51 protein-coding genes and 1 tRNA gene are annotated in these 57085 nt (G+C 62.4%); 30 read left to right on the top strand and 22 right to left on the bottom strand.

What is annotated here, in order from left to right; all coding sequences use genetic code 11:
- Positions 1–31 precede the first annotated feature (31 nt).
- Positions 32–457 (bottom strand): DUF1330 domain-containing protein, encoded by a 426-nt coding sequence (locus AB7535_RS37705; protein WP_166066578.1) that lies wholly within the window; start codon positions 455–457, stop codon positions 32–34.
- 168 nt (positions 458–625) lie between these two features.
- Between AB7535_RS37705 and AB7535_RS37700 the strand changes: the two genes are divergently transcribed.
- The gene (locus AB7535_RS37700) at positions 626–2842 is read left to right on the top strand and encodes a transglycosylase domain-containing protein (protein ID WP_354113296.1); all 2217 of its coding nucleotides are present in this window, start codon (positions 626–628) and stop codon (positions 2840–2842) included.
- A gap of 554 nt (positions 2843–3396) precedes the next feature.
- Complete coding sequence (locus AB7535_RS37695; RefSeq protein ID WP_354113295.1) at positions 3397–4062, top strand: hypothetical protein; 666 nt, start codon at positions 3397–3399, stop codon at positions 4060–4062.
- Between the two features lie 367 nt (positions 4063–4429).
- On the opposite strand, the gene AB7535_RS37690 is transcribed toward AB7535_RS37695, so the two are convergent.
- The 4 genes from AB7535_RS37690 to AB7535_RS37675 all read right to left on the bottom strand — a co-directional run bounded on the left by AB7535_RS37690 (position 4430) and on the right by AB7535_RS37675 (position 8648).
- Positions 4430–5269, bottom strand: coding sequence for a M48 family metallopeptidase (locus AB7535_RS37690; RefSeq protein WP_063980051.1), 840 nt, complete (start codon positions 5267–5269; stop codon positions 4430–4432).
- 310 nt (positions 5270–5579) lie between these two features.
- Positions 5580–6908, bottom strand: coding sequence for a polyhydroxyalkanoate depolymerase (locus AB7535_RS37685; RefSeq protein WP_071909004.1), 1329 nt, complete (start codon positions 6906–6908; stop codon positions 5580–5582).
- A 121-nt stretch (positions 6909–7029) separates the two neighbouring features.
- Entirely contained in the window at positions 7030–7848 is an 819-nt protein-coding gene (locus AB7535_RS37680) for an ABC transporter permease (protein ID WP_063980053.1), read from the bottom strand.
- Positions 7845–8648 (bottom strand): ABC transporter ATP-binding protein, encoded by an 804-nt coding sequence (locus AB7535_RS37675; protein ID WP_028149360.1) that lies wholly within the window; start codon positions 8646–8648, stop codon positions 7845–7847. The genes AB7535_RS37680 and AB7535_RS37675 overlap by 4 nt, the downstream gene beginning before the upstream one ends.
- A gap of 106 nt (positions 8649–8754) precedes the next feature.
- Here AB7535_RS37675 and AB7535_RS37670 point away from each other — a divergent pair, with 106 nt between their 5' ends.
- Both AB7535_RS37670 and AB7535_RS37665 read left to right on the top strand, forming a co-directional pair.
- The gene (locus AB7535_RS37670) at positions 8755–10077 is read left to right on the top strand and encodes an ActS/PrrB/RegB family redox-sensitive histidine kinase (RefSeq protein WP_028149359.1); all 1323 of its coding nucleotides are present in this window, start codon (positions 8755–8757) and stop codon (positions 10075–10077) included.
- 102 nt (positions 10078–10179) lie between these two features.
- Positions 10180–10734, top strand: a complete 555-nt coding sequence (locus tag AB7535_RS37665) for an ActR/PrrA/RegA family redox response regulator transcription factor (RefSeq protein ID WP_014491094.1) — start codon at positions 10180–10182, stop codon at positions 10732–10734.
- Between the two features lie 126 nt (positions 10735–10860).
- On the opposite strand, the gene AB7535_RS37660 is transcribed toward AB7535_RS37665, so the two are convergent.
- Together AB7535_RS37660 and AB7535_RS37655 are read right to left on the bottom strand one after the other, a co-directional pair.
- Positions 10861–11352 (bottom strand): MmcB family DNA repair protein, encoded by a 492-nt coding sequence (locus tag AB7535_RS37660; RefSeq protein ID WP_283017868.1) that lies wholly within the window; start codon positions 11350–11352, stop codon positions 10861–10863.
- Positions 11353–11436: 84 nt separating this feature from the next.
- Positions 11437–13041, bottom strand: coding sequence for an alpha-amylase family glycosyl hydrolase (locus AB7535_RS37655; RefSeq protein ID WP_283017869.1), 1605 nt, complete (start codon positions 13039–13041; stop codon positions 11437–11439).
- 173 nt (positions 13042–13214) lie between these two features.
- Here AB7535_RS37655 and AB7535_RS37650 point away from each other — a divergent pair, with 173 nt between their 5' ends.
- Positions 13215–13895, top strand: a complete 681-nt coding sequence (locus tag AB7535_RS37650) for an MBL fold metallo-hydrolase (protein ID WP_283017870.1) — start codon at positions 13215–13217, stop codon at positions 13893–13895.
- Between the two features lie 3 nt (positions 13896–13898).
- Here the strand turns inward: AB7535_RS37650 and AB7535_RS37645 are convergent, their stop codons facing one another.
- Positions 13899–14267: a winged helix-turn-helix transcriptional regulator gene (locus AB7535_RS37645; protein ID WP_071908999.1), complete on the bottom strand. Its 369-nt coding sequence runs from the start codon at positions 14265–14267 to the stop codon at positions 13899–13901.
- A 139-nt stretch (positions 14268–14406) separates the two neighbouring features.
- On the opposite strand from AB7535_RS37645, the gene AB7535_RS37640 reads away from it, so the two are divergent.
- Positions 14407–14709, top strand: coding sequence for a hypothetical protein (locus AB7535_RS37640; protein ID WP_223153830.1), 303 nt, complete (start codon positions 14407–14409; stop codon positions 14707–14709).
- 22 nt (positions 14710–14731) lie between these two features.
- On the opposite strand, the gene AB7535_RS37635 is transcribed toward AB7535_RS37640, so the two are convergent.
- Positions 14732–15904, bottom strand: coding sequence for an extracellular catalytic domain type 1 short-chain-length polyhydroxyalkanoate depolymerase (locus AB7535_RS37635; protein WP_283017871.1), 1173 nt, complete (start codon positions 15902–15904; stop codon positions 14732–14734).
- Between the two features lie 139 nt (positions 15905–16043).
- Positions 16044–17456, bottom strand: coding sequence for an MFS transporter (locus tag AB7535_RS37630; RefSeq protein WP_439037545.1), 1413 nt, complete (start codon positions 17454–17456; stop codon positions 16044–16046).
- 148 nt (positions 17457–17604) lie between these two features.
- On the opposite strand from AB7535_RS37630, the gene sthA reads away from it, so the two are divergent.
- The 3 genes from sthA (at position 17605) to AB7535_RS37615 (ending at position 22014) form a co-directional block, all read left to right on the top strand.
- On the top strand, positions 17605–18996 hold the full coding sequence (gene sthA, locus AB7535_RS37625; protein ID WP_071908996.1) for a Si-specific NAD(P)(+) transhydrogenase: 1392 nt from the start codon (positions 17605–17607) through the stop codon (positions 18994–18996).
- Between the two features lie 270 nt (positions 18997–19266).
- Positions 19267–20502: an LLM class flavin-dependent oxidoreductase gene (locus AB7535_RS37620; protein WP_014491084.1), complete on the top strand. Its 1236-nt coding sequence runs from the start codon at positions 19267–19269 to the stop codon at positions 20500–20502.
- Between the two features lie 138 nt (positions 20503–20640).
- The gene (locus tag AB7535_RS37615; RefSeq protein ID WP_085404075.1) at positions 20641–22014 is read left to right on the top strand and encodes a cytochrome P450; all 1374 of its coding nucleotides are present in this window, start codon (positions 20641–20643) and stop codon (positions 22012–22014) included.
- A 117-nt stretch (positions 22015–22131) separates the two neighbouring features.
- Here the strand turns inward: AB7535_RS37615 and AB7535_RS37610 are convergent, their stop codons facing one another.
- Positions 22132–22971 (bottom strand): SDR family NAD(P)-dependent oxidoreductase, encoded by an 840-nt coding sequence (locus AB7535_RS37610; protein ID WP_283017874.1) that lies wholly within the window; start codon positions 22969–22971, stop codon positions 22132–22134.
- A 179-nt stretch (positions 22972–23150) separates the two neighbouring features.
- Here AB7535_RS37610 and AB7535_RS37605 point away from each other — a divergent pair, with 179 nt between their 5' ends.
- The 10 genes from AB7535_RS37605 to AB7535_RS37560 all read left to right on the top strand — a co-directional run bounded on the left by AB7535_RS37605 (position 23151) and on the right by AB7535_RS37560 (position 37167).
- Positions 23151–24116, top strand: coding sequence for a sensor histidine kinase (locus AB7535_RS37605; protein WP_085404077.1), 966 nt, complete (start codon positions 23151–23153; stop codon positions 24114–24116).
- A 206-nt stretch (positions 24117–24322) separates the two neighbouring features.
- Positions 24323–26059, top strand: a complete 1737-nt coding sequence (locus AB7535_RS37600; protein ID WP_283017875.1) for a putative bifunctional diguanylate cyclase/phosphodiesterase — start codon at positions 24323–24325, stop codon at positions 26057–26059.
- A gap of 154 nt (positions 26060–26213) precedes the next feature.
- A complete protein-coding gene (locus tag AB7535_RS37595) occupies positions 26214–27653 on the top strand; it encodes a sigma-54 interaction domain-containing protein (RefSeq protein ID WP_354113293.1) in 1440 nt (479 codons plus the stop codon).
- Positions 27654–27998: 345 nt separating this feature from the next.
- A complete protein-coding gene (locus AB7535_RS37590; protein WP_354113292.1) occupies positions 27999–29183 on the top strand; it encodes a substrate-binding domain-containing protein in 1185 nt (394 codons plus the stop codon).
- A gap of 63 nt (positions 29184–29246) precedes the next feature.
- Positions 29247–30011, top strand: coding sequence for an ABC transporter ATP-binding protein (locus AB7535_RS37585; protein ID WP_354113291.1), 765 nt, complete (start codon positions 29247–29249; stop codon positions 30009–30011).
- Positions 30008–30730 (top strand): ABC transporter ATP-binding protein, encoded by a 723-nt coding sequence (locus AB7535_RS37580; protein WP_212095247.1) that lies wholly within the window; start codon positions 30008–30010, stop codon positions 30728–30730. Before AB7535_RS37585 ends, AB7535_RS37580 begins: the two co-directional genes overlap by 4 nt.
- Positions 30727–31737, top strand: a complete 1011-nt coding sequence (locus AB7535_RS37575; RefSeq protein ID WP_212489077.1) for a branched-chain amino acid ABC transporter permease — start codon at positions 30727–30729, stop codon at positions 31735–31737. Before AB7535_RS37580 ends, AB7535_RS37575 begins: the two co-directional genes overlap by 4 nt.
- Complete coding sequence (locus tag AB7535_RS37570; RefSeq protein WP_354113290.1) at positions 31734–32819, top strand: branched-chain amino acid ABC transporter permease; 1086 nt, start codon at positions 31734–31736, stop codon at positions 32817–32819. The genes AB7535_RS37575 and AB7535_RS37570 overlap by 4 nt, the downstream gene beginning before the upstream one ends.
- 174 nt (positions 32820–32993) lie before the next feature.
- Positions 32994–36104: a bifunctional diguanylate cyclase/phosphodiesterase gene (locus tag AB7535_RS37565; RefSeq protein ID WP_354113289.1), complete on the top strand. Its 3111-nt coding sequence runs from the start codon at positions 32994–32996 to the stop codon at positions 36102–36104.
- A gap of 1 nt (position 36105) precedes the next feature.
- Positions 36106–37167 carry a sensor domain-containing diguanylate cyclase gene (locus AB7535_RS37560; protein WP_354113288.1) on the top strand — a complete coding sequence of 354 codons (1062 nt, stop codon included), beginning with the start codon at positions 36106–36108 and terminating at the stop codon, positions 37165–37167.
- A 68-nt stretch (positions 37168–37235) separates the two neighbouring features.
- Here AB7535_RS37560 and AB7535_RS37555 read toward each other — a convergent pair whose 3' ends face one another.
- A complete protein-coding gene (locus AB7535_RS37555) occupies positions 37236–37652 on the bottom strand; it encodes a hypothetical protein (protein ID WP_354113346.1) in 417 nt (138 codons plus the stop codon).
- Here AB7535_RS37555 and AB7535_RS37550 point away from each other — a divergent pair.
- Genes AB7535_RS37550 through AB7535_RS37540 form a run of 3 tightly spaced genes read left to right on the top strand, consistent with a single transcriptional unit; the run spans position 37545 to position 40345 of the window.
- Complete coding sequence (locus AB7535_RS37550; RefSeq protein ID WP_354113345.1) at positions 37545–38687, top strand: MBL fold metallo-hydrolase; 1143 nt, start codon at positions 37545–37547, stop codon at positions 38685–38687. The two genes, AB7535_RS37555 and AB7535_RS37550, sit on opposite strands and share 108 nt — an antisense overlap.
- Position 38688: 1 nt before the next feature.
- Positions 38689–39600, top strand: a complete 912-nt coding sequence (locus tag AB7535_RS37545; protein ID WP_354113287.1) for a hypothetical protein — start codon at positions 38689–38691, stop codon at positions 39598–39600.
- Between the two features lie 25 nt (positions 39601–39625).
- A complete protein-coding gene (locus AB7535_RS37540; RefSeq protein WP_354113286.1) occupies positions 39626–40345 on the top strand; it encodes a metallophosphoesterase family protein in 720 nt (239 codons plus the stop codon).
- Positions 40346–41337: 992 nt separating this feature from the next.
- Here AB7535_RS37540 and AB7535_RS37535 read toward each other — a convergent pair.
- Positions 41338–41649 carry a hypothetical protein gene (locus AB7535_RS37535; protein ID WP_354133965.1) on the bottom strand — a complete coding sequence of 104 codons (312 nt, stop codon included), beginning with the start codon at positions 41647–41649 and terminating at the stop codon, positions 41338–41340.
- 178 nt (positions 41650–41827) lie between these two features.
- Complete coding sequence (locus AB7535_RS37530) at positions 41828–43885, bottom strand: hypothetical protein (RefSeq protein ID WP_354133964.1); 2058 nt, start codon at positions 43883–43885, stop codon at positions 41828–41830.
- 531 nt (positions 43886–44416) lie between these two features.
- Here AB7535_RS37530 and AB7535_RS37525 point away from each other — a divergent pair.
- Genes AB7535_RS37525 through AB7535_RS37515 form a run of 3 tightly spaced genes read left to right on the top strand, consistent with a single transcriptional unit; the run spans position 44417 to position 46930 of the window.
- Positions 44417–44788 carry a hypothetical protein gene (locus tag AB7535_RS37525; RefSeq protein ID WP_439037544.1) on the top strand — a complete coding sequence of 124 codons (372 nt, stop codon included), beginning with the start codon at positions 44417–44419 and terminating at the stop codon, positions 44786–44788.
- Between the two features lie 15 nt (positions 44789–44803).
- Positions 44804–46021: a caspase family protein gene (locus tag AB7535_RS37520; protein ID WP_439037543.1), complete on the top strand. Its 1218-nt coding sequence runs from the start codon at positions 44804–44806 to the stop codon at positions 46019–46021.
- 12 nt (positions 46022–46033) lie between these two features.
- The gene (locus tag AB7535_RS37515; RefSeq protein ID WP_439037542.1) at positions 46034–46930 is read left to right on the top strand and encodes a hypothetical protein; all 897 of its coding nucleotides are present in this window, start codon (positions 46034–46036) and stop codon (positions 46928–46930) included.
- Between the two features lie 462 nt (positions 46931–47392).
- Here AB7535_RS37515 and AB7535_RS37510 read toward each other — a convergent pair whose 3' ends face one another.
- Positions 47393–48949: an ISL3 family transposase gene (locus tag AB7535_RS37510; protein WP_439036634.1), complete on the bottom strand. Its 1557-nt coding sequence runs from the start codon at positions 48947–48949 to the stop codon at positions 47393–47395.
- On the opposite strand from AB7535_RS37510, the gene AB7535_RS37505 reads away from it, so the two are divergent.
- The 3 genes from AB7535_RS37505 (at position 48948) to AB7535_RS37495 (ending at position 51412) form a co-directional block, all read left to right on the top strand.
- On the top strand, positions 48948–49592 hold the full coding sequence (locus AB7535_RS37505; RefSeq protein ID WP_439037541.1) for a hypothetical protein: 645 nt from the start codon (positions 48948–48950) through the stop codon (positions 49590–49592). The genes AB7535_RS37510 and AB7535_RS37505 overlap by 2 nt on opposite strands.
- 362 nt (positions 49593–49954) lie before the next feature.
- Positions 49955–50031 (top strand) — tRNA-Arg (locus AB7535_RS37500).
- 448 nt (positions 50032–50479) lie between these two features.
- Complete coding sequence (locus tag AB7535_RS37495) at positions 50480–51412, top strand: ferritin-like domain-containing protein (protein ID WP_354113285.1); 933 nt, start codon at positions 50480–50482, stop codon at positions 51410–51412.
- Between the two features lie 36 nt (positions 51413–51448).
- Here AB7535_RS37495 and AB7535_RS37490 read toward each other — a convergent pair whose 3' ends face one another.
- Together AB7535_RS37490 and AB7535_RS37485 are read right to left on the bottom strand one after the other, a co-directional pair.
- Positions 51449–51658 (bottom strand): hypothetical protein, encoded by a 210-nt coding sequence (locus AB7535_RS37490; RefSeq protein WP_014491045.1) that lies wholly within the window; start codon positions 51656–51658, stop codon positions 51449–51451.
- Positions 51659–51752: 94 nt separating this feature from the next.
- Complete coding sequence (locus tag AB7535_RS37485) at positions 51753–52196, bottom strand: TspO/MBR family protein (protein ID WP_354113284.1); 444 nt, start codon at positions 52194–52196, stop codon at positions 51753–51755.
- A gap of 43 nt (positions 52197–52239) precedes the next feature.
- Between AB7535_RS37485 and dinB the strand changes: the two genes are divergently transcribed.
- Positions 52240–53340 (top strand): DNA polymerase IV, encoded by a 1101-nt coding sequence (gene dinB / locus AB7535_RS37480; protein WP_354113283.1) that lies wholly within the window; start codon positions 52240–52242, stop codon positions 53338–53340.
- Between the two features lie 123 nt (positions 53341–53463).
- Here dinB and AB7535_RS37475 read toward each other — a convergent pair whose 3' ends face one another.
- The 3 genes from AB7535_RS37475 to AB7535_RS37465 all read right to left on the bottom strand — a co-directional run bounded on the left by AB7535_RS37475 (position 53464) and on the right by AB7535_RS37465 (position 54970).
- Positions 53464–53757 carry a hypothetical protein gene (locus AB7535_RS37475; RefSeq protein WP_354113282.1) on the bottom strand — a complete coding sequence of 98 codons (294 nt, stop codon included), beginning with the start codon at positions 53755–53757 and terminating at the stop codon, positions 53464–53466.
- A gap of 205 nt (positions 53758–53962) precedes the next feature.
- Positions 53963–54256 (bottom strand): DUF1330 domain-containing protein, encoded by a 294-nt coding sequence (locus tag AB7535_RS37470; protein ID WP_028155344.1) that lies wholly within the window; start codon positions 54254–54256, stop codon positions 53963–53965.
- A 24-nt stretch (positions 54257–54280) separates the two neighbouring features.
- Positions 54281–54970 (bottom strand): DNA-3-methyladenine glycosylase I, encoded by a 690-nt coding sequence (locus AB7535_RS37465; RefSeq protein ID WP_259260636.1) that lies wholly within the window; start codon positions 54968–54970, stop codon positions 54281–54283.
- Positions 54971–55183: 213 nt separating this feature from the next.
- Here AB7535_RS37465 and AB7535_RS37460 point away from each other — a divergent pair, with 213 nt between their 5' ends.
- Entirely contained in the window at positions 55184–56011 is an 828-nt protein-coding gene (locus tag AB7535_RS37460; protein ID WP_354113281.1) for a metallophosphoesterase family protein, read from the top strand.
- On the opposite strand, the gene AB7535_RS37455 is transcribed toward AB7535_RS37460, so the two are convergent.
- Positions 55950–56438, bottom strand: coding sequence for a Crp/Fnr family transcriptional regulator (locus AB7535_RS37455; protein WP_166066164.1), 489 nt, complete (start codon positions 56436–56438; stop codon positions 55950–55952). The two genes, AB7535_RS37460 and AB7535_RS37455, sit on opposite strands and share 62 nt — an antisense overlap.
- A gap of 77 nt (positions 56439–56515) precedes the next feature.
- Positions 56516–57052: a GNAT family N-acetyltransferase gene (locus AB7535_RS37450; RefSeq protein WP_166066163.1), complete on the bottom strand. Its 537-nt coding sequence runs from the start codon at positions 57050–57052 to the stop codon at positions 56516–56518.
- Positions 57053–57085 lie beyond the last annotated feature (33 nt).

The following is a 57085-nucleotide window of genomic DNA, read 5'->3' as shown; positions in this document are numbered from 1 at the left end:
TGACGATGGAAAAAGATTCGCCCGACGGCATTCAGGTGGGTATCTCTCCAAAGTTCTTGCCCACCGGCAGCACCGCGTGCCGGATCAGCCGTGAATCCTCCACCGCGGCCTGGCGATGCTTCACCGCTTCGCGATAGACGGGATCGCGGATCATCTCGACGAAGGCGGCAACGCTTGGATATTCGGCGATGAAGCAATGGTCCCAGCGCTCCTCTTGCGGGCCGATCAGCATCAGCTCGAATTTGCCCTGCCAGACGATGCGGCCGCCGAGGCGCTCGAACACCGGGCCGCTCTCGCGGCCGTAGGCCGCATAGGCTTCCGCGCCGCTCGCCTTGCGGCCGTCGGGATAGGCCGCCTCTTCGCGCAAGCGCACGAGGTTCAGCATGTGGATCGGGCCGGGACGGTCGTTGTCCCGGAACTGCGCAAAAATCTCCTTGCTCGGATCGATATGGCCCATGCCGGTTCCCTCTTGTTTTATGCGGGCGATCCTAGCTCTGCCGCCGGGCGAGCGGAACTGCGGCTGGCGAATGCCGCACCTCCTAATCGCGCGTTAAGCTCTGGGTAACCGGGCCTTAAACAGCGACCGGTAGCGTGCGACGGGGCGGGCTGACCGGGCGTTTTGCGTATGGCGTGGGGAAAGAAAAAGGGTGGGCGGAAGGAGCCGTTGTTCGGCTTGCCTGCTGCGCTCGCCGATCTGCGCCTGACCGCGGCCGACCGCGTCCCCGGCGGCGAGGACAAGCCGAAGAAATCAACGAAAGCATCCACCAAGCGCAAGAGCGAGGATGCCGGCGACGAGCCGCCGCGCGAGCGGAAGGCACAAGCCGGCCGCAGCGGCGCCAAGCGCCGGTCGAAATCGGGCGGAGGCTTCAGCCTCGGCCGCCTCGTCTATTGGGGTGCGGTGCTCGGCCTGTGGGGCATGATCGCCGTGATCGGCGTCGTGATCTATGTCGGCGCCCATCTGCCGCCGATCCAGTCGCTGGAGATTCCCAAGCGCCCGCCGACGATCCAGATCGTCGGCATCGACGGCAGCATGCTGGCGCAGCGCGGCGAGATGGCGGGCGCCAACGTCTCGCTGAAGGACCTGCCGCCCTATCTGCCGAAGGCCTTCATCGCCATCGAGGATCGCCGCTTCTACTCGCATTTCGGCATCGACCCGATTGGCATCCTGCGGGCCCTCGTCACCAACGTGCTCCATCGCGGCGTCTCGCAGGGCGGCTCGACCTTGACGCAGCAGCTGGCGAAAAACCTGTTCCTGACCCAGGAGCGGACCATGGCGCGCAAGCTGCAGGAGGCGGAGCTCGCGATCTGGCTGGAGCGCAAGCATTCCAAGAACGAGATTCTGGAGCTCTATCTCAACCGCGTCTATTTCGGCTCGGGCGCCTATGGCGTCGAGGCCGCGGCGCAGAAATATTTCGGCAAGTCGGCGAAGGACGTCACCGTCGCCGAGGCCGCGATGCTGGCGGGCCTCGTCAAATCGCCGTCGCGGCTGGCGCCGAACCGCAATCCGGAAGGCGCGGAAGCGCGCGCACAGATCGTGCTCGCGGCGATGGCGGATGCAAAATTCATCACCGAAGCACAGGCGCAGGCCTCGATCGGCCACCCCTCCTACAACGTGAAGCCGGCCGGAGCCGGCACGCTCAACTACGTCGCCGACTGGATCGGCGAGGTGCTGGACGATCTGGTCGGCCAGATCGACGAGAGCATCAAGGTCGAGACCACGATCGATCCGAAGCTGCAGAGCGTGGCGGAAGCCGCCATTATCGACGAGCTCGCGGCCAAGAGCGTGAAGTTCAATGTCAGCCAGGGCGCGCTGGTGGCGATGACGCCTGACGGCGCGGTACGCGCCTTGGTCGGCGGGCGGAACTATTCCGACAGCCAGTACAACCGCGCGGTCACCGCGAAACGCCAGCCGGGCTCCTCGTTCAAGCCGTTCGTGTACCTGACCGCGCTCGAGCAGGGGCTGACGCCTGACACGGTGCGTCAGGACGCGCCGATCGAGGTCAAGGGCTGGAAGCCCGAGAACTACACCCATGAATATTTCGGCGCGGTGACGCTGACGCAGGCGCTGGCAATGTCGCTCAACACCGTCGCCATCCGCCTCGGTCTCGAGGTCGGGCCGAAGAACGTGGTGCGCACCGCGCACCGGCTCGGCATCTCCTCGAAGCTCGAGCCCAATGCCTCGATCGCGCTTGGCACATCCGAAGTCTCGGTCGTCGAGCTGGTCGGCGCCTATGCCCCCTTCGCCAATGGCGGCTTCGCGGTGGCGCCGCATGTCGTCACGCGGATCAGGACGCTCAGTGGCAAGCTGCTCTACATGCGGCAAGCGGAAGAGCGCAACCAGGTGATCGACCCGCGCTATGTCGGCATGATGAACACGATGATGCGGGAGACGCTGATATCAGGCACCGCCAAGAAGGCGGAGATCCCCGGCTGGCCGGCGGCCGGCAAGACCGGTACCAGCCAGGATTATCGCGACGCCTGGTTCATCGGCTACACCGCCAACCTCGTCACCGGCGTCTGGCTCGGCAATGACGACAACTCGCCGACCAAGAAGGCGACCGGCGGCGGCCTGCCCGTCGAAGTCTGGTCCCGCTTCATGCGCACGGCGCACGAGGGCGTGCCGGTGGCCGCCTTGCCGAACTCGCAAGCGAACTGGGGGCTGTCGAACCTCGCGCAGGCGGCATCGCAGGTGTCGCCGCCGACGGCGACGACAGCGCCGGGGCCGGCACCGGCGAGCAGTGGCGGCTATCGCCTGCCTCCGACGCGCGCCAATGTGCGGCCGGAAGCCGCAGCAGGCCTCGACGGCTGGCTGATGGACCGGCTGTTCGGCGGAAATCGGTAGCTTCGAGCTGAGGTCCCCAGGGCCTCAAAACAAAAAACGCGAAAACAACCCCATGCACAGTAGCCGGTGGTATCAGGCGCGCCGCGCGGTGGGTTGTAGGAAACGTTTGATCCGGCGGGACAAATCGAGCGTGCCGCGCAATCGTCGCGAACTATGGCGAGGATCGCGCAAAGCGCGCTGACGTCGCCCTACTCACAACTGTCATTCCCCGCCACCGGGTCTCGCCTTCGGCGAGCCCGATGACAGGCTCCAGCGGGGAATCCAGTATTCCGAGACGTGGAGATTCAAAACAGCTGCCGCGGCGTGCTGGATCGCCCGCCTTCGCGGGCGATGACAGTGATGGATGCGGCCAGCAGCGGTTGCTCGGGCTGACATCGCGCCACGGCTTCGGCAAGTCCTGCCCAACAAGTCCTGCCCAAGACGGCAAGATTTACCGATGCCGAAATATCCCTGAACGCCAAAACACCAGTCTCTTCAAGGCTCCGACATCGGCCCAGGAATTGCTCTCTTAGGTTGAGTTCCGAAGACTCGGGTTTAGTGGGAAGGAGCGTTCCATGATTGCAGGTCTATCCAGCGCGGCGTTGCCCTATCTGCGTCCTGCATCAACGTCCGGTTCCAATGCGACAACGGCATCAGATCTCCAGCCGGAGGCGTCGACTGCAACTGACGCTGCGATCAGCAGCCCTGGAATCAGCGTGTCCCAACTCAAGCCGCTGCAAGGCGCCAAGCCGATCTCGGTGGCGGATAACCCGGTCCTGCGCGACCTGATGGCAACGAATTGGCTGATGACCCACGGCGCGAACGCGACTCAACCGGCCGTCTCGGACGATGCACCTGAGAACACCTACGCCCAGGTGAAGGTTGACGGCAAGGTGGTGGCCACACTGTACAATGGCGGGTCCTCGACGATGACCAACGCGGCGGCCGCAAAGATCGGCAAGCTCGAGGATCCTCCCGGTCTGAGTGGACCTGATCTGGCGCAATGGCGAGCCGACAATTACGCCAAGCTGCTTGGCGGCACCGTCGAAAAAGCATCCACCGCGATCACGCAATCGCAATGGACACCGCGTCAGAGCAATTCTGCGATCTATAGTCGCGATCAGCTCGACGCGGCCTTCCAGGCGATGCTGGCCGAGAGCCAGAAGGCCACCGCGCAACTGCAATCGTCCTATCTCGCCTCGCGCGCGCAGCCGGGGACAAGCGCAGATATCAGCGCCTGACCTGAGAGATGGTCTGAGGACGCGCGGCATCCGGGCGACGAGTCAAAGCACATCAAGCAAGATCATCCCGGCTGACGCCGAACAACGAGCAGCCATCGTCGGCGTTCAACGCCCGCGATGTCGCGCGACGAGAGCTGCTCGCCTGGATAGTCCGATGGTCGGTCGTTCGGGAAAATCGGGAAGCGTGGCACGAGACGCACTGATGTCGCCCCGTCCTCCGCTGTCATTCCCCGCGAAAGCAGGGAATCCAGTACGCTGCGGCTTCTCGGCTTAACAATGACCGCCTCTGGAATACTGGGTCGCCCGGTCAAGCCGGGCGACGACAGTGAGTGTTGGGCTAGCAGCGAGGCCTAATCTGCAGCGCGCCCTAATCCTCGACACCGTACCGGTGCAGGTCGTTGCCGTGCGTATCGAGCCACTTCTTGGCGCGCTCCATCGACGGGCAGGCCTTTCCGCAGACGCGCCAGAACCGCGCCGAGTGGTTCATCTCGACGAGATGGGCGACCTCGTGCGCGGCGAGGTAGTCGAGCACGTAGGGCGGCGCGAGGATGAGGCGCCAGGAGAACGACAGCGAGCCGGCCGAGGTGCAGGAGCCCCAACGGCTGGACTGATCGCGGATCGAGAGGCGCTTGACCCTGACGCCGAGCTCGACGGCATAGGCCTCCGCCGAGCGCTGGAGATCGTGGCGCGCCTCGCGCTTGAGGAAGTCGCTGACGCGGCGGTCGACATGCTCGACCCCGCCGGCGACGCAGAGAATGCGTTCACCGCTGTCGCGCACTTCTGTCCATACCGTGCCGCGCGTGCCGGCACGATGAACGATACGATGGGCCGTGCCGCGTAGCGGTATCACTGTGCCGGGTTGGAACGGCGCAGCCTTCGGCAAACGGCCGAGACGTGCAGCGATCCACGCGCCGTGACGTTGTGCGAAGTCCTTGGCTTCGGCCAGCGTGCCGCGCGGCGGGATGGTGAGGATGGCTTCGCGATCGCTCGGATGGATTCTGAGCGTGTAGCGGCGCGCGCGGCGGTGCCGACGCAATCGAATCGCAAAAAACTGCGATCCATGGGTGATGACCAGGGTCTTCGGCTCGTGGGGCCGCCGATAGAGGAGTGCGCGAGTGGCCATGTCTGTCAGTCCGGGGGGCAGGAGGGCGCCCGGATTCTGCCATAACCGCCGCCAGGGAAAGCGCTCGGCGCAAAAACAAATCATTTGCCCAATATACAGCGGTCTAGCGTCCGGGAGACCCTACAGACTGGGGTTGGAACCCGGTTTTTTCGCCCCCGCTGGACGCATGCGGCACCCCCAAGGGCTGAGGTGGGACTCACTCCTATAAGGCTACCTAAATACCGCGAATCTGGAGGGAACCAACCCCTGCCGGAACCCCCGGCAGGGCGTCGATTTTCAGCGGGAAAGCCGAAAAACGCGCCCAGAGCCGTTCCGATGGATCGGAACGGCTCTGGATTCCTATTCTGACGCGTTTTCTTTACGCGAACCGGTCGCCACTTCGCTCGAAAACGCTCTATTCAGCCGCAAGAGCCTGCAACGAGCTCGGATTCGCAGCCGAGACCATGAAGTCATGGATGCGCGGCACGATTTCCGACTTGAAGCGCGAGCCGTTGAACACGCCGTAATGCCCGACGCCCTTCTGGACGTAATGAACGCGGCGGTGATCGGGGATCGAGCTGCACAATGTGTGTGTTGCTTCGGTCTGACCGAGCCCGGAGATGTCGTCGTTCTCGCCTTCGACCGTCATCAGCGCCACGCGCGTGACCTTCGAGGGGTCGACGCGTGTTCCGCGATGGGTCATCTCGCCCTTCGGCAGCGAGTGCTTCACGAACACGGTGTCGACCGTCTGCAGATAATACTCGGCGGAGAGATCCATTACCGCGAGATATTCGTCGTAGAAGTCGCGATGCTTGTCGACGAGGTCGCCGTCGCCCTTCACCAGATTGGCGAACAGGCGCTTGTGGGCGTCCATGTGCCGGTCGAGGTTCATGCTGATGAACCCGTTGAGCTGCAGGAAGCCCGGATAGACGTCGCGCATCATGCCGGGATGCGGGAACGGCACCTTGGTGATGACGGTGTTGCGGAACCAGTCGATGCCGCGCTCCTGGGCGAGCTTGTTCACCCCGGTCGGATTGCGGCGGGTGTCGATCGGGCCGCCCATCAGCGTCATCGAGGTCGGCACGAAGGGATCGCGCCGCGCTTCCATGATCGAGACGGCGGCAACGACGGGAACGGAGGGCTGGCACACCGCCATGACATGGGTGTTGCCGCCAAGGACGTGCAGCATCTCGATGACGTAGTCGATGTAGTCGTCGAGATCGAAGCGGCCCTCGCTCAGGGGCACCATGCGGGCGTCGGCCCAATCGGTGATGTAGACCTCATGCGCCGGCAGGAAGGCCTCGACCGTGCCGCGCAGCAGCGTCGCGTAGTGGCCGGACATCGGCGCCACGATCAGCACGCGAGGCTGCGGGCTGCGCAAGGGACGGGCGAACTTGCGATCGAAGTAGAGCAGCTTGCAGAACGGCTTTTCCCAGACCGAGCGGACCTCGACGGGAACGCGGATGCCGTTGACCTCGGTGTCGTTGAGGCCCCATTCCGGCTTGCCGTAACGTCGCGTGGTGCGTTCGAACAATTCACAGGCCGCGGCGACAGACTTGCCGACCTCGGTGCGCGCCCACGGATTGAGGGGATTCTGAAACAGAAGCTTGGTCGCATCGGTGACCGCACGCGCCGGATTGAGAGAGGCCTGCCCCATCTCGTACATCCAGTACATCGGCGTCGTCAGGACCGGACTGCCTTCGGCCGCCAGGGGCGGCGCGCCGCCGAACTCACCAATAGGCATCGTTAAAATCCTCTTCGCATCGCAACATACTGCCGAATGCGTAATATTGCGTCAATGCATGGTTCCGTACATCTACGGAGCCGGAACGGCTAAATCAGCCTGAATCCACGGGAAAGTGAGATTATTCACCGCTCGAGAGCAGCGAGCCGTGCTTCTTGGCGCTCCGCAAAAGGGCAAGGAATGCCCCAAAAGATGCAACCAGCAGCACCGCATTGATGGCCAACGCACGCAGCATCAGATCGATCCGGAGGGTCTGTTCGATCAGGAGCGCCCGCATTCCCTCGAACACATAGGTCGGCGGCAGCGACCAGGCGACGTATTGCAGCCATGCCGGCAGCACGCTGACGGGATAGTAGACGCAGGCGAGCGGCATGATCGCGAACATCAGGGTCCAGACGATGCTCTCGGCGCCAAGGCCGTTTCGTAAGACCAGCCCCGAGACGAAGATGCCGACCGCCCAGCTCGTGAAGATCAGATTGCAGAAGAACGCGATCAGCGGCAGACCGAGGGCGTAGACGTTGAAGTGAAACAGGAACAGCGCGAGCAGCGTCATCGGGATGACGCCGATCGCGAGCCGGATCATGCTCATGATCATCAGCGACAGCAGAAACTCGATCGGCTTCAGGGGGCTCATCATGAGGTTGCCGATGTTGCGCGCCCACATCTCCTCGAGGAACGAGATCGAGAAGCCGAGCTGGCCGCGGAACAGGATGTCCCAGAGGATGACGGCGCCGATCAGCGTGCCGCCGGCGCGCGCGAAGAAATTGGCGTTCTCGGCGATGTAGAGCTGGAGAAAGCCCCAGGTGATGACCTGGAGCGCGGGCCAATAAAGCAGCTCGAGCAGCCGCGGCCAGGACGACATCAACAGGTACCAGTAGCGCAGGATCATCGCGCCGATGCGATGGATGGAAATGCCGCGATGAAGGGAGAGCTCGGTCATCGCGCCGCCTCCTTCGCACCGTTCGCCCGCCCGCGCGCGACGTCCAGGAACACCTCCTCCAGCGTGGTGCGGTTGTAGCGCGCCATGATGGCCTCCGGCGTGTCGTCGTCCTCGATGCGGCCGCGCTTCATGATGATGACGCGGTCGCAGAGACGCTCGACCTCGAGCATGTTGTGCGAGGCCAAGAGGATGGTGGCGTTGTTCTCCTTGCGATAGCGCTCCATATGCGCGCGCACCCAGTCGGCCGTATCCGGGTCGAGCGAGGCGGTGGGCTCGTCCAGCAGCAGCAGCTCGGGCTGGTTGATCAGCGCCTTCGCCAGCGCGACGCGGGTCTTCTGCCCGGCGGAGAGCTTGCCGTTGGCGCGGTCGATGAATTCGGTGAGATCAAGCTCGTCGGCCAGCCTGGCGATGCGATCGGAGACGTTCTTCACCGCATAGAGCTTGCCGAACACGGTGAGGTTCTGCCGCACCGTGAGCCGCATCGGCATGTCGACATAGGGGCTCTCGAAATTCATCCGCCCCAGCACCGCCGCGCTCTCCTCGGGCATCCGATGCCCGAGCACCTGCACGCGGCCGGAGGTCGGCAGCACCAGGCCCATGATCATCGCGATGGTCGTGGTCTTGCCGGCGCCGTTGCCGCCCAGGAGCCCGGTGATGCTGCCACGCGGCAGCGAAAAGGAGATATCGTCGACGGCGCGGGTCTGCTTGTAGACCTTGACGAGGTGATCGACCGCAATGGCCGCAGAGGAGCCGCGCTCCGCGACAGTCGGCGGACTTGAAGCTTTGTCGTTCCCGGTCATGCTAGCCGTTCTTCTGCTATTGCAGCGGATAGCGCAAGGCTTGTAATCCGGGTGGTTCCGCGAGCCCCGCGTTTGTGACCGAGAAGGCACCGCCACATTGGCCGAGATGACCGAGACTGCCGATACCGACTTCCGCCATGCACAGCGGCATATCCGCCTGGACACGATCCTGCGGCTGCGCTGGCTGGCGGTGCTCGGCCAGCTCGCGGCGATCTTCATCGTGGCGCAGGGGCTGGAGTTCAACGTCGAGATCGTCCCCTGCGTCAGCATCATCGCGCTGTCGGCGGCGCTCAACCTGGCGCTCCAGACCGTGTCCAATCCGCTGCAACGGCTGGAGCCGATGCAGGCGGCCGGACTGCTCGCGCTGAACATCGTGGAGCTGGCGGGGCTGCTGTTCTTCACCGGCGGACTGCAGAACCCGTTCTCGTTCCTGTTCCTCGCGCCCGTGCTGATCTCGGCCACGGCGCTACCGGCCCGCCTCACCTTCGGCCTCGGCCTGCTCGCGGTGGCCTGTGCTTCGGTCCTGTTCTTCTTCCATCTGCCGCTGCCCTGGGATTCCGATGATCCCCTGGTGCTGCCGCCGATCTATCTCATCGGCATCTGGCTCTCGATCGTGCTCGCGATCGGCGTCACCAGCCTCTACTCGTTCCAGGTGACGGAGGAGGCGCGCAAGCTCGCCGACGCGCTGGCTGCGACCGAGCTGGTGCTGACACGCGAGCAGCATCTGACCCAGCTCGACGGCCTGGCTGCCGCAGCGGCGCACGAGCTCGGTACACCGCTCGCGACCATCTTCCTGATCTCGCGCGAGCTGGAAAAGACGGTGAAGGACCCAAGTTTCGCCGCCGACCTGAAAACCCTGCGCGAGCAGACCCAGCGCTGCCGCGACATCTTGAGCAAGATCACCCAGCTTTCCTCCGAAGGCGCGCCGTTCGACCGCATGAAAATGTCGGAGCTGATCGAGGAGGTGGTGGCCCCGCACCGCGATTTCGGCGTCGACATCAAGGTGCGGATCGCGGTGGCGGCCTTCGCCGAGCCGATCGGCTCGCGCAACCCCGCGATCCTCTACGGGGTCGGCAACATCGTCGAGAACGCGGTCGATTTCGCCCGCACCACCGTCGAGGTGAATGCATGGTGGAACAAGGACACGATCGAGCTCGTGATCTCCGACGACGGCCCGGGCATTCCGCCCGATATCCTTAACCGGATCGGCGAGCCCTATTTGTCGCGGCGGCGCAATCTGGATGACGGCGGCGGCGAGCGGCGTGGGCTCGGGCTTGGCGTGTTCATCGCGCGCACCTTGCTGGAACGCACCGGGGCCAAGGTCTCGTTTACCAACCGGACCTTTCCGGAACACGGTGCGGTGGTTCACATCAATTGGCCGAGAGAGCGTTTTGAGACTATCGAGACGCTCGAAGAAACAATAGGATAGGCCGCGACCTTGCGTCGCACAGCAGGGCCGATCGACTATTTGCGGCCTTGGCACCGCCTGATTGCGACGCCATATGTAGATGTGCAGAGAGAGGACAACACCTTGAACGCCATCGCCGAACTGAATGAACAGACCGACCGCTCGCTTCTCATCGTGGAGGACGACAAGCCGTTCCTGGAGCGGTTGTCGCGCGCGATGGAGACCCGTGGCTTTGCGGTGACGTCGTGTGACACCGTCTCGGATGGCCTCGCGCAGATCGGCAAGGCCGCGCCCGCATTCGCCGTCGTGGATCTGCGGCTCGGCGACGGCAATGGTCTCGACGTCGTCTCCGCGCTGAAGAAGAAGCGCCCCGAAGCCCGCGCGATCGTGCTGACCGGCTATGGCAACATCGCCACCGCCGTGACCGCCGTGAAGATGGGTGCGATCGATTATCTGTCGAAGCCCGCGGATGCCGACGACGTCGTCGCCGCGCTGCTCTCGACCAGCTCGGAGAAATCCGAGTTGCCGACGAACCCGATGTCCGCCGACCGCGTCCGCTGGGAGCACATCCAGCGCATCTACGAGATGTGCAACCGCAACGTCTCGGAGACGGCGCGCAGGCTGAATATGCACCGGCGTACGTTGCAGCGGATTCTGGCGAAGCGCGCGCCGCGGTAACGGTCTCGTAGGGTGGGCAAAGGCGCGTAGCGCCGTGCCCACCGCTTCTACTTCAATCCTGATCGGCTTGGATGGTGGGCACGCTTTCGCTTTGCCCACCCTACGGCGTCCGAGTTCGCCGCGCCGCTACTCCCAAAAATCCGCGTGGCCCTGCGGGTCGACCAGACGGTTGATCCGTAGCGCTGCCGCCATCGCGAAACGCACCGTCATCTGCTTGCGCGTGGCGGCGGCGATCTTGTGCTCGGGCGCCTCGCACTGCATGTACGCGCCATAGGCGTCCGCAATGATCAGGCCGGTGTCTTGCGGAAAGATCTCGCACGGCAGATCCTGCGTGAAGGCGAAGAACAGCCGGTCGCAATGGGCGCGGTATTCGTGCCATTTCTGGTCGGCACGCAAATCCTCGACCGACGATTTGATCTCCACGATCCAGATCTCGCCGCGCTCGTTGAGCGCCACCAGATCGGCGCGCCGGCCCGACGGCAGCGGCAGTTCGCTGATGCAGGTAAAGCCGAGCGAGCGCAGCAGCCGCGCCGTGCCGCGAGCGATCGCCAGCGCCGTCTCCGACTGGCGGCGGTCGGGCGGCGGAACCAGGGCGATGTTGCGGGCGGTGCTGTCCATGGGGGGAGCTTACCCGATTCCGGTAGGCGCGGACACTGTCCGATGAACCGCGACCACACGCTCATCTGTCGTCCCCGCGAACGGCTAGATGTATGGCAGCATCACCACCACGCCCTCATTGCCGCGCAGGTCCAGCACGCCTTCCAGCCTCTCGCCCTCGCGATCCAGAAACGTCGACAGCAAGATCTCGCTGTTGAAACGGATCGCGCTGGTGGTCACGGCGATCGGGTCGGGCCCGAGATTGAGGACGACGATGATCGCGATGCCCTCGGCCTCGCGGCGATAGACCAGCAGATCGCCTTGCGCGGCGATCGGATGGTAGTCGCCCTCGACCAGCGCCGGAGATGCCTTCCGCAAGGCAATCAGCCGCTTGTACAGACTGAGGATCGAACGCGAATCGGCTTCGAGATCGGCGACGTTCTCGCGGATATGGTCCTCCGGCAGCGGCAGCCAGGGCCTTACGCCGGAGAAGCCGCTGGCCGGCGACGCATCCCACTGCATCGGCGTACGGCAGCCGTCGCGCCCCACTCCGATGCCGGGCACATTCTTCTCGAAGGGATCGCGCACGTCCTCGGGGGAGATCGCCAGCTGATGCATGCCGATCTCGTCGCCGTAATAGAGCGTCGGCGTGCCGCGCAGCGTCAGCAGCAACATGGCGGCGACGCGCGCCTGCTCCGGCCCGACACGACTCGCGACGCGCGGACGATCGTGATTGCCGAGCACCCAGTTAGGCCAGGCGCCCTTCGGCAGCGCCTTCTCGTAATCCTCGACGATTGTCTCGATCGATCGCGCGCTCCAGAAGGTCGAGAGCAGTGCGAAGTTGAACGGCATCTGCGCGCCGGTGAGATCGTTGCCGTAATAGGCCATCAGCCGGTGCAGCGGCAGATAGATTTCGCCGATCAGCACGCGGTCGCGATACGCGTCCGTGACGCGCCGCATCTCGGCGATGACGTCATGCACCTCCGGCTGGTCGGTGGAGTATTGCGTCAGAATCCTCTCGTTCGGCGGCCGGCCCTCGACGTAATGCGGGTTCGGCGGGTTGTCGCGGAATTCGGCATCCTTGATCAGGTGCCAGATCACGTCGACGCGGAAGCCGTCGACGCCCTTCTCCAGCCAGAACCGCATCGCGTCGTAGATCGCCGCGCGGACATCCGGATTGCGCCAGTTGAGATCCGGCTGCTCGGCAAGGAAGGCGTGGTAGTAATATTGACCTGTCGTCTCGTCGAACTGCCATGCGCTGCCGCCGAATTCGGACAGCCAGTTGTTTGGGACACCGCCATCGGCGGCCGGATCGCGCCAGACGTACCAGTCGCGTTTGGGATTATCGCGCGAGGCGCGGCTCTCGACGAACCAGGGATGCTGGCTTGACGTGTGGTTCGGCACGAGGTCGAGGATCAGCTTCAGCCCGTTGTCATGCGCAGCCGCGAGCAGCGCATCGAAATCCGCCATCGTGCCGAACAGCGGATCGATGCCGGTATAGTCGGAGATGTCGTAGCCGAAATCGGCCATCGGCGAGGGAAAGATCGGCGACAGCCAGATCGCGTCGACGCCGAGCGATTTCACGTAAGGCAGCCGGCGCAGAATGCCGGCGAGATCGCCGACGCCGTCACCGTCTGAGTCCTGAAAGGAGCGCGGGTAGATCTGATAGAAGATGCCGTCGCGCCACCACTTTTCGCCGCCCTGAGCCATGCCGGAAAACCCACCCAAAATTCTGCGTCTCGCGCGAGTGAACGCGGAACGAACGCTGCGGTTCAAACCAGCAAGCGAATTGGGACGGCCGTGTGACGGGGGGTGCGGCTGTTCCCGGGTGGGGCACGAATCTTTTGCTTGGCGGCATGGCAAAAATCGGCATTGTGAGGCCCATGACCGAGCAAAACGACACCCAAGAATCCCAACAAGCCAAGGCCGGCGCGATCATCGTTCCCGTAACGCTGTTCGAGCAGAACTGCACCATCATCTGGGACGAGCCCAGCAAGAGAGCCGTGGTGATCGATCCCGGCGGCGACGTTCCGAAGATTCTGGACGCGATCAAGCAGACCGGCATCACCGTGGAGAAGATCTGGCTGACGCACGGCCATATCGACCATGTCGGTGGCGCGGCCGAATTGCGCGATGCGCTGAAGGTGCCGATCGAGGGGCCGCATGTCGCGGATAAATTCCTGCTCGACAACGTGGTCGAGAGCGGCGCCCGCTTCGGCATGACGGAGGTGCGCAATTTCGAGCCGGACCGCTGGCTCGACGAGGGCGACAGCGTGTCGATCGGCGGCCTGCATTTCGACATTCTGCACTGCCCGGGCCACTCGCCCGGCAGCGTGGTGTTCTTCAACAAGGACTTGCGTTTCGCCCATGTCGGCGACGTGCTGTTCGCCGGCTCGGTCGGGCGCACCGACCTGCCCGGCGGCAGTCACGCCACGCTGATCAACTCGATCAAGACCAAGCTCCTGCCGCTCGGCGACGATGTCGGGTTCATCTGCGGCCACGGCGCCGGCTCGAGCATCGGCCAGGAACGGATGACCAATCCGTTCATCACCGGCGAGATGTGAGCGTTACTCGGCGGCCTCCGCCAACGCCGCCGTCTCACTGAGGTTGCGTTCGCCCCAGTCGCGGATCGCGGCGACGACCGGCACGAAGCTCTTGCCTTTGCGCGTCAGGCGATACTCGACCTTCGGCGGCACCTCGCCAAAATCCTTGCGGTCGATCAGGCCGCTTTGGGTCAGCGCCTTCAATTCGCGGCTGAGCACCCGCGGGGTGATCTCGGCGCTGCCGGCCATGCCGCGCAGCAGGCCGCTCCTGATCTCGCCATAGCGGCGCGGGCCGTCCCTGAGGTCCCAGACGATGCGGAGCTTGTACTTGCCGCTGATCATCTTCTGAAAGGCCGTAACCGGACAGGTGCGCGCCGGGTTTGCCCTTGCCATGTCGTCTCCTTCATACGCAGCCAGCTTGCAGGAGGATAGGAGCGACGTCGAAAAAGTCCATACTATCAATTTTGTCCATACTTGCAGGATCGCCTGCAAGGCGCAGATGATGGCGCACCAGACGAACAGGGAGCGTCACATGAAGCACTTCATGATCAGGTACGAATTCAGGAACGGCACGACGGAAGCCTGGCACCAGGAGATCGGCCGCTTCATCAAGGCGATCGAGGGCGATCCGGAGTTGAAGGGGCGGATCGGCTATCGGGTCCTGAAGAACCGCGACGACGCCAGCTACTTCCACCTCGCCAGCGTCACCGACGAGGCCGCGCAAAAGGCGCTGCAATCGCGCGACTTCTTCAAGGCTTATCAGGAAATGACGCGGAAGGTCGCCGGCGGCGAGGTGACGGTGGCGCCGATCGAATGGATCGATCAGACGGCGTAGCCGTCGCTTATCGAGCGACGAACTACTTCATCAATCCCGCGGCGGTCAGTGCGCGCGTGATGATCTGGCCGAGATCGAAGCCGCGCGCCGCCTCGCGCTTCGGCTCGGCCGGCTCTTCGGCGACGGCGGCGCGGATCGAGCGGGCGAGATGCGGCGCGGGTGAAAGCGCCGGCTTCGACGTCCCAGGCCCGGCCTTCTTCCCGGCCGCGTCCGGAATCCAGCCGGTGAGGCCGAAGAACTTTGCGATGTGGTACGACGAGGAGATACCGGCCTCGATCAGGAACGCGCCTTCGATGCCGTAACGCTGATCATTATCGGCGAGGCCGAGCGGCGTGCCGTGGGCCATGTCGGTGATGGCGTAGGACTCGACCAGCGTTTCGCCGTCCTTGTTCCACCAGGCCTGGCGCGGATAGCCGTCGACAATGGTCTCCGCCATCGGCACGGCCGGCAGATCGTGCAAATCGAGCCACTGCTTGACGATCTCGCTGGCGTTGCCGGGATTGACGGTGCGGTCGGCGCTGCCGTGCCACACTGAGATTTTCGGCCAGGGCCCGCGATGGTTCGAGGCGCGCCGCACGAAATCGCCGAGTTCGCGCTCCGGCCGCGCCGGCGAATGAAACATGCCGTCCAGCGCCTCGCGCAGGTTCGAGGCGATGCCATAGGGCAACCCGGCGATCACCGCGCCGGCCGCGAAGACTTCCGGATAGGTCGCGAGCATCACCGACGTCATGCCGCCGCCGGCGGAGAGACCGGTGATGAAGACGCGCCTGGGATCGATGCGGTGCGCTTCGGCCATATGCGCGATCATCTCGCGGATCGACCGCGCCTCGCCGCCGTCCCGCGCAGTGTCTTCCGGATTGAACCAGTTGAAGCAGGTGTTGCCATTGTTGACGCGCTGCTGCTCGGGCATCACCAGCGCGAAGCCGTAATGCCTCGCGAGCGTCGCCCATCCCGCGCCGAGATCGTAAGCAGCGGCAGTCTGGCCGCAGCCATGCAGCACGACGACGAGCGCGCGCGGCTTCTGAAGCTGCGTCGGCACGAACGCGAACATGCGCAGGTTTCCGGGATTGTCGCCGAAGCCGATGACTTCTTCCAACGGGCTGGATACGTCCGCGCTCCGGCCGAATTCGGCAAGGCGCAGACCATCCACCTTTGGCAGATGTCTCAAGAGAGCGAGATTTTTGGCAAGCGACACGGCAACTCCTGGCAGGCGACGTTCAACGTTCACCCAAACCAAATAGTTGCTGCGGTGCAAAATAAAAAGCCCGTGTGCTGTCTATCACCCGAAATCACGCAAAAATCCGCAGGAATACGCATGAATTAACCGCAATGCCTCAACTTCGTGCAGAGACGCGGCGCATCCACGCCAGAAATGCGGCGCAGATCGTGATTAACGCCGCAAACGCGGCGAGCGAAACAAAGAAGCCTGCGCGCGCCGATTGCAACGCTTCAACCGCGAAGAACGCCGCGCCGATTGCGGCCACTCCGGCCGCATTTCCGATCTGCGCTGTCGTGCCGTACATGCCGGACGCGGAGCCTGCGGCGACAGGCTTCACCGTCGAGAGCACCGCACCGGATAGCGGCGCCATCACCAGCCCCTGGCCGTAGCCGAAGATGATCATGACGAGTGCGAGCAGGATCGGCGCCGGCGCATCGATATAGCCCGTGACCAGCGCGAGTGCGGCGAGGCCCGCGATCTGCAACATGCAGCCTTCGATCAACACCTTGGTCCCGCGATGGCGCGCCCGTGCGCCGCTGTGACGCGACGCGACCACGAAAGCCAGCGCGAGCGGAATGAAGGCCATGCCGGCTGCGAGCGGCGGGATCTTCAGGCCGCGCTGCATGAACAGCGTCATGACGAGATAGAACGAGAGATTGGCGACGAAGAAAAAGAACGCCGCGCCGAGCCCACGCAGGAAGGCTGCGTCGGACAGCAGCGTCAGATCGATCAGCGGCATGCCGCCGGCGCGCGCCACCGCATGCTCGAGCTTCAGGAAGGCGACAAGGATCACGCCGCCGCTTGCCATCACGGCCCATAGCCACGGCGCCCAGCCGACATCGTGACCGAACAGCAGCGGTCCGATCAGGCACAACAGCCCCGCGAACAGCACCACGCTCCCTTTGATATCGAGCCGCGTGCCGGCCCGGCGCGGCACCGACGGCATGATGCGCCAGGCGGCGGCCGCAATGACGAGGCCGCAGGGCACGTTGACGAAGAACACCGAGCGCCAGCCGGTACCGGCGAGGTCGATCGTGACCAGGAGACCACCGAGCAGGAAGCCCGCGGCGCCCGCAAGCCCGAGCACGATGCCGTAGATGGCGAAAGCGCGGCTGCGCTGTTCGTCGGTGAAGAGCAGATGCAGCGTCGCCAGCACCTGCGGCACCATCAGCGCGGCAGTCGCGCCCTGCGCCAGCCGCGCGATGATCAGCTCCGCGCCCGATTGCGCCAACCCGCACCACAGCGAGGTCGCCGTGAAGCCGAGCACGCCGGCCAGGAAGACATTCTTCGTGCCGTGGATGTCGCCGAGGCGGCCGCCGGTGACGACCAGCGTGGCGTAGGCGATCAGATAGATCGCGATGACGGACTCGATCTGCGCCGGCGTCGCATGCAGATCGACCGCGATGGTCGGAATGGCGACGTTCACGATGAAGGCGTCGACGCCGAACATGAATTGAGCAGCGACGACGATCGCCAGCACGCCCCAGCGGCGCGACGAATCGACTTGTTTTGTGACGGTTTGATGCATTTTCGCGCGAGCCTTCGGCGATTTATTTGCGCGCAAAACTCGCAGATCGGCGTCATCGGCGCGATTACCTCCGAGGTAGGACTTGCCGCTTTGGCCCGATTGCTGCATGGCAATTCCCGCTGGTTTTGCGGGCTCGGAAGTTTTCCGGATGTACGACTACGACATGGTGGTGATCGGCTCGGGCCCGTCGGGGCGCCGGGCTGCGGTGCAATGTGCCAAGCTCGGCAAGGCCGTGCTGGTGGTGGAGAAGGGCCGACGGGTCGGCGGCGTCTCGGTCCATACCGGGACGATTCCTTCAAAGACCCTGCGCGAGACCGTGCTCAATCTCTCCGGCTGGCGCGAGCGCGGCTTTTACGGCCGCTCCTACAAGGTGAAGCAGGACATCGCGGCGAGCGACCTGATGATCCGCCTTCAGAAGACGCTCGACCATGAGGTCGAGGTACTCGAGCATCAGTTCAGCCGCAATCTGGTGCGCACCGCCAATGGCGAGGCGCGGCTGGTCTCACCGCACGAGGTCGAGATCACGAGCTCAATTGGCGAGGTAAAGGTGGTGTCGGCCGCCTTCATCCTGATCGCCTGCGGCACGCGCCCGTTTCGCCCCGACTACGTGCCATTCGACGGCACCACCGTGCTCGACAGCGACGAGATCATCGAGCTGCCAAAGCTGCCGCGCAGCCTGGCTGTGATCGGTGCCGGCGTGATCGGCGTCGAATACGCCACCATCTTCAGCGCGCTCGACGTGCCCGTGACCCTGATCGAACCGCGGCCGACCTTCCTCGATTTCATCGACAAGGAATTGATCGACGAGTTCGTGCACGAGCTGCGCGACCGCAATGTCGCGCTGCGGCTCGGCGCCAAGGTCAACTCGATCGAGAAGACTGCGCAGGGTGGCATCGTCACGCATTTGTCGGACGGGCGGCACGTCACCACGGAAATGCTGCTGTTCGCGGCGGGGCGCGTCGGCGCGACCGACCGGCTAAACTTAGAGGCGGCCGGCATCGTCGTCGACCATCGCGGCCGCATCTCGGTCGATCCCGTGACCTTGCAGACCAGCGTGCCGCACATCTACGCCGCCGGTGACGTGATCGGCTTTCCGAGCCTTGCTTCCACCTCGATGGAGCAGGGACGCGTCGCCGCCTGCCACGCGCTCGGCATGGAGCCGCTCGCGCCGCCGGAGTTCTTCCCCTACGGCATCTATTCGGTGCCGGAAATATCGACGACGGGACTCACCGAAGAAGAGGTGCGCACGCGCGGCATTCCCTACGAGGTCGGCATCGCACGCTTCCGCGAGACCTCGCGCGGCCACATCATGGGGCTGAACAGCGGCATGATGAAGATGATCTTCTCGACCAAGACGCGCCGGTTGCTCGGCGTGCACATCCTCGGCGAAGGCGCCACCGAGCTGATCCATATCGGCCAGGCCGTACTGAACCTCAAAGGCACCATCGACTATTTCATCCAGAACACGTTCAACTATCCGACGCTGGCTGAGGCGTACAAGATCGCCGGGCTGGATGCGTGGAACAGGATGACGCGGTAATCTTCTCCTCGCCCTCTTCTCGTCATGCCCGGGCTTGTCCCGGGCATCCACGTTCTTCGTAGCGCCGCAAAGGTCGTGGATGGCCGGGACAAGCCCGGCCATGACGGTGTGGAAGCCTCTGCACGCAAGAATGGGGAGAAAGAGAAGAGAGTGGTCTTCGCTGCGCATGCCTGCATTCCGCCGCGCGGGACACCGCGCGATTGCCTTCGCTATCGCCAGCACGTAGCCTCATCGCCTCAACAAACAGAAAATTCAGCCGGAGAGAACGCCATGGCGCGCCTGAAGTTCGGAGCCTTCCTTGCCCCGCATCACCCGATCGGGGAGCATCCGATGCTCCAGTTCCGGCGCGATCTCGACCTGGTCGAGCAGCTCGACGCGCTCGGCTATGACGAGTTCTGGTGCGGCGAGCATCATTCCTCCGGCTGGGAGATGATCGCCTCGCCCGAGATGTTTCTGGCCGCGGCCGGCGAGCGCACCAAGCGGATCAAGCTCGGCACCGGCGTGGTGTCGCTGCCCTATCATCATCCCTTCAACGTCGCCCAGCGCATGGTGCAGCTCGACCACATGACCGGCGGCCGCGCCATCTTCGGCTCCGGCCCCGGCGCGCTGGCGTCGGACGCGCACACGCTCGGCATCGACCCGATGACGCAGCGCGACCGCCAGGACGAGGCCATCGGCGTGATCCGCCGCCTGTTCAACGGCGAACGCGTCACCGCGAAGAGCGACTGGTTCACCATGAACGACGCCGCACTCCAGATCCTGCCCTTGCAGGAGGAGATGCCGTTCGTGGTGGCCTCGCAGATCTCGCCGTCGGGCATGACGCTCGCCGGCAAATACGGCATCGGCATCATCTCGCTGGGCTCGATGACGACGCAAGGGTTGATGTCCCTGCAACAGCAATGGCAGTTCGCCGAGGACGCCGCCAAGAAGCACGGCACCAAGGTGGATCGGGCGAACTGGCGCGTGCTGCTGACCTGGCACCTCGCCGAGACCCGCGAGCAGGCCCGCCGCGAAGCCGGCGCCGGCCTGATGCGCTGGCACAACGAATATAATGTCGGCACGCTGCAGCGGCCGGGCCTGACCGCGTTCGCCTCGCCCGACGAGGCCGTGGACAAGACCGCTTTCGTCGACGGTGCGGCCTCCGTGATCGGCACGCCCGACGACCTCGTCAAGATGATCAAGAACGTGATGCAGGTGTCGGGCGGCGTCGGCGCCGTGATCGGCTTCGTGCACGATTGGGCCAATCCCGAAAATACCCGCCGAAGCTGGGACCTGGTGGCGCGCTACGTCGTGCCGGAGATCAACGGCTATATCGACGGATTGCGGAAGTCGCAAAAGTTCGTGATTGAGAACCGCGCGATCTTCGAACGCGCCGGGCAGGCCGTGATGGCGAAGATCATGGAGAACGAAAAGGCTGCAGAGGCCTTGAAGGTGACCGGCGCCGGCCGCGTCGCCATTCCCGCCGTCAACGCCCCGGATTTGCAGAAGGAAGCGGCGAAGCGGTAGGCCCGTCGGAACTACGCCTGTAACGACGTTCACAAGAAAGACATACCGGCCTGTGCTATGCTGACCCCGGTCAGCTGGCGCGGGTCGTAGTCATCTGTGTTCGCGCGCCTGTTCGGTCGGTCAACCGGAGCAATCGTCATGTCGATGCAGAATGTCGCCCCTGCGCTTCCGTTCACCGCACCCAGGCGCAACGAGCTGACGCACATCCCCGGCGACGAGGGCTGGCCGATCATCGGCAAGACCTTTCAGGTGCTCGCCGACCCCAAGGGACATATCGAGGCGAACGGCGCCAAATACGGCCCGGTCTACCGCACCCATATTTTCGGCGAGACCAATGTCGTGCTGCTCGGCCCCGAGGCCAACGAGCTCGTGCTGTTCGACCAGCAAAAGCTGTTCTCCTCGACGCATGGCTGGAACAAGGTGCTGGGCCTGTTGTTTCCGCGCGGCCTGATGCTGCTCGATTTCGACGAGCACCGGCTGCATCGCAAGGCGCTGTCGGTCGCGTTCAAGTCGGGGCCGATGAAGTCGTACCTGAGCGATCTCGACCACGGCATCGCCGCGCGCGTCGCGCAGTGGAAGGCGAAGCCCGGCGAGATGAAGCTCTATCCGGCGATGAAGCAGCTCACGCTCGACCTCGCGGCGGCGTCGTTCCTCGGCGCCGATATCGGGCCGGAGGTCGACGAGATCAACCGCGCGTTTGTCGACATGGTCGCGGCCGCCGTCGCCCCGATCCGCCGGCCGCTGCCGGGCACGCAGATGGCGGCTGGCGTGAAGGGACGCAAACGCATCGTCGCCTATTTCCGCGAGCAGATCCCGCTCCGCCGCGGCAATCACGGCGGCGACGATCTGTTCTCGCAGCTCTGCCGCGCCACCCACGAGGATGGCGCCCTGCTCTCCGAGCAGGACATCATCGACCATATGAGCTTCCTGATGATGGCGGCGCACGACACGCTGACCTCGTCGCTGACCTCCTTCATCGGCGAGCTCGCCGCCAATCCGGACTGGCAGGATAGATTGCGCGCGGAGGTTCTTGCGCTGGGGCTCGCACCGGGTTCGCCGAGCAGCTTCGACGACCTCGAAAAAATGCCGCTGTCGGAGATGGCGTTCAAGGAGGCCCTGCGGATCAAGCCGCCGGTGCCGTCGATGCCGCGCCGCGCGATGCGCGATTTCACCTTCAAGGGCTTTACGATTCCGGCCGGCACCGCCGTCGGCGTCAATCCGCTCTACACCCACCACATGAAGGACATCTGGCCGGAGCCGGATCGCTTCGATCCATTGCGCTTCACCGAGGAAGCCCAGCGCAACCGACATCGCTTCGCCTGGGTGCCGTTCGGCGGCGGCGCGCATATGTGTCTCGGCCTGCACTTCGCCTACATGCAGGCGAAGTGTTTTGCCCGGCACTTCTTGCAGAACCTCGAAGTATCGCTGGAGCCGGGCTACAAGCCGGACTGGCAGATGTGGCCGATCCCGAAGCCGCGGGATGGCTTGAGGGTGCGGGTGAAGGCGGTTTAGGCGCCGCTCTCGTAGGGTGGGCAAAGGCGCGTAGCGCCGTGCCCTCGATTTGCCGCGATGGAAAGAATTGGTGGGCACGCTTCGCTTTGCCCACCCTACGGCACCGCCGCCTATCCGCTACGCCCCCTGATCGAACGCCTTGCGCATGGCGACGTAACCCTGCTGCTGCTGGCTCCAGTTGCGGCCGCCGGTGACGGCGCCGTCGACGACGAGATCGTGTCCGTTGACGAAGCTGGATTCGTCGCTCGCCAGAAACACCGCGGCCTGCGCGATGTCATCAGGGAGGCCCGCGCGCGGGATCGGCTGTGCGGTCTTGAAGACTTCGCGCATCACGGCCGGCGTCGCCTCCGCCGCATCGGTCGCGAGCCCCAGCGCCTTGCCGAAAATGCCGGTCGCGATCGCACCGGGCGAGATCGAGTTGACGCGCACGTTGGACTCGCCGAGCTCCATCGCCACGCATTTGGTGAGATGGATCACCGCCGCCTTGGCCGCGCCATAGACGACCGAGGAGGAAAAGCCGGCGAGTCGGCCTGCGATGCTGCCATTGTTGATGATGCTACCAGACCCCTGCTTCTTCATGACGGGCGCGGCATGCTTCATGCCGAGCATGACGCTGCGCACCAGGGTCGCCATCGCCGCGTCGAACCGCTCGACATCGAGGCCTTCGATGCCCCCGGTCTGCGCCGGGCCGCCGGCATTGTTGAACAGGCAGTCGATCCGGCCGAACTTCTCGACCGCGAGCGCGATCAGCGCCTGCATCTGCGCTTCGACCGTCACGTCGGTCTGGCGAAAGATGCAATCGGCCCCGAGCTGCTTCGCCAGCGCCTCGCCTTCCGGTATGCGCCGCCCCGCGATCACAATTTTGGCACCTTCGGCAACGAAGACTTCCGCGGTACGCAGGCCGATCCCGCTCGTCGCGCCCGTAATCACCGCAACCTTGCCATCCAACCTACCCATGGAATGTTCCTGTTTTCGAATGATTTGATGTCAAATGGCGGACGCCGATCGATCTCGGCGCCGCGACAGTCACTATTCCTGCCGGTCTGCGACAAGGCAAGCTTTGCTTGTGCATGCGACATGCGTAACATTCCCGCTCCTTTCTCGATTTACGCGCGCATAGCGCAACCGGGCCGGGCATGGAGAAGCTGATCGACGAATTCCGCAAGGGCTGGCAGGGCGTGGCAGCGCCATCGCTCGCTCTGAGCCTCGGCTTCGCGGTCGCCTGCCTGCTGGTTGCGACGGTGGCGCGCTGGGGTCTCGCGCATGTGCGGCCCGACGTGTACTTCACCCCGTACTTTCCGGCCGTGTTCTTTGCCGCCGCATTCGGCGGCTTGCGGATCGGCATCATCACCGCGCTGGTCGGCGGCGTGCTCGGCGTCGTCGTCAATTTCAGCGACGCTCTTGCCGATCGCTCCAGGTTCACCTTGCTGACCCTTTATTGGGGCGTCTCCGCCCTCACGATCTGGGGCGTCGAGCATTATCGCGGGATGCTGGCGGAACAGCGCCGGATTTCCAAACGGCTGATCGAGGAAGAAGAATACCGCAAGCTGCTGGTCGACGAGCTGCAGCATCGGCTGAAGAACAAGCTGTCGACCGCGCACGCCGTGCTGCACCAGGTGCTGCACGACCAGCCGCAGGTCTGGGCCCGGATCGATCCGCGGCTACGGTCGCTGGCTGCAACCGACGATCTGATCTCGCGGATCGACAAGGGCGGCTGCGATATCCGCGATCTCCTGATCGCAGAGCTCGGACCTTACGGCCATGTCCGCTTCACGCTCAACGGCGACCGGCTGTTCCTGCCGCCGAAGCTCGCGGTCACGCTGTCGCTGATGTTTCACGAACTCGCCACCAACGCGGGCAAATATGGCGCGTTCTCCGCGCCGCGCGGATTATTGCAGGTCTCGTGGACCGTCAGCGGCGACCGTCTGACCGTCACCTGGGACGAAACCGAGGGCCCGAGCATCGACAAGGTCTCCGAGCCCGGCTTCGGCACCAAGCTGCTGAAGTCGGCGCTGTCGGCTTTCGACGGCAAGTCCGAGGTCTCGTATCTCAAGACCGGCCTGCATTGCATCATGCAATGCCGCATCCCGCAGAACGGTTAGACGCGGCACGAGCGCAAGAGACGCGCGCCCCGCTCGCAGTTTCGTTGCGCGCGTTGACGCTCCGTTAATGACGATGGGTCGGGCGCGTCGCATCGCCGCAAAACACACCCGTATTTCTCCGTACCCCTTAACCAAACCTAAGAGGGAACTGCGCAAGATCGCGTCCATTGCAAAGGCGCGTTGAAACAACAAGATTCATGACTTCTATGAACGACAACAGATATTCCGGCGCGAGTGAAGCCGAGCTCGGATTTCTCAAGGAAATCGTTAGAATGCTGCCTGCCGGTCTGACCGTGCAGGATGCGCAGGGCGAGCTTCTCCTGGTTAACGATGTCGCGGCCGCCCAGCTCGGCATGGACGGCAGCCGTCCGTCGCCCGATCCGACGCCGCGCCGGGAAGCCTGCCAGCGGGCACTGAGGTCCGGCGAGGCGGTCATCTCCGAGGAAGCGCTCCAGGACGGAGCTGCACGCCAGGTGCTGCTGACCACCCATCGCCCCGTCCGCGTTGCCGGACGCGAGTTGCTGATCTCGGCGTCCTCCGACATCACCGAACAGAAGAATTTCGAGGACCAGCTGTTCCGCTCGGCCTATTTCGACGAGTTGACCGGCCTGCCCTCGCGGCGCGTGATCGAGCATCGCGCCGGCAGCCTGCTCGCGCGCGACGGCAAAGGCGAGCGTTTCGCGCTTGCTTTTCTCGACGTCGACAATTTCAAGCACATCAACGACTATTACGGCCACGCCGTCGGCGATGCGCTGCTGGTCGAGCTGTCGAAGCGGCTCGGGCGCGACCTGCGCGATTCCGACATGCTGTCGCGCATCTCCGGCGACGAATTCCTGCTGCTGCTCTCCCCGATCCAGAGCCAGGAGGAAGTCGCCGAATTCATGCAAGCGACGCTGGAGCGGCTGACCGCACCGTTCTTCATCGACAATTCGGAGGTCTTCGCCTCCACCTCCGTCGGCGTCAGCCTCTATCCCGACCACGGCCGCAGCTTCGAGACGCTGCGCCAGAACGCCGACATCGCGATGTACCGCATCAAGAACAGCGGCAAGGGCTCGGCGGCCTTCTTCGACGCCAGCATGGAGCGCGAGGCGCTGGCGCGGATGAAGATCGAGCAGTCGCTGCGGCTCGCCATCCTCGAAAAGCGCTTCTGCTGTGCGTTCCAGTCCAAGGTCGACATCCGCACCCAGGCCGTGACCGGCATCGAGGCATTGGTGCGCCTGCGCGACGACGAGGGCGTGATCCAGGCGCCGGGCTCGTTCATCAACCTTGCCGGCGAATTGGGACTGATCGACGAGCTCACCCATCTCGTGCTCGCCGAGATCGTCAAGTCGATCGACCTGATCAACGACAGCTTCGGCGCGGAAGCGACCATCAGCATCAACGTCGCCGCCAAGCAGGCCGGCAACCCCGAATTCATGCGCAGTTTCGCGCGGGCGCTGGACGAGACCGGCTTTCCGCAGCGCTTCATGATCGAGGTGACGGAAGATGCCTTCGTCGCCAAGAATCATTTCCAGACCGAGATCCTGCCGATGTTCCGCAAGCTCGGCGTCGGCATCTCCATCGACGATTTCGGCACCGGCTATTCCTCGCTCTCGGCGCTCGCCGACATCACCGCCGACGAGATCAAGATCGACCGCTCGTTCATCACCGACATCCATAAGCGCCCGCGCAGCCAGGGCATCTTGCGCGCGATCGAATCCCTGAGCGAAGCGCTCGGCATGACCGTGATCGCCGAAGGCCTCGAATCCTACGAGGAGCTGGCCTATCTCCAGGCCGCAACCAAGATCCGCTACGCGCAAGGCTATTATTTCGCCCGGCCGATCTTCCTGGAGGAGCTCAAGCTCGCGACCCCCGCCTCCAGCGAATCCCGTCCCGGCGTGTCCAACCGCCCGACGCAGCAGAACCGGCAGGGCTATTCGCGGGCGAGCGGGTACCGGCGGTAGGGCGACAACGGCGCAACGAGTACCGCCGTCGTCCCGGGGCGCGCAAAGCGCGAGCCCGGGACGACGGCAATTGCTGAGCTGCTTACGTGCCATTTCCCCCTTTGAAATTGCTGCCCTTTTGCTAATACACAGGCGGACTTCCCTGAGGTACGCCATGCCCTCCTCCCCCGACGTCAGCGATCCCGCCTATGTCCGCGCGCGGGCGATGGTGACGCTGTTCGAGCGGCTGGAGCATCTGTGCGAGGGCGCGATCGCGATCGACCGCGGCGGACGGGTGATCTACGTCAACGAGAAATATCTGGCCTCGCTGGGCCTCAAGCACACCACCGAAGCGATCGGCCGGCCGATCGAGGAGATCATCCCGAACAGCCTGATGCGGAACGTCGCCGAGAGCGGCGAGCCGATCCTGCTCGACATCATGGAGCTCGGCGGCGAGCAGCTCGTGGTGACGCGCATGCCGATCGAGGACGAGGACCGCAACGTTATCGGCGCGATCGGGTTCGTGCTCTACGACCACCTCGAGAGCCTCAAGCCGCTGCTCGCCCGCGTCACCCAGCTCGAGAGCGATCTGCGGCTGGCGCGGCGGCAATTGTCCAACGCCCGCGCGGCGCGCTTCACCCTTGCCGATTTCGTCGGCACGACAGCGGCGATCGCGCAGGCCAAGGAGTTCGCCAAGCGCGCGGCGCGGCAGAGCGTGACCGTGCTGCTCACCGGCGAGACCGGCACCGGCAAGGAGCTGCTGGCGCAGGCGATCCACAATGCGTCCTCGCGCGCGGAAAAGCCGTTCGTCAGCGTCAATGTCGCGGCGATCCCGGAAACGCTGATCGAGTCCGAATTCTTCGGCACTGCGCCTGGCGCCTATACCGGCGCCGACCGCAGGGGACGCGAGGGCAAGTTCCGGATCGCCGATGGCGGTACGCTGTTCCTCGACGAGATCGGCGAGATGCCGCTGCAATTGCAGGCCAAGCTGTTGCGCGTGCTGCAGGAGCGCGAGATCGAGCCGCTCGGCTCGGACAAGATCAGCAAGGTCGATGTGCGCGTCATTGCCGCGACCAACGTGGATTTGCGCAAGCGCGTCAGCGACGGCGCCTTCCGCGCCGATCTCTACTACCGCCTCAACGTGCTCTCGATCGACCTGCCCCCTCTGAGAAAATGCCTCGACGACCTGCCCGACATCTGCGCGCGGCTGATCGAGGACATCAGTGCCTCCGGCGATTTCCTCAATGCCAGGATCACGCCGAGCGGATTGTCGGCGCTCGCGCGCTACGACTGGCCCGGCAACGTCCGCGAGCTCCGCAACATTCTGGAACGCGCACTGATCCTGAGCGATTCCGGGCGCCTGACCGGCGACGATTTCGTTCACATCCTGCCGGTCAGCGCGGAGGCCGGCCCTGGACCGGCGCCGCAGATGACCGGCTCGGTCGTGCCCTATGCCGAAGCCGAGGCGGAGTTCGAGAAGCAGACGCTCGAACATGCGCTCGCCGCCAGCAACGGCCAGATCTCGGAAGCCGCGCGGATGCTGCGCATCTCGCGCGCGACGTTCTACAAGAAGCTCGCCAAGTTCGGACTGGCGTCGGGATCGCCGCCTGTCTGACTTTCGAGACGGCATGTGTCCGGAGTCTCGGACTCCTGACACCGCCATATCGGCACTCGCCTGTGGCGTTCGCGCGCGATCGGCCGCATTTTCAGGCATTCCCGCGCAAAGCTCCGGATCTGGCGCAGGGCTTGCTCTGAGGCAGCCTGAGGAAACGCATGGGCTGATGTGAAGCCAGGGGATCGTTAACACGAACGCATCGCGGCCTGCGACGATCCGGCACGCGCACGTCAAGAGACTGTCACATGAGCCTCGTGCAAGCTCCGCCGGAAGGTGGAATTGCAATGTATGCACACTTGTGCAAATCGCTGTGATCAAGGCAGTTCATTCAAGGAGGAAATCATCGTGCGTCGATCGCTCATTCTCACGGCAGCCATCCTCGGCCTGGCCGCGAACACCTCCGCGCAGGCCGACGACCTCAAGGTCGCGCTGATCTACGGCAAGACCGGCCCGCTCGAAGCCTATGCCAAGCAGACCGAAACCGGCCTGCAGATGGGTTTTGAATACGCCACCAAGGGCACCATGATGCTCGACGGCCGCAAGATCGTCGTCATCACCAAGGACGACCAGGGCAAGCCCGACCTGTCGAAAGCCGCGCTCGCGGAAGCCTATCAGGACGACAAGGCCGACATCGCGATCGGCACGACCTCGTCGGCCGCGGCGCTCGCCATCCTCCCCGTCGCCGAGGAGAACAAGAAGATCCTGATCGTCGAGCCCGCCGTCGCGGACCAGATTACCGGCGAGAAGTGGAATCGCTACATCTTCCGCACCGCGCGCAACTCGTCGCAGGACGCTATCTCGAACGCGGTCGCGATCGGCAAGCAGGGCGTCACCGTGGCGACGCTGGCGCAGGACTACGCCTTCGGCCGCGACGGCGTCGCTGCCTTCAAGGAAGCACTCGCCAAGACCGGCGCGACGCTCGCCGCGGAAGAATACGCCCCGACCAACACCACCGACTTCACCGCGGTCGGCCAGCGCCTGTTCGACGCTCTGAAGGACAAGCCCGGCCGCAAGGTGATCTGGGTGATCTGGGCCGGCGCCGGCAATCCGCTGGCCAAGCTGCAGGACATGGATCCGAAGCGCTACGGCATCGAGCTCTCCACCGGCGGCAACATCCTGCCGGCGCTCGCGGCCTACAAGGGCCTGCCCGGCATGGAAGGCGCGACCTATTACTACTACGAGATCCCGAAGAACCCGGTGAACGACTGGCTGGTCGCCGAGCACCAGAAGCGCTTCAACGCGCCGCCGGACTTCTTCACCGCGGGCGGTTTCGCCGCCGCGATGTCGGTCGTCGCCGCCGTCACCAAGGCGAAGTCGACCGACACCGAGAAGCTGATCACGGCGATGGAAGGCCTGGAGTTCGACACGCCGAAGGGCAAGATGGTGTTCCGGAAAGAGGACCATCAGGCGCTGCAGAGCATGTATCACTTCAAGGTCAAGGTCGATCCGAACGTCGCCTGGGCCGTGCTCGAGCCGGTGCGCGAGCTGAAGATCGAGGACATGGACGTTCCGGTCCGCAACAAGCGCTGATATCGAATCCCCTCTCCCCGCCCGTGCGGGGAGAGGATCCTTCCCTATTCCAGAGTTATCCCGATGGCCCTGACGCTAGAGACGCGCGACCTCACCATCCGCTTCGGCGGCCATGTCGCGGTCAACGACGTCACCTGCACGTTCCGCCCCGGCGAGCTCACCGCCATCGTCGGGCCGAACGGCGCCGGCAAGACCACCTATTTCAACCTGATCTCGGGCCAGCTGCGCGCTTCACACGGCAGCATCCTGTTCGACGGCACCGACATCACCCAGCATTCCGCGCCGCTGCGCACCCGCGCGGGCCTCGGCCGCGCCTTTCAGCTCACCAACCTGTTTCCGAATCTCACCGTGGAAGAGAACGTCCGCCTCGCGGTGCAGGCGGCCAGCGGCACCCATTACGACATGCTGCGGCCCTGGATGGTCCGCCGCGACCTGATCACCCGCGCCGATGCCATCCTCGACCAGGTCGCACTCGGCAATCGCCGCGGCGTCGCCGCCACTGCGCTGTCGCATGGCGACCAGCGCAAGCTCGAGGTCGCGCTGATGATCGCGCTCGAACCCAAAGTGTTCATGTTCGACGAGCCGACCGCGGGCATGAGCATCGACGAGGTGCCGGTCGTGCTGAACCTGATCGCGCAGCTCAAGCAGGACAAGAGCAAGATCATCCTCCTCGTCGAGCACAAGATGGACGTGGTGCGCTCGCTCGCCGACCGCATCATCGTGCTGCACAATGGACAACTTGTCGCCGACGGGCCGCCGGCCGAGGTGATCGCCTCGCCGATCGTGCAGGAAGCCTATCTCGGCATTGCTCCAAAGAGTGCGGCATGACCGATCTGCTCAAACTCTCCGGCGTGCACACGCATATCGGCCGCTACCACATCCTCCAGGGCATCGACCTCGCAGTACCGCAGGGCCAGACCACCATGCTGCTCGGCCGCAACGGCGCCGGCAAGACCACGACGCTGCGCACCGTCATGGGCCTGTGGCAGGCCTCCAGCGGCGAAATCACGCTCGCAGGCGAGCGCATCGAGAGCCGCGCCACGCCCGACATCGCGCGGCTCGGCGTCGGCTACGTGCCGGAGAGCATGGCGGTGTTTTCCGACCTCACGGTGAAGGAAAACCTGGTGCTGGCGGCGCGCGACGGGCCGCTCGACGATACCCAGCTCGACTGGATCTTCGGCTTCTTCCCCGCGCTGCGCCGGTTCTGGCTGTCGCGAGCGGGAAGCCTCTCGGGCGGGCAGAAGCAGATGTTGTCGATCGCGCGCGCCATCGTCGAGCCGCGCAAGCTGCTGCTGATCGACGAGCCGACCAAGGGATTGGCGCCCGCGATCGTCATGGCCCTGATCGAATGCCTGAAGGAGATCAAGCGCAAGGGTGCGACGATCCTGCTGGTCGAACAGAATTTCTTTGCCGCCCGCGAGCTCGGCGACAACGTGCTGGTCATGGACAACGGCACCATCGTCCATCGCGGCGAGATGGCGGCGCTCGCCGCCGACGTGCCGCTGCAGGAGCGGCTGCTCGGCCTGAGCCTGGAGGCGCATCAGTGACTGAACTCGCCGCAAATGATCCGCTGCCGAAGCCGAAGCGCGATCTCGCGCCGATCCTGCTGCCGGTCGCGCTGGCGCTTGCGATGATTCCTCTGGTGGGGTCACCCAGCACCTGGCTGACGCTGACCGCCGCGAGTCTTGCCATGGGCATGATGATCTTCATCATGGCTTCGGGGCTGACGCTGGTGTTCGGCCTGATGGACGTGCTCAATTTCGGCCACGGCGCCTTCATCGCCGTCGGCGCCTATGTGGCAACCCTCGTGCTGGCGCCGTTCGCGGCCTCGATGCAGGCGGATTCGCTGTGGATGAACCTCGCAGTGCTGGCGCCGGCGGCGCTGCTGTCGATGGCGGTATCCGGCGCGCTCGGCCTGGTCGTCGAGCGCGTGTTGATCCTGCCCGTCTATGGCCAGCATCTGAAGCAGATCCTGATGACGACCGGCGGCCTGATCGTCGCCGAGCAGACGCTCTATGCGCTGTGGGGACCGCAGATCATCCCGATGCCGCTGCCGACATCGCTGCGGGGCTCCTTCATCCTCGGCGACGTCGCGATCGCCAAATACCGCGTGCTGGCGATGCTGATCGGCCTCGCCGTCTTCATCGCGATCCAGCTCGTGCTCAACCGCACCAAGCTCGGCCTGCTGATCCGCGCCGGCGTCGAGAACCGCGAGATGGTCGAGGCGCTCGGCTATCGCATCCGCCGCCTGTTCCTCGGCGTGTTCATGACGGGATCGGCGCTCGCCGGCCTCGGCGGCGTGATGTGGGCGCTCTATCGCGAGCAGGTCCACGCCTCCATGAGCGACGACCTCACCGTCCTGATTTTCATCGTCGTCATCATCGGTGGCCTCGGCTCGATCGGCGGCTGCTTCATCGGCGCCATCCTGGTCGCGATGGTGGCCAATTACGGCGGCTTCCTGGTGCCGAAACTCGCCCTCGTCTCCAACATCCTGCTGATGGTCGCCATTCTGATGTGGCGGCCGCGCGGCCTCTATGCGGTGACCAGCCGATGATGCTCCTGTCAGGCGATCCGCCGAAGAGCCGCGTGCTCACGCTTCTCCTCATCGTCATCATCCTGGCGCTGGCGGCGACGCCGTTCCTGTTCCCGGGTGCCAAGGCGCTGAACGTCGCCGCCAAGATCTGCGTCTTCGCCGCGCTCGTCGCCTCTTACGACCTCCTGCTCGGCTATACCGGCTCGGTGTCGTTCGCCCACACCATGTTCTATGGCATCGGCAGCTACGCGATCGCGATCGCGCTGTACGGCATGGGCCCGAACTGGGCCGCGGTCGCGACCGGCATCGTCGTCGGCCTGCCGCTCGCGGCGCTGCTCGCGCTCGCGATCGGCCTGTTCTCGCTGCGGGTTGCCGCGATCTTCTTTGCCATGATCACGCTCGCGGTCGCCTCCGCCTTCCAGGTGCTGGCCTCGCAGCTCTCCTGGCTGACCGGCGGCGAGGACGGGCGCAGCTTCCAGCTGCCGGAGTTGCTGCGGCCCGGCACGGTGCTGATCTCCAAGAACCTGTTCGGATTCGAGATCAACGGCCGCATCCTCACCTTCTACCTGGTGTTCACCGTCTCGGCCCTGATGATCCTCGCTTTGTTGCGTGTCGTGAACTCGCCGTTCGGACGCGTGCTCCAGGCGATCCGCGAGAACCGCTTTCGCGCCGAGGCGCTCGGCTTTCGCACCGTCTTCCACCTGACCTACGCCAACTGCCTCGCCGCGCTGGTCGCCGCCAGCGCCGGCATTTTGAACGCGCTGTGGCTGCGCTATGCCGGTCCCGACACCTCGCTCAGCTTCTCGATCATGCTGGACATTCTGTTGATGGTGGTGATCGGCGGCATGGGCACGATCTACGGCGCGATCATCGGCGCCACCATCTTCATCCTCGCCCAGAACTATCTGCAGTCGCTGATGGGCGTCGCCTCCAAGGCGGCGAGCGAAGCCGGCCTGCCGCTGCTGCCGGGGCTGTTGCATCCCGACCGCTGGCTGCTGTGGCTCGGGCTGCTGTTCATCGCCAGCGTCTACTTCTTCCCGACCGGCGTCGTCGGACGTCTGCGCAATGCCGGCCGCGACAAGAGCGCGGGCGCTTCGCATTAAGCTGCGGTTAATGATGCAGCGCAACGGTTGTGATGGGCACGACACAACCGCGACGTGATTCCCGCCCCACTGCATACGGGCGCGACTGCACAACCCGATTAATGCTTAGGTAACTGGCTTTCCTAAGGTTTGCGCCATTTGTGCGGTGTATTCCTGTCCTTCCAGGGAGGGGGAATGCGTCAGGTCTTTTCCACGGTGACAGCCGGAATGTCATCAGCCGCGACCAACGGCTGGGCGGCCTTGGCGCGGCGTGGTCCTGTCCTCTGGCTGACCCTGTGCGGCGTGTTGCTGGTCGCCGGGATCTTTGCCGTGACCGCCATGGCCGTCGGCGAATTCCGCGAGCGCACCCTGGCCAACCGCGAGCGCGAGCTGGAAAACACGGTGCAGCTGATCGCACGGCACTTCGATCAGCAATTCCAGGATTCCGACGTCGTCGCCGCCGACCTGATCGGGCAGATGAACCTGCCGGAGATCACCTCGCCGGCGATGTTCCGCGAGCGCATGTCCGGGCTCGCGACGAACCAGATGCTGCGGAGCAAGATCAGCTCCGTGTCCTATCTCGGCGACATCGCGATCTACGATGCCGACGGCGAGCTGATCAACTGGTCGCGGGCCCAACCGCTGCCCAAGATCAACGTCTCCTCACGCGCCTACTTCCAGAGGTTCAAATCCGATCCGATGGCCGAAACGGTCATCCTGGAATCGGTCCGCAGCTTCATCATCGATAAATGGACCACGATCGTCGCGCGGCGGCTGAGCGGCGCGGACGGCACCTTCCTCGGCGCAATGGTCCGGCGGATCGATCCGGACAGCTACTCGCAGTATTTCGCATCCGTCGTGCTTGCCGAGGGTACGGCGATCTCGCTGTTCGACCGCGAAGGCAAGATGCTGGCGCGCTATCCGCATGTTGAAGAGCTGATCGGCAGGAATTTCAAGGATGCGCCGCTGATGCGCAAGATGCTGGCCGAGGGCGGCCGGCACACGCTGCGCGTCAAGGGACCGATCGACGGCGAGGACCGCCTCGGCTCGGGGGCCTCGCTGTCGCATTTCCCGCTGGTCATCGTCGCGACCAACACCACGAGCGCCGCGCTGGCCGACTGGCGTCAGCAGACCGGCTTCATGGTCACCACGGCAACGCTTTCGGCGATCGTGATCGCATTGATCCTCTTCCTGATCATCCGCCAGATCAGCCGGCAGAACCGGGAAGCCCAGGAGCGGATCGAAGCGGAACGGCTGCGGCTCGACACCGCCCTGAACAACATGTCGCAAGGGCTGATCCTGTACGACGCCGCCGGATTTATCGTCACCTGCAATCGCCGCTACTCCGAGATGTTCGGCCTGTCCGACGACATCATCAAGCCCGGCTGTCACATCCGCGAGGCGATGCAGCATCGCAAGGAGCGTGGCACGTTCGGCGGCGACGTCGAGACGTTTTGCACCGATGTGATGCGGGTCGTCGCCGAGGGCAAGGTCTCCAGCAGGATCCACGAACTGCCCAACGGCCGCGCCTTCCAGGTCATCAACACCCCGCTGGCGCAGGGCGGATGGGTCGCCACGATCGAGGAAATCACCGAGCGGCGCAATCTGGAGCAGGAGCGCGACCGCAACTACATGTTCCTGCGCGAGATCATCGATCACATCCCCTCGCAGATCACGGTGAAAGATGCCCTGACGCGGCAATATCTGCTGGTCAACCGGACCGCCGAGGAGCAGTTCGGCCAGTCGGGTGACGTCATCGTCGGCAAGACTCCTTTCGACATGTATCCGGAGGCCGCCGCCAGGATCGTCAACGACGACGACAGCAAGGCGCTGCAGGCGCCCGGGGGATTGTTCAAGGACGAGCACGCCTGGCAGAGCCAGACCAAGGGACCGCGCTACATCACCTCGACCCGGATCGGTATTCGCGACAAGTCCGGCGAGCCGCGCTACCTCATCAGCGTCGTCGAGGATGTCACCGAGCGGCGGCGCGCCCACGACAAGATCGCGCATATGGCGCATTACGATGCGCTGACCGACCTGCCGAACCGCACGCTGTTCCGCGAACAGATCGAACGCGAGCTGGCGAAGGTCGCCGGCGGCGAGCAGTTCGCGCTGCTCTATATCGACGTCGACGAATTCAAGGGCATCAACGATTCGCTCGGCCATCACGTCGGCGACGAGCTGCTGAAGGCGATCGCGACCCGGCTGCGCGGCTGCCTCAAGAAGAGCGACCTGATCGCGCGGCTCGGCGGCGACGAATTCGCGGTGATCCAGACCAGAATCCAGTCCTCTGCGGACGTACTGTCGTTCGTGACGCGGATCTACGAGGCGATCCGCCAGCCCTATCACTGCCTCGGCCATCAGCTCTCCACCGACGCCAGCATCGGCATCGCGCTGGCGCCGCAGGACGGGACCGATCTCGACCAGCTCATCAAACACGCCGATCTTGCGATGTACGGCGCCAAGGCCGAAGGACGCCGCACCCATCGCTTCTTCGAGCCGGAGATGGACGCGAGCGCCAAGGCGCGCCTGACCATGGAGCAGGATCTGCGCCAGGCGCTGGTGAATGGCGGCTTCGAGATCCACTACCAGCCGCTGGTCGACCTGCGCACCAACGACGTGTCGGGCTGCGAGGCGCTGCTGCGCTGGCGGCATCCCGAACGCGGCTGGGTGTCACCGGCGGAGTTCATTCCGATCGCCGAGGATACCGGCCTGATCAACGAGCTCGGCGACTGGGTGCTGCGCATGGCCTGCAACGAGGCCGCGACCTGGCCGGCGCATGTGCGGATTGCGGTCAACGTCTCGCCGGTGCAGCTCAAATGCGACACGCTGGCGCTGCGGATTGCCGGCGCACTCGCCGCCTCCGGGCTCTCTCCCTCCCGGCTCGAGCTCGAAATCACCGAGGCCGTGCTGATCCGCGACGACGAGGCCGCGCTCTCGATACTGCACCAGCTCCGGTCCATCGGCGTGCGCATCGCGCTCGACGATTTCGGCACCGGCTATTCCTCGCTGAGCTATCTGAAGCGCTTCCCGTTCGACAAGATCAAGATCGACCGCTGCTTCGTCGCCGACATCGCGGAGACCAGTGGCGCGCCCGTGATCGTGCAGGCGGTGGTGAACATCGCCGCGGCGAGCCACATGACCACCGTCGCCGAGGGCGTCGAGACCGAGGCGCAGCGCGAGATGCTGCGCGCGCTCGGCTGCACGGAGATGCAGGGTTATCTGTTCAGCAAACCGAAGCCGGCCGCCGAGGTGCGAAAGCTGTTCGGTCCGAACGATGCCACGCCGGTGGCGGCGGTGGCCTGAGATGGCGAAGCCGAGGAAAACGTCAGCGAAAGGCGTCGACGTCGCGGATTCCTATGCCGTGCGGCTGATGCAGCATCTGGTGGTGCCGACCTTCGTGATCGACCCCAAGCGCCGCGTCGTGATCTGGAACAGAGCCTGCGAGCGGCTGACCGGCGTCCCCGCCGCGGAGGTGATCGGCACGACGAAACACTGGCAGGCCTTCTACGAGACCCGGCGCCCCTGCCTCGCCGACCTGGTCGCGCTCGATCGTCCCGAGCAGCTGCCGGAGTTTTATTCGGAATATGCCGCACGCGGCCACAACGGGCTCGGCTTTTCCGCGGAGAACTGGTGCGTGATGCCCAAGCTCGGCAGCCAGCTCTATCTCGCGATCGACGCCGGTCCTATCCACGACGAGGCCGGCCAGCTGATCGCCGTGGTGGAGACGCTGCGCGACCTCACCGATCAGAAGCGCGCCGAGATGGCGCTGAAGGAGCTCGCCACCAAGGACGGGCTGACCGGCCTGTCGAACCGGCGCGCCTTCGACCAGATGCTGATGAGCGAATGGGCCCGCGCCCAGCGGACGCAGAAGCCGATGGCGCTGCTGTTCGTCGACGTCGATCATTTCAAGCTGTTCAACGACCGGCACGGCCACCAGAGCGGCGACGAATGCCTGCGTGCGGTCGCTGATGTCGTCAGCCGCCATGCCGTGCGCCCGCTCGACCTCGCCAGCCGCTATGGCGGGGAAGAGTTCGCGCTGATCCTGCCCGACATGGAGTGCGATGCCGCCTGCGCCATCGCCGAGGAGATCCGCGGTGCCGTCATGGCCTTGCGGATCGCTCATGGAGCTGTTGGAGCCGGCGACCACCTCACCCTCAGCGTCGGCGTCGCCAGTTATATTCCCACTGAGGCCGACGGCAGCCCCGACCGGCTGCTGGGTGCGGCCGACGAGGCGCTCTATGCGGCAAAACGGCTCGGCCGCAACCGCGTCATCTGCTCCGAACGCCTGCTTGCCGAGTTCGCGCGCGCCGATCGCGGCTCGCCCGGGATTCAAGTCGCCGCCAATCGCCGGTCCAGCCGCGGCTGACGTTCATCCCACCGAAGGTTCTATTGCGTTCGGCCTCACCAACAGGTGATGTTGCGCCGGAACAACACTCACATTTTCTTCTCGAAAAGCCGCAATTTCTCGGGCGCTCGTTTGAATATAGATAAGTCGTTGCCTGGAGTCGTATTCGCTTTGAAATTTCCCTGTCCATCCCGCATTGCCCTCCCCACCGCCAAAAACGCCATCGCCTGGTCGCGAGTGACGGCCGAACCCGGTTCGGCCGCCAAGACCAACCGCTGATGACCGAAGCAGCCGGTTCGTTTCGCGGACGTGTCCACCGCGGAACGCAGCAAATTGGTGGCACCTGCATCGAGCTCGAGGCCGCGGGCGAGCGAATCCTGCTCGACCTTGGCCTTCCGCTGGATGCCGACGGCGCGTCCGACGATCTTCTCCCGCCTGTGGCCGGGCTTCGCGTCGAAGATCCAACCCTGCGTGCGGTTGTCCTGTCGCACGGACACGGCGATCATTGGGGTTTGCTCCCCCTGTGCAGACCCAATGTCCCCCTCGCCATGGGCGCTGCGACCGCGCGCATCATGTGTGCGGCAGCTCCTTTCGTGCCCAACGGCTTCGTGCCAAATGTTTCATTCGAGCTGAACGATCGCAGGACTTTCCAGATCGGTCCGTTCAGCATCACGCCCTATCTCGTCGATCACTCGGCCTATGATGCCTATGCGCTGCTGATCCAGGCGGCCGGCCGGCGTCTGTTCTACAGCGGCGACATCCGTGCCCACGGTCGCAAGGGCGGTCTGTTCGAGCGATTGGTGAGCAATCCGCCCCGCGATATCGACACGATGCTGATGGAGGGGTCGAGCCTCGGCCGTCTCGACGAGCACACGCAATTCCCGACGGAGGACGAGATCGAGGCGCGGCTGACCGAGAGTTTTGAGCAGCCAGGCTTCGTCATCCTCTCGGCATCCGCGCAGAACATCGATCGCATCGTCAGCATCTATCGCGCCTGCAAGCGTAGCGGCCGGACGCTGCTGCTGGATCTCTATGCGATGGAGATATTGCGGGCCACCGGCAACGAGCGCCTACCGAACGTCGGCTGGCCCAATTTGTCGGTCTATGTGCCGGAATATCAACGGCGACAGATCGCAAGGAAAAAGCGCTTCGACCTGCTGGATCCCTACAAATCCGCACGGATCTACCGCGAGCGCATCACCGAGATCGCCGATCGCACCGTGATGCTGTTTCGCCCGGCGATGGCCGACGACGTGGAGACCGCAAATCTCTGGCCCGGCACCAGAGCGATCTGGTCGCAATGGGACGGATATCTGAAGGACGGTCCTGGCGCCAGACTGAAGGCGGATCTCGCGACACGCGGCGTTCCCATCGAGATCATCCACACCTCGGGCCACGCCAGCATCCTGGATCTCAAGCGGCTCGCGAACGCAATACAGCCGGACAGGCTGGTGCCCGTTCACACATTCGAAGGCGACAGTTTCTCCAGATATTTTGACAACGTCACGCGACGCAGCGATGGCGAATGGTGGGAGGTATGAGATGAGCTTCAGACGCGGAATCCGGGGCGACGACTTTCGCAAGGCACTCGAGACACTCGCCCAGCAGGATGGCTGGTGGAAAGACGTTCTCGCCGATCCCACACTCATCATCGGCATTCGGGACGAGTACCTGAACGTCTACTGGCAGGGGCAATCCATCTTCAAAGTGTCATTCAAGGGCGGGAAGGTGACCGCCTCGACGCACGAGAAATATCTGCTGAATCCGGACTTGAAGGATCAGGTCTCGCTGGTCGAGGGGAAGTTCGCCTTCGGCAACGCCGAGCCAAGAATGCTGACGCGCGACTACGAAGGCACAGAGACGCTGGCGAAGCTCAAAAGGGCCGCATCGCCCTATTCCGGACAGGAGAAGGAAGGCGTCCACGAGATCGCGACGTCCAATCTCTCCGTCGTCGACGTCGAGATTGCGATCAACGCATCCGGCGTCCCCGGCATCAAGCGGAACCTCCCCCGCATGGACCTGGCGAACTTCGAAACGACGGCGACCGGCGTGGATCTAGTGTTCTGGGAGGCCAAGACGTTCAGCAACCCCGAGCTGGAGAACGGCGACATTGTCGGTCAGCTCGGGGACTATCAGAAGGTGATCGACCTTCACAAGACGGAGTTCGATGACAGCTATCGATGGGTTGCGAAGAATCTGGCCGAGATGGCGGAATGGAGCAACGGACACCGCAATGTGGCTGCGGCGATCAGCGCCGTTGCGAAGGGGGCAAAGATCAACGTGAGCAGCGCCAATGTCGGGCTGCTCGTGTATGATTTCACCGCGGTTCAACGCGATCGCAAGGACAAGGACGGCAAGACGCTGAGCGACAGAGTGATTGAATCGCTCGCGAAGGTGGGCGTGGGTCCGGAGCGGATCAGGTTCAAAGGCACGACAAAGGGTCTCACCATCTAAGTTGGCACGCGGGAGAAACCTGGCTTTGCATCTTCCCGAGCACGAAGAGCTCACCTTCGCGATCGGCGACATCCACGGCTGCTTTGAGAAGCTGACGTCGCTTCTCGCCGCGTGCGACCAGATTCGCGGCCTGCGGAGCGCCCAGTTCGTCCTTGTCGGAGACTACATCGACAGGGGGCCCCAAAGCCGCGAGGTGATGGATTTTCTCGTCGGCAGCGAAGGGAAGCAGGACCGCCCCTTCGTCTGTCTGCGGGGCAACCATGAGGAGATGCTGCTTCGCGCGGCCGACATGGAGCGCACCGACCGCGACCTCATGAATTGGTGGGGAAACGGCGGCGAGCAGACGCTCGACAGTTACGGGATCGACGATCCCGCCGACCTGCCGAGCGAGCATCTCGACTGGATACGCGCGCTTCCGCTGATGAAAATCGAGCATGGACGAGTTTTCGTCCACGCTGGGCTACGGCCGGAAGTGTCGCTGGCGTCGCAGTCCGAGCGAGACTTGCTGTGGATCCGGGAACCCTTCCTGTCGTCGGATCACGACCACGGGCTTTTCGTTGTCCATGGCCATACGCCGGTCCGGACCGGGACACCCGATCTGCGGGCCAACCGATTGAACCTCGATACCGGCGCCTGCTTCGGCGGCCCGCTCACGGCGGCCGTGTTCACCACCTCGGAGACGGGCCCGTTGATGTTCGTGACCGATTCCGGCGAGATCTCGGGACCGGCCGGCCTCCGGGATTGAAGAGCGAAGCATAAGACCAGGAATTGGGCGATGCCGGGCGTCCGGGCCCGGGCAAAGCGGAGGTTGCCCACCCCCCGCCAATCGGCTAAATGAACCTCGACTAGCACCCGTAGCTCAGCTGGATAGAGCGTTGCCCTCCGAAGCTGGACCGGTGACAGACCTGATCCGTGGAAAACCGCAGGTTTCTGACGACCGGTTCGTCATTTCCTCGCCATCGGCACACCCGGGCCACTTGCAAGCGCTCGCTCAGTTCGCCTTACCGTCAAAGCCCATTGGTGGGGCTACGTCGGGCCAAAGGCGACACTTCCTGGGTCGAGACTTCAATTTGCCAGCGAGGCTCGCAAGGCGACCGGATGGATACGGCAGCCCTGATACGCTTATGCGGGTGGCTGCCTTCGAATGCGTCCGGGGCTCAACGAAATTCATGACCATCTGACAGCTACGCAGCCCGGGTTTCTCTTTCGGGGGGAACGCATCCCGCTGATCAACCCCCAGCGAGGCATTTTCAAACCACAACAAATGCGGTTGGCCGAACTATTCGCTTGCCCGATCGGACAAAGGACAATCCGGCTAGAGATCGATTGGCTATGCGCTTCGAGCGATTCAAATCGGTTGCGTGAAGACAAGCTTCCGTAATGCCATGTTTAGCGATGATCCGCATCTTGCCGTCGCGGCACCCACGACGGCGATGCTCAACCGCGCCCAGAACTTCTACCCGCATCAACCGACCTTAGGGCCTTTAAGCCACATGCCGCGTCGGAAACCTGTCATTCAACAAGGCGGCCTCCCGCGGAGAGAGACGCTGGAAACCGCCGAAGAAATGCTGCTCGCCGACATTCAAACCTGGGAGAGGTGCCATGACTACCGAGAGCGCAATACGAGACAGGCTAATCGAGCAGGGTAGACAGGTCTTTCGTGCGAGACATGCCTCGATCATATTGGACCGCCTGGGCATCTGGCCCGCACCCTGAAACGTGCTGGGCTTCTCCACATTAACAACCGAACCACTTGCAAACAATCCGCCCGACAAGAGGTATACCCGCAACGACACCGGTAGCGTATTCATAGTGCTCTCGTGGAAGACCTTTATCGCGACCATCCTCGTAATCAGTAATAGGACAATTAGGAAAATTAGTGCCCGTTGCCACGCGCAGGTATTCTCTCCCAGGATCAACAGAACCTGTGCTCCACTGCGCCACAAGTCTCTTGTCTTGGCAACTAACGTGAAAAAGATATTCCGTGGCAAGGGCTTGCGAACACTGAAGCAATGCGAGAATCGACAGGCACCACAAAATCAGTTTCATGACAAATCTCCAGCGCAATTAGCGATTGGTGCGCCTCGCTTCAAGCTAGGATACTTATTGGCAACATTCATCAACGACGCCTCTATGAATGACGTCAAGCTTTTCAAAATCGATAGCCATCAGGTTCGCGAGCTTCCGGGCGATGCATTGCAAGTCGAAAGATCGCTAGCACGCCCTCCTATTTCTGGAATGCGAGCGCGTTTGATAACCAAGTTGGCTTCAGTGAGAACAGGATCGCGTCATGGACGTCCTTAACGTCAATTTTCGGAATATCGAGTTTGAAGCTCAGGTCGCTCACGGTGAGCTTATAGTCTCTGCCAGATAGTAGCGGGCTCCAATTACGGGCACTCTCATTCACGACCGTATCATATGTGATGTAACCCGCAGTCGCCGCCGCTAGGAGCGAGCAGTTAACTAACATCTGAGGGTGCTTAATGAATATCTCGTCCACTGGAGACGGACTGAAATTGAGTTTTAGCTTCTGATCTCCAGCCTTGAACGTCAAATTCATGTTGTCGCCGTTTGCCTCCGAAGCAACTGAAAATGTCAGCGCAGTGTCAGAAATGGTGGTGGAGGCTTGAAATTTGAAATCTTCCGCCCAATCCACTTGACAGATGCCAAGACCGGGCGGCGTCTTATTCTCGAAAGCCAGATGAACATTTAGCGGACCTGATGCCTTCCCTGATAGTTTTGCACCGAATGAATTTAAACTCGGATCGAACTTCGCATTAGAGACACACGCGTTAAAATCGACACTAGGCGTAACAGTTCCGCTAATGACCGCTACTGGATTGGCGACGATGTATGCGCGAAAGGCGTCTTCACCCTGACAAAACGCTTTATCAGCAGCTACGATTGTGTCGCATTTGGCCTTGATCGTATTGGACGCGGCATTACAAAATAATGGGCTTACGTTCTGCGTCTGCCGGAACGCGTCGCAAGTCGCCGATTGAACGTTTTGGGTGAACGGCTGAAAGATTTTGCACGGGTTAGTAACAGTCTGCGCTACAGTTCCCAAGAACGCACCAAATAGGCCGTATTGAGCGACTTGTTGAACAGTGCTGCATGTCGAATCCACTTCCCTTTGGACGGTTTCAGTGCAGGATGCCTTGCTTTCACATATGTCTTTGAATTTGCAAGAATTGACGATGTCGTTGCACTTGAGATCCGCAGGAGCCGGCAGTGCAATTGGTGAGCTGAACGGCGGCTGATTTTCGGTCACCTTCCCTTTGGCGCAGATAGGGTTCATCAGCGCGTCATTCAGCGTCCGAGCGGCATAGGCCCTTCCGATAAGCAGGAAAGTTTTCTTGGAAAACTCCGGTGCGTCTGGTCCGAAAGCAGCGCTGAACCGCTTCAAGAATTCGGACTGAAATTCAGAGATAGCTTTTGTGACTTCCTCGTTCGTCATGGATGTCGGCTCGTCGATCGCCGGCATGGCAGATTCAGAGCCGTCTGGCTTCTTGTTCTCGGCGGCGGCAAGGACCACAACTCCTTCGGTCGTGACAAGAGCTGCTGCCTGGGAAATCGTCGCAAAGATATCGACCTGCCGAGACTCAAATTGTAGATTCTTCGTGTTTTCCTCTTTTAGATTTTTAGCGTAGAGGGGAGGAAGCTTTAGGCGAGCGCCGAATGCCTTCTTTTTGTTGACCTCCCGGTCGAACACCACGTTGATTACTCCCATAAGGTCCTTCAGGTCTCCATTGAGAAATGGAGTTATGGTGCTGACATCAATGCGTTCCGAGGTAATGCGGACCTTGGTGACTTCTAAACGGTCAAAATAGAGCCCGAAGAAGACGGTCTCCTGTGATGCACCTACTGCCGCGTTCGCGGTGGCCTTGAGTTCTAGTTCGACATCCGGATAAGTCTTTCGCAGCTGGATGTTTGCCAATAATTGTTGAGGACCAAGAACAATGGTGCCGCCTAGGATCTCGATCCGTTGCTTTTTGAAGTCCTCCGTGGCGTTGGTGCGTTCGATAAGATCGGGCACGAGTTTGTTGAGTTCTGCCGGTCGGATGCTTGCCGCAATATCTACTCTCGGTAAATTCTTCAAAGATTTTTGATTGACCAGGAGTAGCCGACGAGTCGTCGCTTTGCCGTTGGCTTCTTGAAGCGTCAAGTTCAGCTCATGCAAAAGTGTGCGAGCAGTTGATGGAAAGAGAAAATACCCGCCTATCGCTGCAATGATGGCAATTGCAACAAGTCCAAAAAACATTCGTGATTTAAATATGCTCTGCATGTGAACACTCCAAAAATTGGGTTTCCGCGAGCCGCCGCTGATACCGCGTGCAAATATTTAAACAATCAACCAGAACCTGCATGGCGGTTCAATGCAGGCGATGTCTGGGCCTTCCCGAGCCTCTGCTGCTGGACGCTGCACATACAATTCCCGACAAGGTAGCACGGCTCGGCCAGCCAGTGGTCGCGAATGGCATTCCTCTTCCCCAACGAGGCATTCTCGAGCCTCAGATCGATGCGGTTCTTGTTGTCGATCAAGGCAGTATTTCCGAAGCCGGGCGGTAAGGTCTGATAAGATGACCAAAACAGACTTCTCTGAACATCGCGGCAAGCCCCACAGCTGCGTTGGATATGTGCCTCCCAGACAACGGTCAGAAGCCCAGCCCTAAACTGCAAATACGAAATTTCGCCACAGCCCTTCATTGTAAGCCCCCTACCCCACAATCTTCCTTGACTTATTTAACAGGCGCGCGAATCCTAAGCTTGAGGTTGTTATGCTTGACAGCACGACTTCACGGTCGGGAGAGTCATCATGAGTCCTGGTCCCACTGACGTTCATGAGAGCGACCTTCATCGTCTCCGCATTCGGTTTGATGGCCTAAGTATAGTGGAGGCCAACAAAGCCGCAAAAGACCTCGAGCGTGTGCTCCACCCGCTCCTCGGATCGGGTGGCTCCGTAGAACTTACCAAGACCGACACCTTAACGCAGGACTTCGGGACTACATTGATTGTGGTCCTCGGAACGCCAGCCGCGATTGCAGTCGCAAAAGGAATCCACGACTTCGTGGCCAAGCGAGGTAATCGCGTCGTCATTGAAACTGATGGAGGTAGCGTTCTCGCAACGGGTGACGCCGCCGCCAACATCGACATTGCTAAAACTGTGGACGCAATCCGCAAAGGCTAATGGACCACTGCAACAATGCAGAGACCAAGTCCAGATGCAGGCAAAATAGTTGCGATCGTATTGGGTGCTACTGAGTTTCCTGGTTACGGCACGCAATTGAACAATCTCGCGTTTGGTCGCTCTAGCGCAGCGTTCTTGGGCTATTTGCAGGACGTGTTGGGGTTACGAGCTGAGCAAATACTTAACTTGTTCGACGACCCGGCGAGCGTAATTGATCTGGACGAGCGCATATCGAGCTTCCTGGCTCGAAACACCGACTCGAGAAACGTAATCATCTTCTATGTTGGGCACGGCGGATTTCTTTCCGATAGAGAGTATTACCTTGCAGTTCGCTCCACTCGAAAGTCGAGGGAGCACACTACGGGCATGAGGATAAGGGCCATTGCTGAAACATTGGGCCAGTTTGCTGGCGACAAAAATCTGATGCTCATTTTGGATTGCTGTTTTGCCGGGGAAGCCGTGAAGGAATTTCAATCGAATGATCTGGCAACGGTCGTAGAAAACAAGACATTTGATGCCCTCCCAGAAACCGGCACAGCGTTGTTGGTCGCCGCCTCAAAGGATGAGCCCGCAATATCTCCTGCGTCGAAACCTTACACGATGTTCTCTGAGTCCTTCATAAAAGTGCTTACAGAAGGCGTCCGCAGCAAACAAGAGAGGCTTTCACTGCGCGATGTCGCAGTTCGAACCCAAGCGTTGATAAAATCTCAATACGGACTAATAGCCGTGCGGCCCGAGGTGCACGCACCCCGCCAGAGGGGAATAAACGTTGCAGATCTTGAGATATTTCCAAACCGACAAGCTTTAACTGCCTTAGGCGGCGCCATCGCCAAACCGCCAACGACTACATCGCGACAGAGTGCTACTTACCAATTAAAGCATGTGCGAAACGCGTATACTGTTGCCCCCCAAGTCGTGACGCGTGAATTCGTCGCTCTTGTAGGCGACATATTTTTCAACCAACGCGATTGGTTGGATGTTCTCGACCAAGCAAATCGTCAACTGTTAGAAATGGACCCTTCCGCTGTTTTGATACGGCGGGGAAATCTGATTCTTGGATCAACTTCGGAAGAGTTCTGGCAATCACTATTCGATGAGGCAGGACTTCAGGGTCACAGAACGATGGCAACGCTACTCTGCGCCTTGCTTGATCGAGAGATGCAATCAAGCGCGCGCGAGTCGTGCGAAACGACATTGAAGGAAGTAATTGACGATTATCATTCTCAAAATTAATCGGAGGGTGACATGACATTCAGAACTCAGCTTAGAGCAACACGGACGTCGATTGCATTACGGTTACTCAGTTTCGTTTTTCTGATCGCAGTTTGCGCTGACATCCACAATCTACGGGCAGACGTCGCCATTGATATGGCGGTGAAAACATCCTTGTTGAATAAGATAGCTTCTTATGAAACTTCATCTGGAGATGTGCTTACTCCCGCTTTTAAGGACCTTGGATATACCCCCAAGTCGCCGACACTTTGGAAATCATTTCCCGCCATTCGCAAATTATCGGAGTTCTACGCTGCCGCAGAGGCAGGAGCACAAGGAGACGGAGATCGAGCTCTGGCCGCCGTGTCCGATAAGCTATCTCAGCGCTTCGATTCGCTAAGAAATAACTCAACCGTTAGCGACTTTCGGAAGGGGCGCGATCTGAATAGTCCCTTCAAATTCGTTCAAGATGCCAAGCTGACCGTAACTAGTGTGCCGACGCAAACGCGCAGTGTAATCCAGTCATTGTCTTCCTACGTCGAGCGCGGACGCCTCGGTGGCTCCTACAGCATTATGGTCAAAAATTTCGGATTGGAATCCAGCCGCGCATTTTCAATTCTCGCCACAAGTGACTCGGCAAGTGAAGCGCTGTTGCGAGCGATCGGTGAGGTTTCAATAGACCGGCAAGTGGAGTCCCTGAAGTCTCTCGTGGCTGATGTGAAAGTAAGATACCCGGCTCTAACAGCGTCTTCTGAAATCGCTGCCTTCGAACGGGCGGTGGCCATATCGGACACAGGAGACAGCCTCGAGGATCTTATGAAAGACTTGGGCAGCGCCAGACCGAGCGACTTAGTAGAATGTCTCTGCGGCGGAAGAGTGATAGGAACTATGCCAAGATCGGCGTGCCATGTTGGTATGCCATGTAGATGATCACCCTCTTTTCGGACGGTCGACCGTGCACGAATGACTTATGTGACCGGCCCGCGCGAAGGTGTGCGAGGGCGAGCCCGATTTCAACCCACTAGCTCGGCAAGCTATCGCCGCCGAATTGACCCGTGGAAGGTCTCAGCCTCCTCACGATTCGCATCCGGACTTTTCTGTAGACGATGGTGCTGGCAACGCAACGCTTTCTCGCTAAATATCCCTTTATTATGAACGTCCCTTAGCTCCGAAAACGCTGGAGGCCCAATCCGTCACAGTTGCGGCGCAGAAGAACGGGCCGCGGCCCTTCAAAGTTGGACCGGCACCGAATCTAACTCCTTTAAATGCAGTATTTTTTAGAGCCGGTGCGCCGCTTCAATGTCGCATGTCATTCGGCCTGCAATATTGACCCCCTAAGCCGGGGGATCGGCGTCCAAAATTGGCTCTGACGCAATTTTGGTGCAGCTCCGATTATTCTGCACCGATTAGCCTGGCCTGAAGGAGATCGATTTTCCCGCGACCGTACATCTGCCTTCTCACGAGCTTGAGGCGGGTGATCTGACCTTCAGTCTGTCCGTTGGACCAGGGCGAAGTGATTGCCGCCCGAACCGCCGCTTCATCCTTCGTGACGCCGCTGGCGAAGGAAGTCACGAGACTGGCGCGGGCGCGGTCGATCCACGGCGTGAGCCCTGCTTCGGCTCTGCGCCGGATCATCAAGTGGAATTCGGCGATGATCTCGCGAGCCTCGACCAAGGATGGTACGCCAGCTTCGATTGCCGCGACCGTGACGGTCTCTGCTTTCGTGAGCAGATCTCCGCCGATTGTCATGAGGCGCGCGATCGTTCTGGCCGATGGAATCCGCTGAAGTTTTCGTGCGTCGGGCTTTTCAGCCCTTCGTCTGCGGGTCGCCCACTCGCTGATGACGCGGAGCGAGCCTCTGAAGCCACGCGCCGTTAAACGACGCCAAAGTTCAGCCCCGTTTCGGCAGCCGGACGCCCACTGATCGTCGAGCCACGGCAAGTGTAAGTCCAACGAACTTTGCCGGGTCCGGAAGACATCGTGTCGTTCGCCGCGAATCGCCTGCCGTACCAGCTGCCTGCTGTGACCAGTCTGACGCACGATCTGCTTGATGGGTATGCCATTCTTCGACAGAGCCAGGATAGCCGCATTGGTCTCCTCGCGGCGCAGATAACCCTCATACTGGATCCGCTCTGCGGCTGTTAGCAGCTTGGGATCAATCGTGGTCGCGCCGATCACTGTGCGTATCTGGCGCATCGATTTGCGAACGGCATCGAGGAAGGCCCGACTGGCGTTCTCCATCAGATGCCAACGATCTGCAACCTGTACCGCATGCGGTAAGGCTCTTGCTGTCGCTTCGCCATATCCCCCACCACGGTCACGGGCAACGATCGCGATCGTGGGATGAGCAGCGAGCCAGGCTTGGGCAGTTGCGGGCTCCCGATCCGGGAGCAGGGTGACTACTCGGCGCCGCTCCAGGTTGCAGATGATGCTGGCGTATCTGTGGTTGCGCCGCCAGGCCCAATCATCAATGCCGATAACCCTGAGCGGATCAGCTGGCGGACGGCTACGGCGTCGGACCACGCGAAGGAGCGTATCCTTGCTCACCGGCAGCATTAGCCGTTTTGCGAAGCCTGCTGCCGGTCGACCGCCAAGTGCCAGACCGAGGTGATGGACGATAGAGTCCAGCCTTGCCGTGCGTCGCGCCGACGGTGCCAGCACCCCTTCGGCGAAGCGCTCGGTGAAGATTTGGCGCCCGCATAGGACGGCGCCGCAACGGAAGCGACGAGCAATCACCAGAAGCTGTACGATCCGCCCCGAAAGGGGAAGATCAGTCACACGACGCCGGTATCGGCTATGGACGCGTCGGGAAACCGTTCCGCAAGATGGGCACAGACCAATGCTTCCCGACGCCCGGACCGCAATAACAGCCTTATCACCTTCGTAGTACGCACTCTCTACAACAAATCCACTCGGCACCAGACTGGAGCGCTGGAGTGCCTGCTGCATGGCGCTGATTCTCCCCCAAATCAAAGCGCCAGACATCCCTCGAACTGCATCAAAAGTGAGTCAGAGCCAAATTTACAGGCCGATTGACATCTTGGATCGACGGATGCCTCCCCAACCCCTCTCAAGAGTGCGATCAAGCGCCAAGGTATTCGCAAGCCCGGAGGCTATCCAACGGCGCCCAAAATTGGCGCCGCTCCTTGCGGAGATCATAGTTCGGTGGGCTGATATCGAAGCCAACGTTGGTTCAATTCTAGCCTTCCTGCTGGCAGCTGAGGCAGGGCCTACAATTGCAATGCTGCAGGCTGTCCGAAGCGCGAGCGCGCAGATGGACATGATTCTATCTGCGGGCAAAATAAAGCTGATGGATCCCGAATTGGAGATGTTCGAGGCGGTCGTAAGGCTTGCCCGATCCGCCGCCCGAAAACGAAACAATGTTGCGCATCACATCTGGGCTCATTCTGACGAACTTCCGGACGCGCTATTGTTAGTTGATCCTGCGGCATACCTCGACATATTCGTCGCGGTTTCTGAAGCAAATCTAGATCCAAAGTTTGAGACGCTGAATAAGAGTCGGTTTGAACCTGATAACTCACGAATATTGGTTTACCGTGAGTTGGACTTGTCGAAATCATTGAAGAGCTGAAATCGATCGCAAGATGCACGACGTTCTTGATAAACTATCTCCACCCGGAACATCCGAGCCGCGACCAAATGTATTCGCGGCTGTGGAACGAACCCCTCATTGAATCGGCGGTTAAGGCGGTTCGTAAGAGCCGACCTTCGGTCCCTGAGCCGGAGTAACGACGCGGGCGGGATCGCTGCAAAGCAGCGATTCGGATTCGCCACAGTCCCGGCACGTTCGGCACGTGCTTTCCCTGCGCACCCGACACGATTCGAACGTGTGACCTTTGCCTGAGGAGGGCGCCGCAACCATCCGACCGAGCCACCCCAGGCAAACCTAGCGGTTGCCCACCCCCCGCCAATCGGCTAAATGAACCTCGACTAGCACCCGTAGCTCAGCTGGATAGAGCGTTGCCCTCCGAAGGCAAAGGTCACACGTTCGAATCGTGTCGGGTGCGCCAGTCTCCTTGCTCTTTACCGAGACTGCGTGCCGGACCGAGGCTGTGTGCCGGCTTTTGACGCTGTGACGGCACCATCAATCAAATGTTGCGGCTCGCAATCTGGCCTTCGCAACGTCGCGCGCGCGTCCGGCTAAGCACGTCGAATGGAAAAGCGGTCACAAATCTCTGACCAGCTGCGCAATTGATTGCACCCTTAAATTGTACTATTGTTCATAGGTTGCGGAAAATGAGCCTGATCGCGGCACGTTTCTGGTCGCGATCATCGGGGCAGGTCCGATTGTAGGCGTGATGTCGCAGACCGATATCCGGTTATTGTCGGACTGAATCACCCCAGGAGAGCTCGTCCCGCAAGCAATGAGCCAACACGGAACCTGCTTGACGACGTCGATCCAGTGGCGGCGCCAGGAACAGGGCTTCGCAATCAACCGAGTCGGGAGGGGTGCTTCAGATGAAAACCATCGCCCAGTTCGTCGAGGATCGCATTACGACGCTTTCCGACCTGAAAGACGCGCTCCAGACCGCGATGCAATTGGAGTTCTCCACCATCCCGCCTTATCTTTGCGCGCAATGGTCGATCAACAGCGACCCGGGCGGCGTCGGCGGTATGATTCAGGACATTGTGGTGCAAGAGATGTATCACTTTGCCTTGGCAGGCAACATGCTGACCGCGATCGGCGGCGTGCCATCCATTGCCAATGCGGCCTTCATTCCGAGCTACCCGACCAATGTCCTGCCCGGAGAAATTCTGCAAAAGTTGCCCGTTGATCTGAAGCCGCTTACGCCAGATCAAGTTCAGGTCTTCATGCAGATCGAGTATCCGGAATTTCCACCGGTTGCGCTCGCCGCAAGAACGGGACCCGCGACGATCGGTGATTTCTACGATGCGATCGCTGAGGGTTTCACCACAGTCAATCCCGCGATCAATGCCAGCGCCTTCGCGGTCAATTCGGGGGAAGCAACGCCGATCAAGAGCATCGCCGATGCGCAGGCGGCGATCCAGCTGATCAAGGCCGAAGGTGAAGGTACGGAAGGCTCTCCTAACCAACCCCCAACCGGCAATGCAACATTCGCCCACTATTATGTCTTCAAGGAAATCTACACCGAGAAAACGCTGGTGCAGGATGCGGCGGGCCACTGGAGCTTTACGGGAACACCAATCCCGTTTCCGACCTGGTTCGATTTTCAGCAATCGACCGTCACACCGAGTCCGTCGCTTGCGTTCAATCAGGCCCTGTCGCAGCTCTTGATCGGCCTTCAAACTTGCTGGACAAGCGGTACAAGACCCAGCATCGGCGCCATGTTCACACTTCAGTCGCTTGGCACGGACCTCATCCAGCAGGGCATTCGTCCTGAGTTCCTATGGGCGCCTCCGTCGGCATGAACTCCGGATCTGCCGCCTGCCTCCCAGAGCAAGCACTCACGTCAGCATCGAGATGATCGACTGGATCTGATCGGAGGCGGACGTCACCAGGGCGTCATACGACGTATGTCCGTGCGCGGCAGCCTTCAAAATGCATTCGGCGACAGCGGCTTTCAGACCGAACACCGACTGATCGGCCGGTACGCTCGCCATCACGGTCTCGAGGGCCTGGCGCATGGTCTGAATGAGCTCGGAGCTGTATTGCATTGGCTGTCCTCCGCGCCCCCATGTAGGAACGCGGGCCTAGGCTCGCCACTCACAAGCCTGAGATTGCTCTTTGATGAACCTTGCACAAATCGCCTCAATTCAGGCGCCAGATGGCCCCATTGAGCAGGCCGGCAAAGGCGACCCAGGCTGCGTAAGGCACGAACAACGCGGCGGCCAGCCTGTCCCGTGATGTCTCGAGACTGATGTAGGTAACGATCGCGACGAACAGGCAAATGAGTATGACGAGCGCGGCGCCGATCTGGTGCATCGTGAACATCACCGGGGACCAGACGAAATTCAGCGCCAGCTGCGCGGCCCAGACCTGCATCGCTCGACCCGACGGCTCACGGCGAAAAGTCCGCCAGCCTGCAACCGCGATCATGATGTAAAGGATAGTCCACGCCACCGGGAACGCCCAGTTCGGCGGCACGAAACCCGGCTTGGCAAGGGCCGCATACCATTCTCCCGGGAGATTGGTCGCGCCGATCAGCCAGCCGATGCCGACCACACCGACGACGAAGACCAATAGCTGAAGCATCCATCACCTCGCGCTTCTCTTCGGGCAATTGTATCATCGTTTCATGAGCGAATCCGGCACGGTGACTGGCGAGGCCACGCCCGTCCGCAAGATCATCCATATCGACATGGATGCCTTCTATGCGTCCGTGGAGCAGCGCGACAATCCGGAGCTGCGCGGCAAGCCGGTCGCGGTCGGCGGCTCCGCGGAACGCGGCGTCGTCGCGGCCGCGAGCTACGAGGCCCGCAAGTTCGGCGTTCGCTCTGCGATGCCCTCGGTGACCGCGAAGCGGCAATATCCCGACCTGATCTTCGTCAGGCCGCGGTTCGAGGTCTACAAGGCGATCTCCAGGCAGATCCGCGACATCTTCGCCGAGCACACGCCTGTTATCGAGCCGCTGTCGCTCGACGAGGCCTATCTCGACGTGACCGAGAATTTGCAAGGCATCCCGCTGGCGCGGGACGTCGCCTTGCTGATCCGTGAGAAGATCAAGGCCGAGACCGGCCTCAACGCTTCGGCGGGTATTTCCTACAACAAGTTTCTTGCAAAGCTCGCCTCTGATCATCGCAAGCCCAACGGTCAGTTCGTGATCTCGCCGGAAATGGGACCCGCCTTTGTCGAGACGCTGCCCGTCGGCAAGTTCCACGGGATCGGCCCGGCGACCAGTGCAAAGATGAATGCGCTCGGCCTGTTCACCGGCCTCGACATCCGCAACCAGTCGCTGGAGTTCATGAATGCGAATTTCGGCAAGTCGGGCGCCTATTACTACTGGATCTCACGCGGCGTCGACGAGCGGCCGGTCCGGGCTAACCGGATTCGCAAGTCGATCGGCGCGGAGACGACGTTCTCGACCGACCTCGACGAATACGGCGCGCTGGCCGCCGAGCTCAAGCCGCTCGTCGACAAGGTCTGGCGCCATTGCGAGACGACCGGCAACCGCGGCCGCACCGTCACCCTGAAGATCAAATTCGCCGACTTCGAGATCATCACGCGCAGCAGGTCCGTCACGGCGCCGGTTGCAGGCCGGGACGATCTGGGGCAGCTGGCCTGCGGCTTGCTCGAAGCCGAGATACCGTTACCCAAGCGCGTCAGGCTGCTGGGGGTGTCGCTTTCTTCCCTCCAGGACAGCGACGATGCGGAGCCGCAGCTGACTTTCGGTATTTGAACCAGACTGGAAAGACCCTCCGCGAACACGACATCTTTGTCCGCGGCGCGGCTCCAAACCAATCATGGAAGGTGGCGGGATTTTCAGACCCGCCACCGATAAAGGTCGATCCGCTCGGGCCAATCAATGCCTCATATGCTCGAACACGACGATCACGCCCGTCGGCTCCGGCTCGTGGGCCATCAGGCGCGTAAGGTCGGCATCGCTCCAGTCGGCGAGGCTGACGACTTCGCCGGTCTGGCGCTCGGCGCCGACCGACGGCGTCGGCTCGAGCACCTTCAGGCCCGTTTCGTCGACGAAGAAGGTGTGTTCGCCGAACATGCTGTTGAGCTGCGGCATGGCGGGATGTTCGTCGGGCAGCACCTGGGCGCCGAGTTGGTTGACGGTCTGCTTCACCTGTTCGGATGTGAGCTTCATGCGCTGCTCCGTTTCTGTCGTGCCGGGTTTCAGTGAATTGAGCCAAAACGGGCGTTCCCTGCGCCTGTGTCGCCTGGCTCAAATTCCCGAACGGGTGTTGCGCACGAATGTTCCGGAAAAATGCATTTCGTGATCGCGAGTTTCATCCGCCGCGCTCACGGCACGGGATCGCCACACGATGCACACGATCCGCCTGTCGATGCCGCTATTCGGCGGCTTCGACGATCCGGATGTCGCGGTCGGCACCGTCGCCGAGCAGGTCGTGAGCGGCCTTGTAGGCGGGACTTTCATACGCCGCCTTGGCGCGCTCGACGCTGTCGAACTCGATGAGAACGACGCGTTCCATCAGGCCGTGCTCGAAGGCCGCAACCGGCATCCCGCGCGCGAGCACGCGTCCACCGGCGGCCTCGATGGCCGGACGCGACAGCTTGGCGTAGGCCGCCATGGCGTCGGGGCTCTTGATCGCGCGGTAGGTCGCAACCCAATAGGCTTTTGCCATTTTGTTTCTCCTTGTTCTCGTGACCTAATGCTCGCTTCGGTTCTCGCCAACCGACAGCGCGCAGATGCGTGACAGATATGTGTAGGGCAGACCGGTCTCCTCGGCCCAGGCGTTGAACTGTGCCTGCACTTTTGCGAGATCGCCCTTTGATTTGACCTCTTCGGCGATGTCGAGGCCGGCATCGCGCAGGCAGGCGACGACATCCCTGGAGGTGACAAAACCATCCCAGCCGACGAAGCGCAGCAGCATCTGCCCGGTGTTGCCGCCGAGCCGGCTGCCGCGCTTCGTCAGGAGATCGAGCAGGCCGACCTCGTTGGATGGCGGCCATTTCGCCAGAAACTTGCCGAAGCTGCCGTGCTCTTTTGCGATCTCCTGGACGAAGCTGGCGTTGTCGCGCACCGACATGATCTTGGCGCCGTTGCGCACGATGCGCGCGTCGCGCACGAGGCCCTCCCAATAGTCCTCCGGCTGGAAGGTGAGCTTGGCCGGCTGGAAATGCAAAAACGCCGCTTCAAAGCCGTCCCATTTCGAATCGATCACGCTCCAGGCAAAGCCCGCGCAAAACACCCGCCTGGTCATCTCGGCGAGGATGCGATCGTCGCCGAGCTTGGCGAGCCCCTTCAGGTCGGGCTTTTCGGGCATCAGCTTGTCCAGCGCCTTGGGGCCGCCCTTGCGTTTCTCGGCGCGGGCACGAATGGTCTTGAAGGAGGTCATGCGGATACGGGCGTTTGAGGATGCGCCACGACATCAGAATTCGATGACACGGTCCAGCCCTGCGGCGCCCGGTCACTTGCGCACGCCAATGCGCCGCAGCATGCTGCCGGCCATTGGCTTGACGAAGAGAGGCAGCCATTCTGGTCTGCTTCTTGCTTTGTAATTAACGTTTTGGAATTCCCGGACCTTTTCAAACCCGCCCACGGATTTTCAATGCGCTGCCTGGTCGTGGCCGATTTGCACTACTCGCTGCCGCAGCTCGACTGGCTGGCCAGCGCGGCGCCGCAGTTCGACCTCGTGATCTTCGCCGGCGATGCGCTCGACATCGGCTCGATGGTGGATTTTCGCGCGCAGATCGTGGTGCTGAAGAAATACCTCGCGCTGCTCGCGGCGCAGACCCGCGTGATCCTCTGCTCCGGCAATCACGACCTCGACGAGCGCAATGCGGAGGGCGAGAAGATCTCGCGCTGGATCTCGGAGGTGCGGGAGCTCGGGATCATTTGCGACGGCGACAGCCTCGCCATCGGCGACACGCTGTTCACGGTGTGCCCGTGGTGGGATGGCCCGCTGGTCAAGCAGCGCATCGTCGAGCAGCTGCGCGACGCCGCCGCCAATCGTCCGCAGCGCTGGATCTGGGCGCATCATGCGCCGCCGGCGAATTCGCCGACGAGCTGGGGCGGCAAGCGCTTCTTCGGCGATGTCGATCTGGTGCAGTGGATCATGCAGTATCAGCCGTCGATGGTGATCTCGGGCCATGTCCACCAGTCGCCCTTCATCGCCGACGGCTCGTGGTTCGACCGGCTCGGGCTGACCTGGGTGTTCAACGCCGGCCTGCAACCGGGCCGACCGCCGACGCATATCGTGCTGGATCTCACTGCGGACAAGGCGTTCTGGCTGGCAGCGGGCGAAGCGCAGTGGATCGACCTCGGCGCACCGCTGAAGCGGCCCGCAAACACCGTCGAGGAGCCGCCGGACTGGCTCACATCCTTGGATCGGATTGTCGATCCGAGCCTGGCGAGACCTCGAGCGGCGGCAAGTTGATCATGCTCTGGAGCACCTCGCCGACCATGGCGAGATGCGTGCCGTGGCCGGCATATTGCCGCTTGAGATCGGCGAGATAGGTGTTGGCGACGTTGAGCCGCTGCGCCAGCGTGCGCGCGAGCAGCAGCGCGACCTCGGGCCGCTGAATCAGGAATGATGCCGCGTCCTCGAACTCATAGATGACGGAATCCGAGCTGGCCCGCACCGTTGCCGTATGCGGCAACCCAAGCAGCACGGACATCTCGCCGAACACGGCGCCGGGCTCGGTGATGGTCGCGACCACCGTGTCGCTCTTGAGCACCTCGAGCTTGCCCTCGACGAGCACGTAGAGGCGGCCGCTGCTGGTGCCGCCCTCGGTGACGACCGACGTGCCGGCCTTGACCTGCCGCTCCGTTCCGCCGGTGCAATGATCCAGAACTGCGCGCATCGCCGAAGCTCCCATCGCTGGGGAAATCCAGGCGATACTAGAGCACGATCCGTGCCAGGCGGCAACGCGCGGACGGGCTATCGCGACAAGCGCTTTGCGAGATGAACCGACTGCCAGTCTCCGAGGCCGGTATCCCGGAAGCCTGCCCTCTTCGCCAGACCACGCATCTCGGCATTTGTCCGCGCAGTCTCGGCCGCGATCATCTCGTGGCCAAGATCGGTCGCCCGCGTCTCCATCGCCGTCATCATCTGCAAGCCGAGGCCCAGGCGCTGGAACGCATCGGCGACCGAGATGGCGAACTCGCCATGCCGTGCAGTCGCATCATAGGCGTAGTTCGCTTCGCCGATGATGGTGTGCTGCCCTCCCTGCCTGACTTCGGCGAGCAGGGTGAAATGACCGGGACGGCCCGTCCTCGCCGCGCATTCGGCCGCGACCAGGGCGACGTCGGTACGCGCGCCCATGAAGCGCTTGTTGCGCGACGTGGTGGACAGTCCGGTGAAATAGACCGACAGGTTCTCGACGTCGGATACACTGGCGGTCCTGATGCAGACCGTGCCCTTCGCTTCGGCCAGTTCGACAGGCTCGACGACGGCTCCCGGAAACAACAGTGACATGCGTGATGCTCTCGGCAGGTTGCGTGGCTCGCA

The sequence above is a fragment of the Bradyrhizobium sp. 956_D2_N1_4 genome (assembly GCF_052076025.1).
GTDB classification, from domain to species: domain Bacteria; phylum Pseudomonadota; class Alphaproteobacteria; order Rhizobiales; family Xanthobacteraceae; genus Bradyrhizobium; species Bradyrhizobium barranii.
The sequence above is the reverse complement of the archived record's forward strand: the minus strand, read 5'-3'. Positions and strand labels throughout refer to the sequence as shown.

Coding starts and splice junctions, on each gene's coding strand:
- AB7535_RS37705 (WP_166066578.1), bottom strand. CDS start 457: ATGGGCCATATCGATCCGAGCAAGGAGATTTTTGCGCAGTTCCGGGAC.
- AB7535_RS37700 (WP_354113296.1), top strand. CDS start 626: ATGGCGTGGGGAAAGAAAAAGGGTGGGCGGAAGGAGCCGTTGTTCGGC.
- AB7535_RS37695 (WP_354113295.1), top strand. CDS start 3,397: ATGATTGCAGGTCTATCCAGCGCGGCGTTGCCCTATCTGCGTCCTGCA.
- AB7535_RS37690 (WP_063980051.1), bottom strand. CDS start 5,269: ATGATTTGTTTTTGCGCCGAGCGCTTTCCCTGGCGGCGGTTATGGCAG.
- AB7535_RS37685 (WP_071909004.1), bottom strand. CDS start 6,908: ATGCCTATTGGTGAGTTCGGCGGCGCGCCGCCCCTGGCGGCCGAAGGC.
- AB7535_RS37680 (WP_063980053.1), bottom strand. CDS start 7,848: ATGACCGAGCTCTCCCTTCATCGCGGCATTTCCATCCATCGCATCGGC.
- AB7535_RS37675 (WP_028149360.1), bottom strand. CDS start 8,648: ATGACCGGGAACGACAAAGCTTCAAGTCCGCCGACTGTCGCGGAGCGC.
- AB7535_RS37670 (WP_028149359.1), top strand. CDS start 8,755: ATGACCGAGACTGCCGATACCGACTTCCGCCATGCACAGCGGCATATC.
- AB7535_RS37660 (WP_283017868.1), bottom strand. CDS start 11,352: ATGGACAGCACCGCCCGCAACATCGCCCTGGTTCCGCCGCCCGACCGC.
- AB7535_RS37655 (WP_283017869.1), bottom strand. CDS start 13,041: ATGGCTCAGGGCGGCGAAAAGTGGTGGCGCGACGGCATCTTCTATCAG.
- AB7535_RS37650 (WP_283017870.1), top strand. CDS start 13,215: ATGACCGAGCAAAACGACACCCAAGAATCCCAACAAGCCAAGGCCGGC.
- AB7535_RS37645 (WP_071908999.1), bottom strand. CDS start 14,267: ATGGCAAGGGCAAACCCGGCGCGCACCTGTCCGGTTACGGCCTTTCAG.
- AB7535_RS37640 (WP_223153830.1), top strand. CDS start 14,407: ATGAAGCACTTCATGATCAGGTACGAATTCAGGAACGGCACGACGGAA.
- AB7535_RS37630 (WP_439037545.1), bottom strand. CDS start 17,456: ATGCATCAAACCGTCACAAAACAAGTCGATTCGTCGCGCCGCTGGGGC.
- sthA (WP_071908996.1), top strand. CDS start 17,605: ATGTACGACTACGACATGGTGGTGATCGGCTCGGGCCCGTCGGGGCGC.
- AB7535_RS37620 (WP_014491084.1), top strand. CDS start 19,267: ATGGCGCGCCTGAAGTTCGGAGCCTTCCTTGCCCCGCATCACCCGATC.
- AB7535_RS37615 (WP_085404075.1), top strand. CDS start 20,641: ATGTCGATGCAGAATGTCGCCCCTGCGCTTCCGTTCACCGCACCCAGG.
- AB7535_RS37610 (WP_283017874.1), bottom strand. CDS start 22,971: ATGGGTAGGTTGGATGGCAAGGTTGCGGTGATTACGGGCGCGACGAGC.
- AB7535_RS37605 (WP_085404077.1), top strand. CDS start 23,151: ATGGAGAAGCTGATCGACGAATTCCGCAAGGGCTGGCAGGGCGTGGCA.
- AB7535_RS37600 (WP_283017875.1), top strand. CDS start 24,323: ATGAACGACAACAGATATTCCGGCGCGAGTGAAGCCGAGCTCGGATTT.
- AB7535_RS37595 (WP_354113293.1), top strand. CDS start 26,214: ATGCCCTCCTCCCCCGACGTCAGCGATCCCGCCTATGTCCGCGCGCGG.
- AB7535_RS37585 (WP_354113291.1), top strand. CDS start 29,247: ATGGCCCTGACGCTAGAGACGCGCGACCTCACCATCCGCTTCGGCGGC.
- AB7535_RS37580 (WP_212095247.1), top strand. CDS start 30,008: ATGACCGATCTGCTCAAACTCTCCGGCGTGCACACGCATATCGGCCGC.
- AB7535_RS37570 (WP_354113290.1), top strand. CDS start 31,734: ATGATGCTCCTGTCAGGCGATCCGCCGAAGAGCCGCGTGCTCACGCTT.
- AB7535_RS37565 (WP_354113289.1), top strand. CDS start 32,994: ATGCGTCAGGTCTTTTCCACGGTGACAGCCGGAATGTCATCAGCCGCG.
- AB7535_RS37560 (WP_354113288.1), top strand. CDS start 36,106: ATGGCGAAGCCGAGGAAAACGTCAGCGAAAGGCGTCGACGTCGCGGAT.
- AB7535_RS37555 (WP_354113346.1), bottom strand. CDS start 37,652: ATGATCGCCGTGTCCGTGCGACAGGACAACCGCACGCAGGGTTGGATC.
- AB7535_RS37545 (WP_354113287.1), top strand. CDS start 38,689: ATGAGCTTCAGACGCGGAATCCGGGGCGACGACTTTCGCAAGGCACTC.
- AB7535_RS37535 (WP_354133965.1), bottom strand. CDS start 41,649: ATGAAACTGATTTTGTGGTGCCTGTCGATTCTCGCATTGCTTCAGTGT.
- AB7535_RS37530 (WP_354133964.1), bottom strand. CDS start 43,885: ATGCAGAGCATATTTAAATCACGAATGTTTTTTGGACTTGTTGCAATT.
- AB7535_RS37525 (WP_439037544.1), top strand. CDS start 44,417: ATGAGTCCTGGTCCCACTGACGTTCATGAGAGCGACCTTCATCGTCTC.
- AB7535_RS37520 (WP_439037543.1), top strand. CDS start 44,804: ATGCAGAGACCAAGTCCAGATGCAGGCAAAATAGTTGCGATCGTATTG.
- AB7535_RS37515 (WP_439037542.1), top strand. CDS start 46,034: ATGACATTCAGAACTCAGCTTAGAGCAACACGGACGTCGATTGCATTA.
- AB7535_RS37505 (WP_439037541.1), top strand. CDS start 48,948: ATGGCGCTGATTCTCCCCCAAATCAAAGCGCCAGACATCCCTCGAACT.
- AB7535_RS37510 (WP_439036634.1), bottom strand. CDS start 48,949: ATGCAGCAGGCACTCCAGCGCTCCAGTCTGGTGCCGAGTGGATTTGTT.
- AB7535_RS37495 (WP_354113285.1), top strand. CDS start 50,480: ATGAAAACCATCGCCCAGTTCGTCGAGGATCGCATTACGACGCTTTCC.
- AB7535_RS37490 (WP_014491045.1), bottom strand. CDS start 51,658: ATGCAATACAGCTCCGAGCTCATTCAGACCATGCGCCAGGCCCTCGAG.
- AB7535_RS37485 (WP_354113284.1), bottom strand. CDS start 52,196: ATGCTTCAGCTATTGGTCTTCGTCGTCGGTGTGGTCGGCATCGGCTGG.
- dinB (WP_354113283.1), top strand. CDS start 52,240: ATGAGCGAATCCGGCACGGTGACTGGCGAGGCCACGCCCGTCCGCAAG.
- AB7535_RS37475 (WP_354113282.1), bottom strand. CDS start 53,757: ATGAAGCTCACATCCGAACAGGTGAAGCAGACCGTCAACCAACTCGGC.
- AB7535_RS37470 (WP_028155344.1), bottom strand. CDS start 54,256: ATGGCAAAAGCCTATTGGGTTGCGACCTACCGCGCGATCAAGAGCCCC.
- AB7535_RS37465 (WP_259260636.1), bottom strand. CDS start 54,970: ATGACCTCCTTCAAGACCATTCGTGCCCGCGCCGAGAAACGCAAGGGC.
- AB7535_RS37460 (WP_354113281.1), top strand. CDS start 55,184: ATGCGCTGCCTGGTCGTGGCCGATTTGCACTACTCGCTGCCGCAGCTC.
- AB7535_RS37455 (WP_166066164.1), bottom strand. CDS start 56,438: ATGCGCGCAGTTCTGGATCATTGCACCGGCGGAACGGAGCGGCAGGTC.
- AB7535_RS37450 (WP_166066163.1), bottom strand. CDS start 57,052: ATGTCACTGTTGTTTCCGGGAGCCGTCGTCGAGCCTGTCGAACTGGCC.